The sequence below is a fragment of the Ruminococcus sp. B05 genome, from assembly GCF_003628495.1.
Classification (GTDB): domain Bacteria; phylum Bacillota; class Clostridia; order Lachnospirales; family Lachnospiraceae; genus Schaedlerella; species Schaedlerella hominis.
Genome location: NZ_RBZR01000025.1, coordinates 1 through 44,660, shown reverse-complemented (window position 1 = coordinate 44,660; position 44,660 = coordinate 1). Strand labels below are relative to the sequence as shown.

The window sequence follows — 44,660 nt, the reverse complement described above, 5'->3', positions numbered from 1 at the left end:
TTTGTGAACCTACTCAATTAATGTCCGAGAGTTGGATTTATGGAACGCTTGTGTCTTTTATAGCGGGGCTGTTTTTATTTGCAGTATTACCAATGGCTTTAAAGAAAAGAGGATAGATTATGAGTATTAGAATAAATGATTTAACAGTTAGATTTAAAAATGGTGTAGTTGCAGTAAATAAGGCATCTCTTGAAATACCTAAGGGAATTTACGGACTTTTGGGTGAGAATGGTGCTGGAAAAACCACTTTGATGAGGGTTCTTACAACCGTTTTAAAACAAACGGAAGGAATGGTTTCCCTTGATGGAATTCTGTATAACGAGGGAAATTATGAGAAAATACAGAAAAAGATTGGTTATCTTCCACAGGAAATCGACTTATATCCGAATCTTACGGTGAAAGAATGTCTTGTATATATGGGAGGACTGTCAGGAGTATCCAGAAATGACCTCGAACCAAGAATTACTTATTATCTGGAAAAAACTTCTCTTACAGAGCATCAGAATAAAAAAATGCGGCAATTATCTGGTGGTATGAAGAGACGTGTCGGACTCATACAGGCACTTCTTAATAATCCGGATTTTTTGATTATTGATGAACCGACAACTGGGTTAGATCCGGAAGAAAGAATCAGGATCCGCAATCTTCTGGTTGATTTTTCAAAGGATAGAACGGTGCTGTTTTCCACTCATGTAGTAGAAGATTTAGCAGCAACCTGTACACAACTTGCCATAATGAAAAAAGGAAATTTTTTATATTCCGGAAGCGTGAGTGGATTGCTGGAAAATGCAAAGGGCTGTGTTTGGAATTGTACGGTACAAAATGCAGAAGAAGCCCATTTGTTAGAAGCCAAGTATTCTATTTCATCTAAGCAGTATGTAGAAAATGGAATTCATATGAAAGTGTTAAGCAAAGAAAAGCCAAATGAGAAGTGTGTCCCGGATAATGATATCACTTTGGAAGATGCGTATATTTATTTGACGAATAGTTGAATATAACGGCGGGCAAGTTGCCCGCCGTAAATTATGATTGTTTTGTTAAAAGAACGGATAGAGTTTTTCCAATGGAAAATCCAATCTGTGGATATAATTCCTGAATCTCCCGATATTTTGCTTCAATCATTTCAGGCTCATCAGCCCAGATCTTTTCATATATTTTGAAAGCTTTTTTAAAATGTGTTTTGGCTTGTGAAAGATTTGCGGTCATCAGATAAATGGTTGCATGTGTTCTCTTGCAAGATCGGGATAACCGTTCATGCGGTAAAGTCCTCCAAGATTGGCATGAAGGTTAGAAACGAGGCGAGCATTGTCAGCAGTGATATTTTCTATCTGGGCAAGTGCATCTTTTTCCAGTTTTATTGCTTTTTCAGGTTTGGTTTCAAGGGGTGCCTGAAAATCCAGTAATAACGCCCGGTCAGAGTCGGTACCAATGCTTTTTGTCTTTAACAGCACCTTCAGTTCCTGAATGATTCCCTTCATACCTTTGTGATAGTTATAGTTATCCATGTATGGAAATGCATTTTCCAGAAAAAGCAGATACTTTGGCATATCATCTTTTTCAATCAGATCTAAGATAGTTCCTATTGTTTGAAATAGCTTTTTGTAATAATCTACTTCCATTCTATGCATTAAACATATGTGCTGTTATCCTGCTGTTTAAGAGATAAAGTGTATAACGAAAACAGCGTATGGATATGACTGTAATAGGTAGTTTTGCTGCCAGTTCCACAGCAAAAGTATGAGAGTGAACAGTTTCGATGATCTTTTCAACTGTTGCCCGGTACGTGTCTGCCTCTGAATAAAATACTGATGCCAGCTGGAAGAGAGCGTTCATATCTGATATTTCTTTTAATGGCAGGGTACAGTACTCATCCAGTCTGCTTCTGGTTGTAAACAAAATCTGGCAGCGATATTTTAATACTACTGACAGAAAGCTGTCTTGTGTAGCAGTGACATTGAAATTGTCTATGATTAACAGAGTATCAGCCTTTAGAGAACGCAGGAATCGGTTGTGCCTTTGGAAACGTTCCTGTTCCGTGCTTTCCGGCAGATCGTCAATAAAATCCATGTCAGTAATATCCTGATGAAGATTGCCGGTATATTCTACATAAGGGAGTCAGATTTTTCTTTTTCGCATCTGAGATGCTGTCATCCTGAATGAATAAAGTGTAAATATCCTGTATAGCCATATTACAGTCAGACATCAGTGTAAGAAGATTCTGGTGGATGGTATGGGCTAATTTTTCCTGATTGGATGGCTTGGAATAGTAAGCGGATATTTTAGGACTGATTTTAGCCTGACCAGTCATCCAGCGGAAAACCAGACCGTTGTCCATTGAAAAATCCTGATTTGCCGGATCATCTATAAAATCTTCAAATAATTCGTATAAAAAATCAGGCTGACTCATATGATTACTTTCGCTGATATAATTTTTTAAACAAGTGCTAATAGAAGAAAAATCGCATCGATTCAATTTCTATTCAATGTGGTTTCCCGGCAGGTTCTGTAAAATAAGCTCAGATTATCTTTTACTTCTGCAAGCATATAAGGATTGTGTTTACTATTACGCTTAAATATAATATAATTTAAGCACGAAAGTAAATATCAAGGATAAGGAGGACAACTATGTCAACATCAGATATTTTGGAATCGCTAATTGAAAAAGACAATGGATATTTGATTACATCGAAGGCCGTTGAATCAGGTGTATCAAAGCCATCTGTCTCAAAATACGTCAGAGAGCATGATATGGAAAAAGTGGCACATGGCATTTATATCTTAGATAATGTGTGGCCAGATGAGTTGTTTGTACTCCAGCAACGAAATAAGAATATTATTTATTCGGGCGAGACCGCCCTTTATTTGCATGGTCTTATCGACAGAGAATACAGTCATATTTGTTTCACTGTTCCTACCGGGTATAATGCAACACATATCAAAAAGAAAAACAAAGAAGTTCGTTACGCAAACCCAGAGATTCTTGATATGGGGACCTGTGAAATCCCGTCAAGCAGCGGTAATTTGGTTAAAGTATATGACAAGGAAAGATGTATTTGTGATTTGATTAAAGATCGAAAGAAATATGAAATTCAGTTATATCAGACAGCAATCAAGGAATATATGTCCTCGAAGGAAAAGAATCTTTCAAGATTGATTGAGTATGCGGTTAAACTTGGAGTAAGGGATGAAGTGATGATGTATGTGGAGGTAATGGTATGATTCATACAGCGAAACAACTTAAAGACAAAGTAAAAAATATGTCCGGCGGGAATAGTGAAGTTGCGCAAGCACTAATTAGAACATATTTTATGGAAAGGTTCTTAGAAAGAGTTTCTGTTTCTGAATACAGGAATAATTTTATTTTGAAAGGCGGAATGCTTGTTGCTTCTATTGTCGGTGTAGACATGAGAGCTACAATGGATATCGATACCACTGTGAAAGCATTACCTCTTAATGAGAAGGATGCTAGAGCAATCATTGAGAGAATCGGTGAGCTTCAGCTTGAAGATGGGGTAAACTTTAAGATTACATCAGTAAAAGAAATCATGGAAGAATTTGACTATCCTGGCATTAGGATGATGATAGAAGCTAATCTGGAACGAATGAGACAACCTTTTAAGATCGATATTTCTACGGATGATGCAATCACGCCAGGTGCAGTGGAGTATAAATACAAGCTTATGTTTGAAGACAGATCAATTTCAGTTTTGTCGTATAATCTTGAAACTCTTCTTGCAGAAAAGATGCAGACGATTTTGGCAAGAGGACTTGCGAATACCAGAATGAGGGATTTTTATGATGTATATGAGATTATGAATTCAAAGGCTGACCAGATAAGCTTTGATGTTTTGAAAAAGGCATTTGCGGCTACTTGCATGAAGCGTGAAACTTCTTTTGGCGAGGAGGAAGTGAGAGAAACTTTAGACAAGATTAAAGATGATTTTGGACTCGACGAAATGTGGAATCATTTTAAGCGTGTAAACTATTTTGTTGATGATCTTTCGTGGGGAGAAGTATCGGAAACAATAGTAGATAATATTGAAAAAATTTCTTTTTTTTAGCGACCAGGTTTCCTGGATCAGTGACAAAATAATAAGAATTGTAGGTGGAAGGTTTGAACATAGAAGCATATGATGCAGATTCATTGAGAAAGATGGTTAGGTTGCTTGAATATGAGAACAAGATATTAAAAGATAAATTGAAGAAAGCAGGCATTTCCTATGAAGAGGTGAATCATTTTGAAGAAAAAATAGAAAGTGCAGAAGAATATGACCTGGATCAAGGAAATCGTATTGTAAATCCATCGTATATTACAGAGAAAATGGCAATACGTTTCTTTTCTATGTTTTGGGGAAGAGAAGATGTATATGCCAGAAGAGAAAAGAACGGGGGCTATTTTCCACAATGTGCGAATCGTTGGAATGACCGGTTTTGCCCTAAACAACGTAAAGAGAAAGTGTTTTGTGATGAATGTGAAAATACTAAATGGATAAGTCTGGATGTAAAAAAAATAATTGCTCATTTGTTAGGCACAAAAGAAGATGGATCAGATGTAATAGGTGTATATCCTTTATTGCCAAATGGTACATGCAGATTTATTGTATTTGATTTTGACAATCACGAAAAAGGAGCAGAGGTTACGGACTTTGCAAATACGGATAATGAGTGGTATAAAGAAGTAGAAGCACTTAGAAAAATGTGTGAGCTTAATGGTATCAGACCTTTAGTTGAGAGATCCCGCTCCGGGAAAGGGGCACATGTATGGATTTTCTTTAAAAAGGCAATACCGGCGGCAACGGCAAGAAATTTCGGATTTCTCTTATTGGATAAAGGTTCAACTTCCATCAATCTGAAATCGTTTCATTATTATGATAGAATGTATCCTTCGCAGGATGTGGCAAGCAGCATAGGTAATTTGATTGCATTGCCATTACAGGGACAGGCACTTAAAAACGGAAATAGTGCTTTTGTAGATGAAAATTGGAATGCATATCCCGATCAATGGGAGACTCTTTTTAATAAAACAAGAAAGCTGGGAATAGAAGAGGTTGAACAATGCATGGCAAAATGGCAGGGAGAATTAGCGGAAGCCAGAGGAATGCTTGCCAATGTTGATAAGAATACCAGACCGAAACCATGGAAGAAGAAATGTGAGTTTTGTAAGTCAGATGTTGTGGGCAAGCTTCACATGGTATTGGGCAATGGAGTTTATATTGATACTTTAAACCTTATGCCAAGAATACAAAATCAGATTCGTAGTTTGGCGGCATTTGATAATCCGGAATTTTACAAAAATAAAAGGCTGGGATATTCTAATTATTATAATTTTAGTGCTGTATATTTAGGTAAGGATATAGATGGATATATACAGATTCCGAGAGGACTGCGTGAAAATGTTATACAGGAATGTGAAAAAGCAGGCATTTCAGTTGATGTTTCAGATCAAAGAGAAATAGGACAACCTATCAGAGTAGCTTTTAAAGGTGATTTGCGAATGCAACAGGAATTAGCAGCAGAAAAATTATTATCACATTCAGATGGGGTTCTGAGTGCGGCAACTGCTTTTGGAAAGACTGTAGTCTGTAGTTACCTTATTGCAGAGCGAAAAGTAAATACGCTCATTTTGCTACAAAGTAAAGATTTGCTTAATCAGTGGGTTGATGAATTGAATCATTTCTTAGAGATAAGAGAAGAACCACCGGAATATGAAACAAAAACAGGAAGAAAGAAAAAACGGGATAGCGTCATAGGAGTTTTGCACGGAAATAAAAATACATTGACAGGGATCATAGATGTTGCAATGGTTGGTTCAATGTACAGCAGAGGGAAATTTAATGAACGAATTAATTCTTACGGAATGGTAATTATGGATGAATGCCATCACGCAGCTTCTAACACATCTATGGAATTATTACAAAAAATAAACGCAAAATACGTGTATGGTGTTTCTGCTACACCTAAACGTGGTGACAGCCTTGATCGGATTATCTATATGTTGTTGGGACCTTTGAGACATAGATTTACTGCATTGGAGAGGGCTAAGGAACAGGGAATTGGGCATTATTTTGTACCAAGATACACAAGAGTAGTTGATACTGTAGAAAGCAAGGATAATATTAATAAAGCATATAATTTGATTAGTACCAGTAAGGTGCGCAATGAAATGATTATAGATGATGTTATAACTTGTGTCGCAAGAAAACAAACGCCTGTAATTTTGACAAGATTTAAGGAACATGCAAAATTATTACATGATGCCTTAAAGGAAAAAGCAGATCATGTATTCCTTCTATATGGGGATAATTCGGATAAGGAAAATACTGAAATAAGAGTAAAATTAAAGCAGATACCTGAAAATGAATCGCTTATTTTGGTGGCAACTGGTCAGAAAATAGGAGAAGGGTTTGATTTTCCAAGACTGGATGTATTAATGCTTGCTGCACCTGTATCTTTTGAAGGACGCCTGGAACAGTATGTAGGTAGATTAAACAGAGATTATGTCGGAAAAGAAGCCGTTTATGTGTATGATTATATCGATTCGCATGTGCGTTATTTTGATAAAATGTATAATAAAAGATTGAGAACATACAGGAAGACAGGATTTTCAATCTGGACGCAAGAGTTGCAATCTAAACAAATAATAAATGCAATATTTGATTCTGTAAATTATACCGAAAAATTTGAGCAAGATATTGTAGAGTCTGAAAAAAAGGTGGTGATTTCCAGTCCGGATATCAGACAAGATAAAATTGACAGATTTTTATTACTAATCAAGAAGAGACAGGAAGTAGGGGTAAGGATCACAGTTATTACAACAGATCCGGAAGATATTACTTACGGAAAGTCGGATGTATGTTATGAATTAATCAGAATAATGCAATTGGTAGGAATAAATGTGATAACAAGAAAAGAAGTAGAAGAATGCTTTGCCGTTATTGATGATGAAATAGTATGGCATGGTGGGATGAATCTTCTTGGAAAAGCAGATGTCTGGGATAACTTAATGCGTATCAGAAATCCACAAGTTGCAACAGAATTGTTGGAAATTGCTTTGGGATGTTCTGAGGAGAGGAGGAAAAGTGAATAAAAAGATTAAATGCGATATATATACCAGAGTATCCACAACCATGCAGGTAGATGGCTACAGTCTGGATGCTCAGAAAGAAAAACTCAAGAGATATGCGGAATTTCAGAACATGGAAATCGTAAATGAGCATTCCGATGAAGGTAAATCTGGAAAGAGCATAGAGGGCAGACCGGAATTCCAGAGAATGTTGGATAATATTGAGAATGGAACAGATGAGGTTCAGTTTGTACTGGTGTTCAAGCTTTCCAGATTCGGTCGTAATGCGGCAGATGTTTTAAATTCTTTGCAGAGGATGCAGGATTTTGGAGTGAATCTGATTATCAGAAGAAAACGTCTATCAATTTCTTTTATATTTTGATAAACTATATGATAAGTTCACCGACCTGGAGAAGAAAGAATTTCTTAACAGCTTTGTAGAACAGGTGGACATTTACGAGCAGGAGCAGCCGGATGGCAGATTCCTGAAGCACATAAAGTTCCGTTTTCCGGTGTATTTTGGGGACAGGGAAACACAGGAACTTTGTTGGGACAAAGAAAGTACTGTCGAGACGGTATACTTGTTGTTCTGGAAAGAAAATTAAGTGCAAAATAAGATTCGGGAAGAAAATTTTGCCAATCATAAAAATTTATTGGTGCCTTACACCTTGCACTCTTTGTAAATTTTGATGAGCAGGTTGTATTCGAGCAGTTGGATCAAGACGAAAACGCTGTCTGGAGTTTTATGCTGGCAAATAGATATTTAAAAGCAAGCCAAGTGGAATATCGGGGAATATTGAGAGAATCATGGTATCATTTACAGATTACAAAAAAGTGCTAATAAGCTAAAATATGAATTATTAAAGAAAAGGAAGTTTACATCGATGTTTCAACTATTATTACTTATCATTTACTTATCATTTATTAGTCTGGGATTGCCGGATGCGTTGCTTGGAGCAGCGTGGCCATCCATGTATCGGGAATTACACGTGTCGATATCATATGCAGGTGCAATTTCGATGATCATTGCATTTGGAACCATTATTTCCAGTTTGCAGAGTGATCGACTGACGAGAAAATTAGGAACGGGAAAGGTAACTGCAATCAGTGTAGCGATGACGGCGGTCGCGTTATTTGGATTCTCCACCAGTCATTCTTTTGTGGCATTATGTTTGTGGGCGATTCCTTACGGTCTCGGTGCGGGAAGCGTAGATGCTTCTCTGAATAATTATGTGGCATTACATTATGAGAGCAAACACATGAGCTGGCTGCATTGTATGTGGGGAATCGGTGCGGCAGCAGGACCATACATTATGGGATATGTCCTGACAAACGGAAGAAGTTGGAATAGTGGATATCGTGTGATATCTGTATTGCAGATCGTACTTACAATGATTTTGATCTTCAGCCTGCCTCTGTGGAAGAATCGACCAGAGATTATAGATGACAATGGACAGGAAGTCTCAGCAAAAGCCTTATCTTTAAGAGAAGTTATCCGAATACCGGGAGCAAAAGAAATCATGGTATGCTTTTTCTGTTACTGTGCATTGGAACAGACCGCGGGATTGTGGGCAAGCAGTTATCTGTCATTATATAAGGGTGTATCTGCAGAAACAGCAGCAACATTTGCAAGCATGTTTTACATAGGCATTACCATTGGACGTGCGCTAAGTGGATTTGTTACAATGAAATTAAATGATGTTCAGATGATTCGGTTAGGACAAGTGCTGATCGCGGTCGGAATCTTGATTATGTTCCTACCATTTGGTCAGACATTGTCATTGGTTGGCTTGATAGTGATCGGACTTGGATGTGCACCAATCTATCCATGTATAATCCATTCTACGCCAACACATTTTGGTGCAGACAAATCACAGGCAATTATCGGGATACAGATGGCAAGTGCGTATGTGGGAACATTGTTGATGCCGCCTGTTTTTGGATTGATTGCAAATCATATCACGGTTGCGTTATTGCCGGTGTACTTGTTTATTATTTTGATTTTGATGTTTGTGATGCATGAGGCACTGACGAAGAAAACCAGTATGCATAATAATGGCTAAAATATAGAGTGACTTGGAATGAGCTGTCGTTTTATTTTATATTCGACAGTTCTTTTTTATTTGTTAAGTAAAAATTAACAAAAAGATTGTTAAATAAAAGATAATATACAAAATGAACAAAAAAACGGAAAAAAATCTATTGAGTTTAGACAATTGTTATCAAGCAATAACTGTGCTATTCTTTAGATACAGAAAAACATAACAAAGTTCTGAATTACAGAACGACCGAGAAGGAGTTATAAATGGCTCAAGATGAAATTAAAGTTAAATCATTAAAAAAAGCATTAGATGTTCTGAATTGTTTCTTGATAAAACCAACCTGGGGGGTTACAGAAATTAGTGATCGCCTTGGTTTATACAAGAGTAATGTATATGATATACTTACTACTCTCAAGGCAATGGATTATCTGGAAAAAGATGAAGAGACAGAACGGTACAAATTAGGAATGCAGGTATTTGCATTAAGCAGAGCAATGGAGGATACATTTTCTATTATCAAGATTGCCATGCCATATATGCAGGAGCTAGCTAATATTACGGATGAGAGAGTATATCTTGCAATACCACATGAAGGAGAAGTTGTATATTTGGATGCTACATATCCAGCAGAGTCAGTAAATTTGATGAGATCCATTTTAGGTGAAAGGGCAGAAATGCATTGTACAGGTATTGGAAAAGCAATGCTTGCGAATCTTTCAGAAGAAGAAATCCAAGAATATCTTGAAAAGGAGCTTACGATATATACAGATCATACGATTTCTGATGCAGCTCAATTAAGAAAAGAACTTGAAGTGACAAGACAACGAGGATATGCAATTGATAATATGGAGCATGAATTTGGTGTAAAATGTGTGGCAATGCCAATATTTGATAAATCACATAAATTGTATGCTGCGATTAGTGTCAGTGGTCTGGCTGTTCATTTTACAGAAGAAAAGATTGAGAGTTGGGCGTTACAGATGAAAAAGTATGTAGCGAAGATTGAAAATCGATTATGATGTAAGAATATGTATATTTAATAGAGAATGTAAACAAATGTGAACGTAATAAAAATTGCGTTCACATAAAAAAAGATTGTATACCAGAACGGCGTTCTGACATACAGAACAAAAGGAGGAAGAAATGAAATTAATAATGGAAAAGTGCCCAACGGATATGTGTCATGCTTCGACATTATTAAAATTAGATGATGAAAAATTTTTAATAGCGTGGTTTGGTGGGACAAAAGAGGGGAATGAAGATGTTGCAATTTGGATAGCGCGTGGAAATGAAGACTATTTCGAAAAACCTGCAATTCTGGCACAATCAGATGAGGCACATTGGAATCCAGTGTTATTTCGCATTAATGAATCCAAAATTATTATCTTTTATAAGGTTGGAAATGAAATAAGCAAATGGAGAACAATGTATCGTATTTCTGAGGATAACGGAGAATCATTTGGTGAAGAAAAAGAATTGGTTAAAGATGATTTTGGCGGAAGAGGACCAGTGAGAAACAAGCCGATTCGTCTGGCAAGCGGTAGGATTCTTGCACCAGGTTCTACAGAATCGGGAATATGGAAAGCATTTACAGATTGTTCGGATGATGATGGAGTTACATGGAAAAAATCTTCAGAAGTGGAAATACGACAGTTGGAATATATAGAAGGGGAACGAACAGTAGATAAAAAGGATAGTTCGATTCCTGTAAGTGAACAATCTTTTTATGGAAGAGGGGTGATTCAACCAACACTTTGGGAAAGCAATCCTAATGAAGTACATATGCTTTTAAGAAGCACAGAAGGGAAAATATATCGAAGTGATTCACAGGATGGAGGAAGGACTTGGACAGATGCTTATGCAACAGAACTTCCTAATAATAATAGTGGAATAGATATGATTCGAGCTGAGAATGGACGATTATTTCTTGTTTATAATCCGATTGGAGTGAATTGGGGAGAACGAACACCTATTTCGTTGGCAGTTTCGAAAGATGGAGGAGAATCTTGGGAAAAGCTTAGAGATTTAAGTTCGGGAGATGGTGAATTTGCCTATCCTGCAATTATACAGGATGAGGAGTTCATATATATTACTTACACATACAAAAGGAAGAATATTGCCTTTTGGAAAATAAAAAAATGAGAATAGAAAGGAAGGAGCACAAGATGGAAAATCGATTTCCGGGGGGATCATGGCCAGTTATGTTAACCCCATTTACGGACAGTAATGAAGTGGATTACGAGGCGTTAAAAGAATTGGTAGACTGGTATATTGAAAATGGGGTATCAGGATTATTTGCGGTATGCCAATCAAGTGAAATGTTTTATTTGTCATTGGAGGAAAGAATCAAATATGCAAAAAAAACAGTAGAGTTTGCAGCAGGAAGAGTTCCGGTCATTGCATCAGGACATGTATCAAAAAAAATGGAGGATCAAATTGAAGAACTCAATGCAATTGCGGAAACAGGGGTAGACGCTGTAATTCTTATTACAAATCGTCTTGCCAAGGAAGATGAAAATGATTCAGTATGGATCGAAAATTGTAAGAAAATATTGGATAATATGGATGCTAAAATTCCGTTAGGGTTTTATGAGTGTCCTTATCCATATAAGAGATTACTTTCACCAGAAACTATTTCATGGTGTGCATCTACAGGAAGATTTTATTTCTTAAAGGATACTTGTTGTGATATTAATCAGATAAAAGAAAAATTAAATGTAATTAAAGGCTCAAATTTAAGATTATATAATGCAAATACGACAACATTACTGGAATCAATGAAAGAAGGGGCAGCAGGATTTTGCGGAGTAATGGATAATTTCCATCCACAGTTGTATACATGGTTGTGTGATAACTATAAAGACGAAAAAGCAGTAGAAGTTTCGGATTTCTTGACAGTAGCATCTTTAATTGAAAGACAACATTATCCAGTTAATGCAAAATATCATCTTTCAGAAATCGAAAATCTTCACATGACGATCAACAGTAGGGTGAAAAATAAAGAAGGTTTGACTGATACGTTTAAAAAAGAAGTACATGCATTAGATCGATTAGCAAAAAATGTAGAAAATATGGTAAGAGATTAGGGAGGATAAAATTATGAAGTGTAAAAAATTAGCTGCAATGACAATGGTAGGCGTAATGGCAATTTCCACATTGATGGGATGTTCAAGTGGAAGTTCTGATAAAGCATCGGCAGATGCTTATCCAAGTAAAGATATTTCTGTAATTATACCAAAAGCAGCAGGTGGTGGAACTGATACAGCAGCAAGAGGTCTGATGCAATATATGAAAGAAAATTTGGAGGGATCCAATTTTGTTGCAACAAATAAACCAGATGGTGGCGGTGTTACTGGAATGGTTGAGACATCAGCAGCAAAGGCGGATGGATATACATTGGGAATGGTTACAGTAGAGTTAGCAATGTTTCCATGGCAGAATAAATGTCAGGTAACACCAGAGGATTATGAAGCAATTTGTGCACCAATTGCAGCGCCAGCAGCATTGATTGTACCGGCAGATGCACCATATGATTCTGTTGACGATTTTGTGGCATATTGTAAAGAAAATCCAGGAAAAGTACAAGTTGGAAACTCTGGTATGGGAGCAATCTGGCATGTGGCAGCTGTAAGTTTTGAAAAAGAGTTTGATGTTGAATTAAAACATATTCCATATCCAAATGGTTCAGCTGATATTGCAGCAGCTTTAACAGGTGGTCATATCGATGCAACAATTGCAGATCCATCTAGTTATAAATCACAGGTAGATGCAGGCGAAATGAAGATTCTTGGAATCATGGCAGAAGAGCGTTCAAGCATTTATCCAGATGTGCCTACATTTAAGGAACTTGGACATGATATGGTAATTCGTGCATGGGCAAGTCTTGTAGCACCAAAAGGAACTCCAGAAGATGTTCTTACAAAATTAAGAGATGCAGCAAAGACAACATGTGAGAGTGATGAATTTAAAGAGTATTTTGAAAAACAGGGAATCGATCCACAGTGTATTATTGGTGAGGATTGTCAGAAAATGATGGAAGAAGATTACGCAATGTATGAAGATCTGTTAAAAGATATTGATGTTGAGTAAATAGTAGAATTAAGGGCAAAGGAATTAATTTCTTTGCCCGAATAATAGGGAGGCAAAAAGATATGGGAAACATGAAGAAAGCAAATTATATAATTTCTGCAATCATGTTTTTAGTAGGAATAGGAATTGTGGCGCTTGCTTCATCGTTGAAAATTAAATTAGGTGAAGGAGATCCGGGAGCAGGATTTTGGCCGATGCTTCTTGGAGCTCTGATTATTGTTTTTTCAGCTGTGTTGTTAATTTCAACTATTAAAAATAAAAAGAAGTTGGAAGAAAAAACGTTTACAATATCAACACCAGCAAATATAAGAGTATATATTCTGTTTGGAGTTATTATTCTATTTTGTGTAATCTTATATTTTCTTGGATTCTATGTTGGTATATTACTTTTTATTCCGACAGTAATGTATTTGTTGGAAGTAAGAAGTGTAAAAAGAATTGCATTGACAACAGTAATTACTTTGGTTGCTATTTATGTACTGTTTGGAATGCTGCTTAATATTACATTGCCAGCACCGATATTTTTTAGATAAAGGGGGTAAAAAGAATGACAGATATAATGACAGCTCTGGGAAATGTTTTTACCATTGGAAATCTGGCTGGTCTTATTTTTGGAACTGGAGCAGGTATTCTTATCGGAGCTATGCCAGGACTCTCTGTTAATATGGGAATTGCATTGTTATTTCCATTAACATTTGCATTTCAAGGTGTAGGTGGAATTTTGATGTTGCTTGGTATTTACTGTGGAGCAATTTATGGAGGCTCTATTTCGGCTATATTATTGAAGACTCCTGGAACACCGGCATCTGTAGCTACTACATTGGATGGATATCCGATGGCAACAAAACTTAAACAGCCCGGAAGAGCATTGGGGTTATCTACATTTGGTTCAACATTTGGTGGTGTATTTAGTGCGATTTGTTTGATTATTTTTTCTCCATTGCTGGCGTCGGTTGCATTGAAATTTTCAAAACCAGAATATTTTGCACTTGCTGTATTTGGACTTAGTATTATTACAAGCGTTTCTTCTGGTTCAATTGTAAAAGGATTGCTAGGTGGATTTATTGGATTGTTTATTGCAACAATTGGAATTGATAATTTAAGTGGTTCTATGAGATTTACATTTGGAACGACATATATGCTTGGTGGTATTTCTTTTGTCCCTATTTTAATTGGATTATTTGCTTTTTCACAGGTATTACAAAGTGTTGAAGATTGCTATAAGGAGAAGCATGTAAAAACAGATGTGAAAATTAGCAGGGTATTTCCAACATGGGATGATATTAAGAGAGTATTTGTAACAGTATTGCGGTCTTCAATTATTGGAACATTTATAGGATGTGTTCCTGGAACAGGTGGTGATATTGCTTCATTTGTGTCTTATGACCAAGCGAAGAGATGGTCAAAATATAAAGATAATTTTGGGAATGGCGAGCCGGAGGGAATTGTTGCTCCTGAGGCTGGTAATAATTCAGTATCAGGTGGTGCCATGATTCCTATGTTGACACTTGGCATTCCAGGAGATGGTGCAACAGCAATTATGCTTGGCGCACTTATGGTTCAGGGAATGCAGCCAGGACCATTATTGTTTAAAGAACAGGCCAGTTCGGTATATGCAATTTTTATTGGTTTATTACTGGCAAATATTGTAATGGGAGTTATGGGATTTTCATTAATTCGTGTATTTGTTAAGGTAGTAAATATCCCAAAAGAAATATTGCTTCCAGTTATTTTTACACTTACTTTTGTTGGAGCATATGCTTATAACAATTCAATGATAGATGTATTTGTAATGGTTGCTTGTGGAATTCTTGGTTACTTTATGAACAAGACAGAATTTTCAATGTCTGCAATTGTAATTGGTATTATTTTAGGTTCTCTTGCAGAGACAAACTTCCGTGGAGCACTTACAATGAGTGATGGGAAATTTTCTATTTTCTTTACACATCCGATTTGTGCAGTATTTCTTGCTTTAGCAGCAATTTCATTACTTTCTCCAGTGATTGGACCAGTTATAAGGAAAATGTTTGGAAAAAAACTGATAAATAGGAGCGATGAAGAGGAATGATTTTTGATAAAGTAGAAAATCTAAATAATTATGAAGAAATAAGACCATATGTGGAACAAATAAAAGAATTTATCGCTCGTGTTGAAAAGGAAAAGCTACCAACAGGACGTTATGAATTGCTTGGAGATAAATTGTTTGCACTTGTTCAGTTTTATAAAACCAAAGAATTTGATGGAGGAAAAATGGAAGCCCACAAAAAATATGCTGATTTGCAGTATATAGTTGAAGGAAATGAAAGAATTTATGTGGATTTTTCGGATGAGCTTATATTAGAGGAAGATAGGACACCGAGAGAAGATATTCTATTTTTTAGAAAGAGAAACCATCATGGCTACAATATTCTTAGTTGTGGTACGTTTGGGTATTATGCGCCACAGGATGCACATATGCCTTGTATAGAGAATATAGAAAAAGAATCTGTAAAGAAGATTGTTTTTAAGATTGCTGTGGAGTAGAGTGTTATGATAAAAATGGAACAACGAAAGAATATTATTGAAGAGGGACAGGCAATCCTTGGATTAGAATTAGGTTCGACTAGAATAAAGGCTGTATTGATCGGAAAAAAAGGAGAAATTCTGGAAACTGGTGGATATAATTGGGAGAATCAGCTTATCGATGGCATTTGGACATATCAGCTTTCAGAAGTCTGGTCAGGAATTCAAAAATGTTATCAGAATCTATTGGAAAATGTTGCGATGACATATAATGTGAAAATAAAAAGAATAAAATCAATTGGAATAAGTGCGATGATGCATGGCTACCTTCCATTTGATAAAAAAGGAGAACAATTAGCAGAGTTTCGCACATGGAGAAATAATATTACAGAAGAAGCTGCTGATATTCTAACAGAAAAGCTAAATTATAATATTCCGCAACGATGGAGCATTGCACATTTATATCAATCTATTCTGAATCAAGAAAAACATGTTGAAAAAATTGACTATCTTACAACATTATCAGGTTATGTGCATTGGATGCTAACAGGAAGGAAGGTTCTTGGGATTGGAGATGCATCAGGCATGTTTCCAATTGATATTGAAAAAAAGGATTTTAATCAAGAAATGTTATGCCAGTTTGATCAATTAATTGCGGCGAAAGAGTTCAACTGGAAATTAAAACAGATTTTACCCAAGATTCTTGTTGCAGGAGAAAATGCAGGAGTATTAACAGAAAAAGGTGCGTTACTTTTAGATACTTCTGGAATGCTACAGGCGGGAGCGAAGATGTGTCCGCCTGAGGGAGATGCAGGAACTGGTATGGTTGCAACAAATAGCGTAGAAAAAAGGACTGGAAACGTATCAGCAGGTACATCAGCTTTTGCTATGGTTGTTCTTGAAAGGGAATTATCAAAAGTATATCGACAATTAGATATGGTTACAACTCCGGAGGGGGCATTAGTTGCAATGGCACATGCAAACAACTGTACCACAGAAATTAATACGTGGATTTCAATTTTTGACGAATGTATGAAAGCATTCAAAATGGAAATATCGAAAAAAGATTTGTATAAAACTCTTTTTGAAGAGTCCTTGAAGGGCGAAGAAGATTGTGGAGGATTATTGCCGTATTGCTTTCATTCAGGAGAACATGGCGTGGGATTGAATGAAGGTTGTCCAATGTTTTTACATCCAACAAATACAAAATTTACTCTTGCTAATTTTATGCGAGCACAGTTGTATACTTGTTTCGGAGCCATGAAACTGGGAATGGATATTTTAATGAAAGAAGAAGCGGTTAAAGTTGAAAAAATATTGGGACATGGTGGTATTTTTAAAACAAGAGGAGTTGCTCAAAAATATCTTGCAGCAGCAATGGAAACACCTGTTATTGTAATGGAAACAGCGGGAGAAGGTGGTGCATGGGGAATTGCGCTATTGGCAGAATACATGGATTATACAGAAGAAACGCTTACAGATTTCCTAAATAATCATATTTTCAAAAATTCTAAAAGTGTAAAAATAGTACCGGATCAAGAAATAATATGTGGATACGCTGAGTTTATGAATCGATATAAAGAGGGCCTTGAGGTAGAAAAAGCAGCGGTAGCATATATGAAAAAAATTTAATAGCATGATAAAAGAAAAAAGGAGACTGGTAAGTTGTATTAAACAGCTCTCCTTTTTGTATGTTATATTTACACTCATCTGGGCAAGAATCGCAGCCGTATTTGCAAATAAAGCAATGCCAATTATACTTGTTATTCTGGGAAGTGTGGTGATGTTGTTTTCATGGTTGGGGGAATGTGATTCTCTCAATTAGGAATAAAAAGTGTTCTGTTGGAAATACTTTACTTCAATTGATGCAATCAATTCAAAACAAAAAGATGAATCGTTGCAAATTAATTGCAACGATTTTATAATATAAACAAAATCAGTCGTTTGAAGAAATTATAGCAAAGAATCAAGATTTGACTTTCAATAAACTGGAGCAAGTGCTAATACAGGGAATGAACATAGAAAAACTGAATAGCGATATATTAAAGACATTGGAGTTATATTCAGATAAAACTGGGTTCAATGTTGCGGCAGAACTTCTTGCGGATAAGAATAGTTTTATGGGAATTGATGTAATACGTTTTGGGGAAAATATAGATGAAATTATGGAACGAAAGGCGTATGAATATATTTCTATTTTAGACGAATTAGAGCAAGTGCTTCAAATGTTTCGGAGATATTACCAGTATGAGAAAATAGAAGGGACAGCAAGAAATGTAGTTGATAAGATACCAGAAAAAGCTTTTCGCGAGGCGATTGCAAATGCTTTGGTCCATAGAATGTGGGATGTAAAAGCTTCTATAAAGGTGAGCATGTATTCGGATCGAATTGAAATTAATTCGCCAGGTGGATTACCGGAAGGAATTAATGAGGAAGAATACCTAAATGGACAGATTTCAATATTACGAAATACAATTATAGGAAATGTGTTTTTTAGATTGAAATATATAGAGAAATTCGGAACCGGAATCATGCGAATTAATTACGCATATAAAGATGCAATCGAAAAACCAAAATATAAAGTGTTTTTGAATTCTATTCAGGTAGTACTCCCAGTTTTCACAGATATGAAAGATTTATCAACAGAAGAAAAGATGATTTGGAAGTTACTAAGAGAAAAGGATGAAATGACACGGTCAGAGCTTGCGAAGGCTACAGGTTTGGGAAAAGATAAGACAATAAGAGTTCTCAATGGTCTTCTGGATAAAAATGTAATTACACGAAGAGGAGCAGGACGCGGGGTAAAATATAGGGTGAATTAGAATGTATCAAGGTCTCTAAAATGTGCATAAACACATAAAAAATGCGAAAAATAAAACAAAACATACAATATGTACAAAAAATGATTACGCTTTTTGAATATAAAATCAATAGATAATTGTAAACAAATATAGTATGATTGTATTAAATTAATTAATGCGAATGCTATTATGTATATGCTGGAGATTGGTCCAGTGTTTCTACCAACTACCGTAAAGAGTTGACTACATAATCCTATGTGGTGACTCTTTTTTTATTTGCCTAAAAAGAGTTTTGTTTGATGACCCTTTTTAGGCTAATGTTTTTTATAGGGAGGGGGAATTTTTCATAACAAGAGCCGAACTGCATAGATGGCAGAATTGCAAAATGTGAAAGTGAGGTTATACTAATGGAAAAAAGGGATAGTTTTTTTGAAAGATTTTTTGGGATTTCACAAAGTGGTTCTACAATGAAAATTGAAATTTTAGCGGGAATAACAACATTTATTACAATCGCTTATATTCTCATTCTGAATCCACAGATTTTAGCAGACCCATATGTAATTATGGGAGATACTGTTATGGCAGGAAAGATTTCCAATGGTGTATTTATTGGTACTTGTATTGGTGCATTCATTGGAACAATATTATGTGCTCTGTATGCAAAGGTTCCGTTTGCACAAGCTCCGGGAATGGGACTGAATGCGTTTTTTGCTTATACCGTTGTATTAGCTATGGGATATACCTATAATCAGGCATTAGTAATTGTATTCATATCTGGTATTTTCTTTATTGTTATTACAGCAGTTGGACTTAGAGAAGCAATCATCCGTTCAATTCCGGATGCTGTAAAAATGGCGATAACGCCAGGAATTGGTTTATTTATTACGATTATCGGTTTGAAAAATTCTGGATTAGTTGTAGGAAATTCAGCAACACTTGTAAGTATGGTAGACTTTGCACAGTGGAGAAGTGAAGGTGGAGATGTTTCATTAATTTGTGGAGCACTTGTTGCGCTGATCGGTCTGATTGTAATTGGTGTATTAAATGCACGAAATGTAAAAGGTTCTATTATCATTGGTATTTTAGTGGCAACTGTAGCAGGAATTCCTTTGGGAGTTACACAGTTATCTTCTTTTGATATGAATTTGGGCGCAAAATTCAGTGATTTTGCAGAAGTATCATTATTTAAAATGGACTTTGCAGGTTTATTTGCAGGGGACAATATAGTAAGCACATTCTTTACAGTAGTAATGCTTGTACTTAGTTTTTCTTTGGTTAATATGTTTGATTCTATTGGAACTCTGATGGGTGCTGCAAGACAGTCTGGTATGATTGATGAGAATGGAGAAATCCTTCACATGAAAGAAGCATTGATGTCAGATGCGATTTCAACAGCAGCAGGTGCTATGGTTGGTACATCTACAGTTACAACAGTAGTAGAATCCAGTGCAGGTATTGCTGCAGGTGGAAGAACAGGTATGACAAGTTTAGTAACAGCAGTACTGTTCCTTGCTTCAATCATATTTGCACCAATAGTAAGTATCGTACCGGGTCAGGCAACAGCTCCAGCTCTGATTTTTGTAGGTATTCTGATGCTTAGTAATATTAAAGAAGTTGATTTCAGTGAAATGTCAAATGCATTGCCAGCATTCTGTACAGTTGTATTTATGCCATTTACATATTCTATTGCAAATGGTGTAGCAGTTGGATTAATCACATATTGCTTTATGAAACTGTTTACAGGTAAAGCTCGTGAAATCAAAGCTTTGACATGGATTATTTCAATTATATTTATCTTACGTTATGCCTTTATGACATTGGGATAAAGCGGAAGGACGTTATTATAGGAGGTTTAGTAGATAATGAATGAAAAAACAGATCCTAGAGCTTTAAGGGGGCAGATTGTATATTCTGAATCCTCTAACAAATTAAAGATTGAGATTTCACCTGTTTTAAGAGATTTAATAACTGTTATATTTTGTTATTAAATTCTCCGCAATTCCTTGAAAACACTGGATTTGTCGCAGGTGAGCTTTCCCTTATTGTTTCCCTTGTGTTATATCGTCCTACCAGTGTTTACGAACACTGATAAGGGAAAATACAAGGGCAAAAAAATTATATAAAACAGTATAACACAAAATAAAAGTGACATGGTGAACTGATTGAAATGCTTCTGATTTTTGTAACAGATGATTTATTGATCGATAAGGAGATAAGATACGATGAGAACAATATTTGCAGAATATAATCCCGGACGAAACAGCATTGATGTTTATACCAGTGCAGGCTATATGCTTCGCATTGACTGTTGGGAAGCAGAAAAGGACTTAAAAACCACACCAGGATCAGACTGTGCATTAAACGCACTCGCCATTGATGAACCTCTTGAATATGCAAGATTATATCTTGATGGAAATTTGCAGATGTGGGTAGATGCGGAAGATTCATTAGAATTATAAAATACAAGTAGCCTGTATTCTTTATTTCACATACAGGCTACTTAATCAAAATTACTATAATTGATGGTAAGCAAGTTTCTTAATATACCTTGTTTGAATAATACTGAGCCATTTGCATATTAATTTCAAATGAAAACTTTTTAGTTTTGATTCAGTATTTAATCAATGTTCCTATATTTTAAATATTCTGTGAACTTTTTAACTGCTGGAGTAATTTTGGTCCGATCTTTCATCGCCAATGCAATTTCTCTGAAATATGGTGTTTGAAATGGTCGGATTGCAATCTGATATGGTATACGTCTCAAAATCATTTCAGGAAGTATACCAAATGCGATTATTATTTATAAGTATTTCTTGAAGGTATTTTTCATCTTCAGGGCAACGTCCATCGCCCAATCGAACTGTTCAGACCACTTATCCTTATTTTAAAAATTTGCCGAATAAGATATAAGGATTCTGTTGGCTTTCTTGTCCAGTCATTAGGCTTTTCTACCACTTCAAATTTAACGGCGATATCCGAACTGCCTATTTGGTATAGTTTGATTTCTACCAAGAAGAGCGCAATATTCTCATCGATGTGATTATTCAGCCACTCAATTGCAGAGCGATGTTCTTCTCTGGCTCTCTTGACAACCCAAATTACAATATCGGCAGATTTGCCGGAGGCATATGTAATCAATTTACCAAGGTAATCATGGTCTGTATCTTCAAGCTGATTTTCAATAATGGTTTTTCTGTCCGTTCCTGTTTCAGTTGCATAAATGTCTACATTAAAATCTCCAACGCTGGACTCAGTTTCATCAAAGGTTATCTCCAAGCCAACGGCATCCGCCAGCAACGCAAGATTGTCCTCTTCTGCAAGCCAAAGAGTAAAGTTTATTGCCTAAAAAGTTGCTTGATCAAGAGGTGAGTGCTAATTATTTGAGATTTTTTTTGCACACCTTGATTTTGCTTGGTATGCAGCCATTTTTTCTTTCCAACTGCCAAAGATGGGATTTTACTATAACCGGATTTTTTATTTCGCGCACTCCATAATAACCGCTTCACATCTGCCATATCCAAGCTGTGAACTGTTCAGACACAACGTGTAATTGCTGGCCTTTCCCCACTTCTGCCCGGTATAAAAGTTATAATTTGTCATACGCCTTTTATCTGTATCCTCTATCAGCTTTGCTGCTTTCTGGTCACTGACATTATATAACCAGCTGATACGCTGTATGCATCATCCAGAAGCATTCCCTTGGTCTCAAGCAATTACCTGCAGTGTCTCTCCCGCTCCCTTTTTTAAACATATAATGATTTATAAAGCGTTACTTTTTTTCTCTGCACGGTCAAGATAAATATAAAATCCAACATTTAGCACGATTCCCACCATTGTCGATACTGGTGCCGCAAGACCGATCTTCGTCAGGCTTGCATTCGGCTGGATACTCATCACATAGGCAAATGGAAGACGTACCAGCAATGTCTGGATTAATCCCTGTGTCATTACCCATACCGTCTTGTTATTACCATTGAAATATCCGACCATACTGAACAGAATTGCTGTCACGATTGTTTCCAGTGCGAATCCTTTCAGATATGCATACCCTTTCTGGATAACGGCTACATCCGTTGTGAAGAACCCTGCCAGTATATCGCCTCCAAACATCACCAATAAAAATACTATACATCCCACAACCAGGCCAACACCGATTCCGGTAAACATGGATTTCTTCGCACGCTTTGCCTTGCCTGCTCCGATGTTCTGAGATACAAAGGATGCCATCGACTGCATCAGCGCACTTGGAACCAGCATCGCAAAGTTGACAATCTTACATGCAACACCGTAACCCGAAGAAGCTTCCAGGCCAAGCCGGTTCACAAATGCACAAAGTGCCAGGAAGGACATCTGTGTCAGGAACTCCTGCAGTGCAAGCGGAAGTCCGATCTTTAGGAATTTCTTACACTGACTATTCAACCCGAAATCTTTTCTGGTAATCTTAAATGGAAGTTCCTTTTTGATCAGAATAACAATAGCAAATACTACGCTGAGTGCCTGCGCTGTAACAGTTGCAATCGCCGCACCTGCTGCGTCCATATGAAATCCTGCCACAAGTACTATATCTCCGATCACATTTACAATACATGCAACAAATACAAATAGCAACGGTGATTTACTGTCCCCCAGTCCACGGAAAATTGCTGATAAAAGATTGTATGCAACAATAAAGAAAATACCGCCTCCGCAGATACGCACATATACCGAGGTCAGCTCAACCGCCTCTTTCGGAGCCTGCATCAGGACTGAGATTGGATGTGCAAATCCAACCATAACAATAAATAATCCGACTGCAATCATCGTAAATACAACTGCTGATCCGCCAATGACCGATCCAATCTGCTCTGGTCTCTTTTCACCGAGATATCTCGCAATCAGTACCGTAATACCCATTGCAAACTGTGTCACTACAAAAGTTACAAGATTCAATACCTGACTTCCCGTAGAAACCGCTGAAAGCCCGGATGTAGAACCGAATCTTCCAACTACCAGAAGATCCACTGCACCGTATGCCGCCTGCAGGATCAATGATCCCAGCACCGGTATCATAAATGCAATCAGTTTTTTAAGTATGCTTCCTTGTGTAAAATCTGCCTTATCGTTCATCGTAATGTTTTCTCCTTTCGCACATGATCTGATAAAATTTCTCTATCGTCCGTATCATACATTCTGCATCTTCGTCCGAGATTTCTTCCATGTAAGGGAGCAGACTTTTAAAATATTGTTCGTCATATTTCTGCGAAAGATTTGTTCCCTTTCTTGTAACAGCTATGTATGTGACACGTCCATCTGCTTCAGAAGCCATTTTCTTAAGGTATCCTTTTTCTTCCATCTCTTTGACAGTTCTTGTAACTCCCGGTCTTGGAAGCTCCATTGCATCACTGATATCCGACACCTTTACCTGTACGCCCTGTCCTTCCAAAGACTGTATCGTATCCAGATATTGAATAAAGGATGAACGAACACCTTCGGGCAACGGTGGGAGCATCTCCCGGGTCCGCTTTGCCTGATAACATGCATCGAACATCCTTTTTATTATTTCACTTGTCATATTCTGTCCTCCTTATATATTATCAGTAAAATCACCACTTATACTTTCTTTTGCATTCATGGCACTTCTAGTAATTATCACAGTTAATTACCTTTGATAATTATATAAAAATTTAGAAATTTGTCAAGCTTTTATTCCATTGTTAACAGCTGATCCGCTGAAAATTTATCATCTTCTTAATATCTTCCGGAATTTTTTCCCAGATTTCCGCAGACACATATTCCATATTTTTCCAAATCTACCCTTCCATTTATCACTTCAACTCCATCCGCTCGAAGAAGTTCTGCCTGTACATCCTCTCCACCAAACGCAAATGCCCCGGCCAGTTCACCTTTCGCATTGACCACTCTGAAGCACGGAATATGTTCCGGATCCGGATTCTTATGCAGTGCATTGCCCACGGCTCTTGCCATTCTGTGGTCTCCCGCCATCTCTGCGATCTTCCCATAAGTTGCCACATGTCCTTTCGGAATACGCTTCACTGCTTCATAGATTCTCTTTGTCGGACTGTCCGTAACCAGATCATACCCAGATAATCTGATCTTTCTCTTTATCCGGCAAAGGCTCTTTTTTCTCTAGCTGTTTCAGAATCACTTCTTCCCGTTCTCTGGCTGCCTTGTCTACTTCCAGAAGATGCTCTCCAATGGTGTCCTGCAGAAGCATCACCTGATAAGTTGAATTTCGATGATTCTTCAGATAATCTCTGTGAAGAAAACCATACTTGCCAAGTTGCTCCATCTGCTCACCGGATTTATAGGTGAGATTCGGGATCAGATATCCATTTACATTTGTATACGTTATATAAATAGGACATTCGCAATCCGCTTTCGCTACTTGCTCATGAACGCAGTTGCTTCGCTGCCTGCGTTCATTTTATTATGAGATTCCGACAGGTGTATTAAGAGGTACTGGGCACTCTTTATACCCGGCTATTGCAACTATCATAGGAACCTGTTGTTTTCGTATCCTCTGGATATATACTATTTTCAGGCAGCATTGCCAGTTAAATATTCTGTATTATGCTTTTCCTATTTCATGGATACTAACACTATTTCTTATTATAATTGGCTTTATTATAATAAAACCAATAAAGTAATATCCAAACGAATAAATTTTATTTTTATGCACAAATCGGACAGCTTTAAAAATTTAGCTGTCCGACCTACTCTTAATAATATCCCCGTTCTTCCTGCCAGTCTTTCACATAGCATCGAATTCCAATATAAATCACATGCACCAGTAGCAACAGCGTGATAAGATTTACAGGAATAACAGATTTTATCCATTCTCCAAAGTAAATTACAATAGCTGCACTCGTTATCGCCACTATTATACTGAGGATATCCCAGCAATATTTCCGGTAGATTTTTCCAACCTGATAGCCAATCCCAACTATCAGTAATCCGGTTATTATAAATAAAATTCCCATAACAATAGCTACGATCAGCCAGTACATAAGCCCGGAAAGGATACGGTTAGGTATTCCGCTGCTTAACTGTCCGAAAGAATCTGCACCTATGACAAACTCCCGAAACAAGCTTCCCATTCCTTTTCCTAACACACCGAAAAAGGTGATACAGTCGTTAAGGAAAACTGGCGAAAGAATAGCCGTAAACAGGGTTATTGTTATGCTGTACCATGCCAGTAGGAACAGGATACTTTCATAACCAGTTGTCATATTTTTAAATTTCTTTTCCAGCTGACTTTTGCGGTTATCGCATTTTTCTTTTGCTTTCTGGTAAGCAGTGCGGTCACATTTTTCACATTTCTCATAAGGCACTTTTTTCTCAACAGCTACCTCTACCGTCTTTTGGTGTGTCTGTGCATAAAGTTTCTCCTGTTCTGCTTTTTCATACTTAAATTTCCATGCCACGACTTCTGCGTCGGCTCTTTTCCTTCTGTCTGTCTCGTTGGTCAATCGCTCCTCTGTTTGCCTTAATCTTGTCCGCAATGCTTCGATATTCTCGACTCTGTTTTCGCTGTTCAATTTCTCGTTCAAGGTCAGCGATTCGCTTAGCTGCTTGTTCAGTTCCAAAATTGTCTGGTCTTTCTGATCCAGTTCGTCCTGCATCTGTTCTGTCATCAGCAAAAGTTCTTCCACCTGCCCGACGTTCTCTAAGTCTTTGCATCCGTTCATCAAGCTCCCTCACTTTCTCTATCTGCTGTTTAAGGTCAGCAATTCGGTATTCTGTTTCTGCAATAAGCTGTTCTCGCTGTTCAGCTTCTGCGTTAATTCCTGCCATTGCTGATTCTCGGTTTCCAACTGTTCGATTCTGGTTTTCTGTTGCTCGATCTGTGAGAGCAGTTCTTCTGTATCTGGCAAAAGATTCAGCAGCCCGGATAATTCGCTGTTTAAGTTTTTTAAACTCTGGTTCTGCTCCTGAAAAAACAGAAGCTGCCTGTCCCGTTCCTGTAATTCCTGTATCATCTCTGCCATAAGATTCTGCTGTTCCTCGATCTGGTTTATCATTGTCTCCATCATGGGAATGACTTCCCGGCTTTCTTCTAATGTCATCCAATCGCTCCTTCCATTGTGTCAATGCACCAGATACTTTTCCAAAAGAAATCTTTATTTTACCCAGCAGTGCATTTTGTCTTTTTATGATCTGGTTTTCCTCCACTTTCCATGAAGCGGAGGATGTCTGTCCGTTTTGAAATTTCTCATCAATTTTTCTGGCATCCGCACCCTCATGGATCGTTGGTATCTCAAATTTTCCCTGCCTTGCATAAGAACGGTGGTCAATGTGATTTTCCGTTTTCAAATGTGCATTACAGACATTTGCCCATTCGCTCCGCCATAGTTCACAATTTTTGGGATTGTTCCATCCGGTAGCATCGGTTAATACACGTTTCCACTGTTTACGATTCCTTGCACCGATTTTCGGATTACCGTTTTCGTCCAATACCGGGATTCGGATTCCATGACGGGCAGGGTTCTTTTTATCCTGCCACCAGTCCGGGTGAGACTCATCAACCACGATATTTCCATCATTATCTCTGACAAAATCCCAGTCTTTGACTTCTTTGTTTCCCCATGAATGGTCTGGATTGAATGGACGCATGGTAACAAGTAAATGCACATGTGGGTTTCCATCGCCCTTATCGTGAATGCTCCAATCTGCACACATGCCTTTGTCTACAAAGATTTTCTGAATATAATCCGTTGTATATTCAATCTGTTCCTTTCGGTTCCATTCTTTCGGTAGTGAGAACTCAAACGACCTGCCAAGCTGTGCATCCGCGGTCTTCTCAATCTTCAAAACTTCATTCCACAAACGCTGTTTCTGAAAAGTAAGTTTGAATTTTTCCAGTGCAGCTTCTTTGTTATCTGCTCTTTTATATCGGACTGATTTCTGGAACCGTCTGATAGTTTCAGCAGGTACATTCTGCCATTCCTGTGGTGCATTTTCACACATCATCAGGCTGGTATAAACGACTTCTTTTTTTGAAGTGTAGTAGCTGATCCTGCCTGTTTCTTCATTTTTCATCACATCGCCATTGAGATAAGCAGACGCCGATATGATGGATTTTCCTTTGCTGCGTCCAACAATCTTTACTGTATAATGAAAAATCGCCATGCTCCGTTTCCCCCTTTCTGCCGTATCCGGCTTTGATTTCCAGCAGGTAACCTTTTCCCTAAAAGAAAATGGTATCTGCCGGAACGCCCTCTGCATAAGAGTGCCTCCTGCGGCATGAGCAGGTCTGGCTGAAAGCCCCGCCGACGGAACGAGCCCGGCAAGCGTAAGCGCAGACCGGTTGCCATCTGTGGCAAACTTATACGGACGACCTCTGGTTGTCCATAAGTGCGCCCTTCATAAAAAAGCAATGAAGGGAATGGAAAACCCACTCCCTCCGGCATTACACTTCCTCCGTATTTGCAACTGGCTCTTTCTGCATTGCCTTTGAGAAAAACTTTCCGTTTGCTTCCTGCCTTTTTAAGAAGCCGATCAGCTTCGGGATATCTTCTTCCTCAATCGCAGAACCCAGCACCGATTCCACCGCACCGCCAATCTGGCAGAGCCTGTGTGTCCGCTTTTTGGTTTCCACATCTTTCTGACGTTTCTTCAGTTCCCGTTTCTGTGCTGCATACTGTTTTGCCTTCTCAAGGCTTTCCTGTTCTTTCTTTTCCAACTGGAGCATACGCTCCTCATAACTCTTTGTTGATCTTGCCATAAATATCATCGTCCTTTCATTTTTCTTCCAAACATAAGTTTCCTGTTGTCTATCAGACGAAGTACATGGTATAATCTGCTTGCGTGTAGGTATATCATGGCTCCGGTCTGATAGAACCTTTGGCGGTTTCTTCGGGAACCGCTTTTTTAAGTTGAACCGTTTCTTGTGACTGCTTTCACATTTCCCTTATCCCTCAAGTCCCTGCCCTCGTTGGCTTCCATAAAGAGTTCCAGCATATCTGTTTTGATCAGGACTTTTCTCCCAACCTTCAATACCGGAAGTTTCTTCCACTCTACCAACTTTCGCAGGGTGTTCCTGCCAATTCCCGTATAATCAGCAGCTTCCTCAATAGATAAGGCGATCTTTCTTTGCGTCATATGACCACCTCCTTATTGATTGCATTATGCAATTTCGTTTGTGCTGTCAGTATAGCGTGTTTGCATCTTGTTGTCAAGCATTATGAAATTATATTTCTTTTCTTTAAATTGCATATTGCAATATATGTTGTTACGTGGTATAGTAATGACATACCGAAAAAGGAGGCACATCAGCATGAAAGATAAAGAACTACGCAAGCTGATCGGCAGCAGGGCAAAACAGCGCCGTCTGGAATTAAATCTGACACAGCCTTATGTCGCAGAGAAGATGGGAGTTACCGCTTCCACAATCCTGCGTTATGAGAACGGTTCGATTGACAATACCAAAAAGATGGTACTGGAAGGTCTCTCGGAAGCACTTCATGTATCAATCAAATGGCTCAAAGGGGAAACCGATGAATATGAAACTGATATTACGGATAAGAAAGAATTGCAGATTCGTGATGCGATGGGCAACATTCTCAAACAGTTACCTCTTGACCTCAATAAAACAGAAGACGCTTTTTCTAAAGACTTACTGCTGTTACTGTTAAAGCAATATGAATTGTTTCTGGATTCGTTTCAGTTCGCCTGCAAAAATTACAAAGGCAGTACCAAAGATGCGGACATTGCCAAAGTAATGGGATTTGAATCGAAAGATGAATATAATGAGATTATGTTTCTCAGGGAGATCACGCATACTGTCAACGCATTTAACGATATGGCAGATGTGATAAGGCTCTATTCAAAGAAACCGGAAGCAGCAGAACAAAGGCTTGCCAATCTTTTATCCGAAGTTATGTATGAGGATTCTGAATCGGTATAGTAAGACAACCGGAGTTGTGATATACTTACACGCAAGAAGCATTTCAACAGTTCCGATTGTCTGATATCGAAAGGAGACATACGATTATGGCAAAAGGATCTGTTAGAAAAAAAGGAAAAAAATGGTACTATCGCTTCTATGTAGAAGATGCAAGCGGTAAAATGGTTCAGAAAGAATACGCCGGAACCGAGAGTAAAAGTGAGACGGAAAAGCTTCTCCGCAAGGCACTGGAAGATTACGAAAATAAGAAATTTGTCGCAAAGGCAGATAATCTTACCGTAGGAGAACTTCTGGACATGTGGGCAGAAGAAGAACTAAAAACTGGGACACTCAGCAACGGTACAGTAGAAAATTATCTTGGTGTAATCCGCTATATCAAAAAACACCCGATTGCAGACCGCAAACTGAAAACAGTTACTGCCGAACATTTACAGGCATTTCTTGATCTGCTTACATTCGGTGGTGAGTTTCCAGACGGGAAAGTAAGAAAAGGATACAGCAAAGATTATATCCATTCTTTTTCCGCAGTGTTACAGCAGTCATTCCGTTTTGCAGTATTTCCAAAACAGTTAATCAGTTTCAATCCGATGCAGTATATTAAGCTGAAAAAGCAGGCAGAGGAAGTTGACCTCTTTTCCGATGATGAAGTGGAAGAAGGTACACAGCCGATTTCACATGAGGATTATGAACGGCTTATCCAATATCTGGAAAAGAAAAATCCACCTGCTATTCTGCCGATTCAAATTGCGTATTATGCCGGGCTCCGTATCGGGGAAACCTGTGGTCTTACATGGCAGGACATTAACCTTGAGGAACAATGCCTGACCATAAAACGCAGTATCCGCTACGACGGCATGAAACACAAAAATATTATCGGACCAACGAAACGGAAAAAAGTAAGGATTGTTGATTTTGGAGATACGCTGACTGAAGTACTGAAAGCTGCCAGAAAAGAACAGCTCAAAAACCGGATGCAGTATGGCGAATTATATCACCGCAATTACTACAAAGAAGTGCATGTGAAAAACAGGGTATATTATGAATACTATCATCTTGACGGAACACAGGAAATCCCGACAGATTACAAAGAAATCTCCTTTGTCTGCCTGCGACCAGATGGCTCTTTGGAACTGCCGAGTACACTCAGCATTGTATGCAGATCAGTGGCAAAGAAGCTGGAAGGATTTGAAGATTTCCATTTTCACCAGTTGCGTCACACTTATACCAGCAATCTGCTTTCCAATGGAGCTGCACCGAAAGATGTACAGGAACTGTTAGGACACTCTGATGTCAGTACCACAATGAATATTTACGCTCACTCAACAAGAAAAGCAAAACGGGATTCCGCAAGACTTCTTGATAAAGTAGCGAGCAATGCTTAACTAAAAATTTCCCTTATTTCCCTTGCGGATTCCGCATAAGGGCAAAAATAAGGGAAAATACATATCATTTCACTATCTAAGGGGCTGTAAGCCTTGAAAAATAAGGAAAGTTCAGGAAATCTCTCCACAAATTAAAGATTTGCGAAAATGGATATCTTGTATATAAAGCAAATAAAATTGAAGGAGTGTATTCGATACTTCCGGAAGAATACGAGGGAATACTGGTAGAGAATTATGGAGACAGAATCATCGTTCCTGGATTTGTAGATTTGCATGTACATGCACCACAGTATGCTTTTCGTGGATTAGGTATGGATATGGAACTTTTAGACTGGCTGGAGACAAATACTTTTCCAGAGGAGTCAAAGTATAAAGACATAATTTATGCTCAAAAAGCTTATCAGATGTTTGTAGACAATCTGAAGAAAAGTGCAACAACAAGAGCGTGCATATTTGCAACGATTCATAAAGATTCAACTATTTTATTGATGGATATGCTTGAAAAAGCCGGGCTTGCTACAATGGTTGGTAAGGTGAACATGGATCGCAATTCACCGGATTATCTGCGAGAAGAAACAGAAGAAAGCGTAAATGAAACAATCTCATGGCTTGAAGAAGTGCAAAAGAAACAGTATCAACATACAAGACCGATTTTAACTCCTCGATTTATACCAAGCTGTACAGATGAACTTATGCATAAGTTGAAAGATATTCAAGTAAAATATCAGATTCCAGTACAGTCGCATCTTTCAGAAAATTATGGAGAGATTGCATGGGTACAGGAATTATGTCCAAAATCAGAATTTTATGGAGATGCATATGATCAGTTTGGGCTGTTTGGAAGAGACAGCAAGACGGTTATGGCTCATTGCGTACATTCAGATGAAAATGAGATCAGGAGGATGAAGGAAAATGGTGTGTTTATCGCACACTGTCCGGAATCAAATACGAATTTGTCATCAGGAGTGGCACCTATCAGACAATATTTGGCAGAAGGAATGCATGTAGGCTTAGGAAGTGATGTGGCTGCCGGATCTACGGAAAATATGTTTGTTGCTATGAGGTATGCAGTTCAGGCGTCAAAGTTACGTTGGAGATTGAAAGATGAAAAATTGACTCAATTAACTATGCCTGAAGTATTTTATATGGCTACAAAAGGAGGCGGAGAATTTTTTGGTAAAGTGGGAAGCTTCGAAGCAGGATATGAAATGGATGCAGTAGTGCTCGATGATAAACGATTGATTCATCCACAGGAGATGAATATGGAACAGCGTTTAGAACGAATGATTTATTTGGCGGATGAACGAGAAGTTTATGCTAAATATGTAGCAGGAGAAAAAGTAGCTGATTAAAAAAGAGATTCTTTATAATCAACTAAAGATTGGGGGTCGGCGATAAGAGTTCTCGCAAGAGGCAGCCCCCCAATCTGCCTCTTGCGAGAGAATACCTTTTTTACCTCTTGGATTAGTATTTAATTAATGCAAATCCAAGAGGTTTATTTATGCAATTTATGCGATTTTACAAAGAAGTACTTGACAAGACCTCTTAAAAGTGAGATGAGTTGATATGGCAAATGATATGGTACAAAATCGCAACAGGCGTTGAAATTACAACAGGAACAGAACAAGCAGGAACGCAAAGAAATTATTGCATCGTATGAACGGTGATATATTTTTAGTCAATTTTTAGATAATTTGAAGAACGGAATATAAAAAGGCGTATGGAAGTTTAAAGTGTTCGAATTCGAACACTTTAAGAGTTCCATAATTGGATAAAGGAGTTTTGGAATATGGATAAGAAAACAATATATGCAATGAAAAATGCTTTTGATGAAATTGTAAAGATAATACAAGAAGAAGCTGTTGAATTTTAGTATGTAAGGGATTTGATGGCTCTTCTTGGATATGATCGCTGGGAATATTTTCATAAGGCAATTGAAAGAGCGGTAGATTCTTGTAAGGCTTCTGAAATAGAGCCAGCGGACCATTTTCGCAACGTCACGAAAATGGTTCCAATAGGTAGTGGGGCAGAAAGAGCGGTAAAGGATTACATGTTTACCAGATATGCATGTTATCTTATTGCTCAAAATGGCGATCCTAGAAAAGAAGAGATTGCGTTTGCTCAGAGCTATTTTGTTGTTCAGACAAGAAAGCAGGAGCTGATAGAAGAAAGAGCCATGGACATAATAAAACATGAAAAATCAAAGAATGATAAAAAGGTATTTCAATATATTAAAGAACAGGCTGAAAAGAAATAATTTCATATAGGAGTAAAAAGAGTTCTGTTGGAAATACTTTAATTCAATTGAGGGAATCAATTCAAAACAAAAAGATGAATCGTTGCAATTAATTTGCAACGAAAAATAAAATCGTTGCAAATTAATTGCGACGATTTTATAATATAGAAAAAAGAATTCTTGTAGAATCCTAATTATGAAGGAGGCACAGAAATATGAGAGAAGGAAAACAATTAGAATACAAAGATAATCTAGATTCTAATACCTACATGAAAACAATAAGTGCTTTTGCCAACTATGAGGGGGGACAAATAATTTTTGGTGTCAAAGATAATGGAGAGACAGTGGGTGTTCCAAATACTATAGATGCCTGTTTAAATCTCGAAAATAAGATAAATGATAGTATAAAGCCGGTTCCGGAATATTCAGTGCAAATTCAATCGGATTCAACAATATGTCTTACAGTACAAGAAGGGCGTTATAAACCATATATCTTTAAGGGAAAGGCGTATAAGAGAAATGATTCTGCGACGATAGAAGTTGGAAGGATGGAGTATAATCGATTAGTTCTGGAAGGAGAAAATCAGTCGTTTGAAGAAATTACAGCAAGAAATCAAGATTTGACTTTCAATAAACTGGAGCAAGTGCTAATACAGGGAATGAACATAGAAAAACTGAATAGCGATATATTAAAGACATTGGAGTTATATTCAGATAAAACTGGGTTCAATGTTGCGGCAGAACTTCTTGCGGATAAGAATAGTTTTATGGGAATTGATGTAATACGTTTTGGGGAAAATATAGATGAAATTATGGAACGAAAGGTATTTGAATATATTTCTATTTTAGACGAATTAGAGCAAATGCTTCAAATGTTTCGGAGATATTACCAGTATGAGAAAATAGAAGGGACAGAAAGAAATGTAGTTGATAAGATACCAGAAAAAGCTTTTCGCGAGGCGATTGCAAATGCTTTGGTCCATAGAATGTGGGATGTAAAAGCTTCTATAAAGGTGAGCATGTATTCGGATCGAATTGAAATTAATTCGCCAGGTGGATTACCGGAAGGAATTAATGAGGAAGAATACCTAAACGGACAGATTTCAATATTACGAAATCCAATTATACGGAATGTGTTTTTTAGATTGAAATATATAGAGAAATTCGGAACCGGAATCATGCGAATTAATTACGCATATAAAGATGCAATCGAAAAACCAAAATATAAAGTGTTTTCGAATTCTATTCAGGTAGTACTCCCGGTTTTCACAGATATGAAAGATTTAGCAACAGAAGAAAAGATGATTTGGAAGTTACTAAGAGAGAAGGATGAAATGACACGGTCAGAGCTTGCGAAGGCTACAGGTTTGGGAAAAGATAAGACAATAAGAGTTCTCAACGGCCTTCTGGATAAAAATGTAATTACACGAAGAGGAGCAGGACGTGGGGTAAAATATAGGGTAAATTAGAATGTTATATGTTAAAGAGGCATGTGGAAACTATCTGAGCGGCAGCGAGTTTTTCGCATGCTTCTTTTATTGGATAGAAATCCTAAACCACCTGTTATGCAAGTGATTTAAAAATTAATGGGTGCCTGACACCAATGTGTTATAAGAATAAAAAACAGAATTGAACAATAGATGCCTCAATGATAAACTGATTGTATAAGCATATAATGATAAATATGATGCGCTAATAATAGGGACAACAGTGAAAGAGGTGAAAAATATGTTATCTTTACAGGACAGAGAAGTGAATACAGGTCGACAGCGGGAACTTGATCTGGTAAAAGGTTTCCTAATGATCATGATAGTATTTATACATTCATTTCAGATAATAGCAGGCGTGGAAGCAGCAGAATCGAATGTACATAAAATTATGTTTGCACTGTTTATGCCGACAGGTGCTTGCTTATATTTATTTACTATGGGATTTGGAAGTGTTTTTACACGACATTCTAAGCCAGAAGATATGGTTAAAAATGGTGTGAGACTGTTATTGTATCAGGGATTAAGTAATTTATGTTATGCCGCAGCTTTGTTAATTAGTTTCAATATTAGAAATGTGATTACAGGAGAAGTCGCAGGCAGCAGAGAATTATATGCACAAAACATGTATGCAGCACTTACATTTGTAAATATATTTTTTATATCAGGTATGTGTTATCTTGTGCTTGCGATATATAGAAAATTAAATGTAAAGATCAGTGGATATGTAATCAGTGCTGTAATAGTAGGAATCGTATCACCATTTACAAAGATGTTAGTTTCTGATAATCAGGTACTTAACTGGATTTTGGATATGACATTTGGCGGAAAAGGTGAAACAAGCTTTTGTTTCTTTCCGTATTTGAGTTATGTATTTTTAGGATATGTTTTTGGAAAAGTGATCAGAAGAGTTCCTGAAGATGAAAAAGGAGATTTTTATAAAAAGAGTGGTATAATATGTGGAATTATAGCAGTGATATGGTTTGCATGCTGCATAATGACACACCCTACAGTTGACAGATTTTTTAACTATATGATTGAACAGTACAGAACGCCGGGCCTGGCAAAAGTAGTCGGAAGCTTTTGCAGTATCATGCTTGTATTTGCAATTGCATTTTGGATTATGCCGATGATAGAAAAATGGAAATTTGGATATAACAAATTGTGTTATTATTCAAAACAAATATCTAAGATATATGCAGTGCATATCGGTGTGTATTATGTGATTTGTGGTTTCGCTGCATTTTCCGGATTTAATGTAAAAGAGTGTTTGATATGGTCGGTTATAGTGCTGATAGTAACTGATTTGCTTGTACAAGGATACTTAATAATTATGAATAAGATAAAAAGAGTGTGCTAATAATTGATTATTTTTATATGCTACCCTATTTATTGATATTTTCTATAAGTTGTTTTTTGTTATCAAAATTCACTTACTAGCATAAGTGATAGTGAAATTATGTGGATTTCAACTTATTATAAGTGTAAGATAATAATAGGCGAATTATTCTATGGAAGGAGATATAGGTATGGGACTTATTAAAGCAGTTGCAGGAGCGGTAGGCGGAACAATGGCAGATCAATGGAAAGAGTTTTTCTATTGTGAAGCAATGGATAAAAATGTCATGGTGAGGAAAGGACAGAAGCAGACAAGTTCTCGTTCTTCTAATAAAAAAGGCAATGACAATATTATTACAAATGGTAGTGGAATCGCTGTGGCAGATGGTCAGTGTATGATTATTGTAGAACAGGGAAAAGTAGTAGAGATATGTGCAGAATCCGGACAGTTTACATATGATACATCCACAGAGCCAAGTATCTTCTCCGGTAATCTTGGAGATAGTATTTCAAAGACATTTGAAACAATCGGAAAACGATTTACATTTGGCGGCGATACAGGTAAAGATCAGCGAGTTTATTATTTTAATACAAAAGAGTTGATTGATAATAAATTCGGTACGCCAAATCCGATTCCATTCCGTGTTGTAGATTCTAAGATAGGTCTGGATATTGATGTAGCAGTACGATGTTCAGGTGTTTATTCTTATCGAATCAGTGACCCGTTGTTGTTCTACACAAATGTGTGCGGTAATGTGGAGAATGAGTATACGAGAGAAGAAATTGACAGACAGTTAAAAACAGAGTTTATCAGTGCTTTGCAGCCGGCATTTGGACGGCTTTCTGATATGGAGCTGCGTCCGAATCAAATTGTAAATCATACTACAGAGCTGGAAAATGCTATGAATGAAACACTGTCAGCAAAATGGAGTGAGCTTCGTGGACTGAAGGTAGTAAGTATTGCACTTGGTTCAGTGACACTTCCGGAAGAAGATGCAGAGTTGATCAAACAAGCACAGCGTACAGCAATGCTTCAGAATCCAACAATGGCAGCGGCAACTATGGTAGGCGCTCAGGCAGATGCGATGAAAGCAGCAGCAAGCAACGAAGGCGGTGCTATGAACGGCTTTATCGGTATGGGTATGGCTATGAATGCAGGTGGCGGAATGAATGCCCAGAATTTATTTGCAATGGGAGCCCAGCAAGAGGAAGCAAGACGAAGAGAAGAGCTTGAAAGACAGGCGGCGCAAGCAGCACAGACTCCGCCTTCACAGGCAGCACCGGCAGCAGACAGCTGGCAGTGTACATGTGGTGCAACAGTTACAGGAAAATTCTGTTCGGAATGTGGCAGCCCAAAACCGGTACAGGAAGAGGGATGGACATGTTCGTGCGGAGCAGTAAACAAAGGAAAGTTCTGTTCAGAATGTGGCGCCAAAAAACCGGCAGCGGCACCATTGTATCGTTGTGATAAATGTGGTTGGGAACCTGAAGATCCGAAGAATCCGCCAAAATTCTGCCCAGAGTGCGGAGATCCATTTGATGATGCTGATATTCAGTAGAAAGAGTGCGGGGGATTTGTGCTATTAAAACATATGGTTAAGCAGAAAATGGAAACAATTTTTATTAGAAAAGGGTGGTTTCAATACATAAAAATCATTATAATAAAAGGTACGAATACAATGGAGGACGTAGAAAATGAGTAATGTAATTGAGATGACACACCCACTGATCCAGCACAAGATTTCAAGATTGAGAGATAAGAATACAGGAACAGCAGAATTTCGTGCACTTGTAGAAGAGATTGCAATGCTGATGGGGTATGAGGCATTAAAGGATCTGCCACTTGAAGATGTTGAGGTTGAGACTCCGATTGAAACATGCATGACACCTCAGATTGCCGGAAAGAAATTTGCTATTGTACCGATCTTACGTGCAGGTTTGGGAATGGTAAATGGTATTCAGGCTTTAGTGCCGACAGCAAAGATTGGACATATTGGTCTGTATCGTGACGAGGAGACACACGAGCCACATGAGTATTATTGTAAGCTGCCGGATCCGATTGAAGAGCGTTTGATCGTTGTTACAGATCCGATGCTTGCTACAGGCGGTTCAGCAGTTGCAGCAGTTGATTTTATTAAAAAACATGGCGGTAAGAAGATTAAATTCATGGCTATTATCGCTGCTCCGGAAGGAATTAAACGTCTGATGGATGCACATCCGAATATTCAGTTGTATGTAGGCCATATCGACAGAGAGCTGAATAAAGCTGCTTACATCTGCCCAGGACTCGGAGATGCAGGGGATCGTATTTTTGGTACAAAATAGGGGTAGTTTTTGAAAATAAAATATGCTATTATATAAAATGTTTGATAGAGGCGCGGTGATAAGAGTATCCGTCTGGCAATAGTCAAGGGAAGACTGTCAGTAGGAGAAAGGAGAAGCCGCCGAAGGAATGATATTTCCCTGATATGATTCCTGGGCCGGATGCAGAATATGCTCCGGACTGTCACAGGTGTGGAGAGCTATCGAGGATATATGGATTTTTTGATTTATTTATGCCGCGGGCGACTCACCAACAAAGAGATGCCAGCGGCATTTCTTTGTCTAAAAATGGTTGAAGAAGGAGAAGAAAGAGAAAAAATGAGAAACAAGAGAAAAATGGGCGGGTTGCTCTTGGTTGCAATGAGCATATTATGTTTTAGTTCGATGACAGTATTTGCAGCAGACACATCCAAAGAGTATGTGCCAGCAATGTATGCATCAATCTGGTCGTTAGTACCTCCGGTTATTGCGATTGTATTGGCACTTATTACAAAAGAAGTGTATAGTTCATTGTTTGTTGGAGTTTTGATCGGAGGAGCTTTTTGGGCGGGATTCAAACCGGAAGCCACGATATTACATGTATTTCAGGATGGAGTGGTAGGTGTTCTCACTGACAGCTATAATATGGGTATTCTGATATTTTTGATAATCCTTGGTGTTATGGTATGTATGATGAATAAAGCAGGTGGTTCAGCAGCATTTGGACGTTGGGCTAAAGAGCATATTAAGACAAGGGCAGGTGCACAGCTTACAACAATCGCACTTGGAGTTTTAATTTTTATCGATGATTATTTTAACTGTCTGACAGTTGGAAGCGTTATGCGTCCGGTAACAGATAGTCACAATGTGTCACGTGCAAAACTTGCATATTTAATTGATGCAACAGCAGCGCCGATATGTATTATCGCACCGATTTCATCATGGGCAGCAGCAGTAACAGGATTTGTAAAAGGAGAGGACGGATTTTCAATCTTTATTCGTGCGATTCCATATAACTATTATGCGATCCTTACAATTATTATGATGGTGACTTTAGTTCTGGCAAAAGAAGATTATGGTCCGATGAAAGAACATGAAGATAATGCAATTGCGGGCGATCTTTATACAACGGATGACAGACCGTATGAGAGTGCACAGGAAAATGTTATTTATAACAAGGGAAAGGTAATTGATCTGGTATTCCCAATTATTTCACTTATTATTTGCTGTGTTATAGGAATGATCTATTCAGGCGGGTTCTTCTCGGGAACAGGATTTGTAGAAGCATTTTCAGGAAGTGATGCATCTGTTGGACTGATGCTTGGAAGCTTTTTCGCAATGGTGATTACAATTGTATTTTATGCAGTAAGAAAAGTTCTGCGTTTTTCGGATTCTATGGCTTGTATTCCGGATGGATTTAAAGCTATGGTTCCTGCAATCCTGATTCTTACATTTGCCTGGACATTAAAATCAATGACAGATAGCCTTGGTGCAGCTGAATATGTAGCGTCAATAATGAATTCGGCAGCAGGCGGGTTATTAAATCTTCTTCCTGCAATTATATTCCTTGTAGGATGCTTCCTGGCATTTGCAACAGGTACTTCATGGGGAACATTCGGAATATTGATTCCTATTGTAGTTGCTGTATTTCAGGGAACAAATGAAACAATGATGATCATTTCCATTTCAGCTTGTATGGCAGGAGCTGTATGTGGAGATCATTGTTCGCCAATTTCAGATACAACAATTATGGCTTCAGCAGGAGCACAATGTAATCATGTAAATCACGTATCAACACAGTTGCCATATGCAATAACAGTTGCAGCTGTTTCATGTATCACATATGTAATTGCAGGTGTGATACAGAATGCGGTTATTTGCCTGGCAATCGGAATTGCATTGCAGATTTTGGTGCTTCTTGCAATTCGAAATCATACAAGAAATAAAGAAAATTAAAAAGTAGTAGAAAAGAGACTAACTTTTTGGGTGTTTCCTAAAAACGAGAGTCTCTTTTTCTTTGACTAAATATAAATCTGCGTTATAATTACTTCAAACTAGGTAAAGCAAGCGAAGGGAGAAGAAACGAATGAAACCAATATTTTTTATAGATTATGATAATACAATTTTCAGTCATCAGACATGGCAGATTCCGGAAAGTACACTATGTGCGCTTGAGCAGTTGCAAAAGGACGGATATAAACTAGTTATTGCAAGTGGAAGAGCATTTCGAAATAATTCACTTCCCGAAGAATTTCAAGGACGTATAACTCCGGATTGTCTGGTTAGTGCAAATGGCGCTATTGTTGAGATAGAAGGAAAATTAGTAAAAGAAAAATATTTTGATAAGGATTTACAGAGAAGAATATTAGATTACGTTGTAGAAAAAAATTATTGTCTGTTATCTGGCCAGGGCAATGATTGGTGTACTTCCAGCATTGAGCGATTCAAGGAGACCGCATCTCCAAAACAGCAGCAGTTATTGCCAAAGAGTGGGGACGCATACAAGGCGTTGTATGAAAAACAGATTCCGTCGATGTTTTTAGCAGATACAAAAGAAGCAATTGCTGATGTACAGGAGCATTTCCCAGAGACAAAGCTTTTGTGTATGGGGGATGAGCTTGGTGGTGCAGATATGATTCCGAAAGAGAATGGAAAGGTTAAAGGTGCGGAGTGTGTTATGGACTATTATCATGCATCCTGGGATGATATTATTGCAATCGGGGATAGCATGAATGACATAGAGTTGATTCGGGCAGCCGGATTTGGGATTGCTATGGGAAATGCGATGGATGAGGTGCAGGAAGCGGCAGATTATGTTGCAAAGCATATTGACCAGAACGGATTTGTGGATGCGGTTTCCAAGGCAAGAGAAGTGATAGCCAAAAGATGAATGAATTATCAGAAAAAACAGCATAATTTTGATTCGAAGAAAGAAAATTTAAAATAAAAAACGTAAAATATTGACAAAATAAGATTCGGGTGTTAAACTATAGGCAATTCGAAAGAAGGAAATATTATAGAGTAGGAGGTAGAGGTCCAATGGACGATATTAGTTCGATTACAACTCAATATGTTAGTGGTATGGCGGATGAAAGGTCCAATAATAAGAGATCTTTACAATAATCCAGCAGACATATTGAACATAGATACCACATAAGATAGGATTTCATAAGATGTGTAAAGAAACATCAGATGTAAATCAGATCAAATAGCGAGATACCCGATTATAGATGGAATAATTAAGTAAGTATTTGGAATATCGAAGTAAGGATACTGCAGGTATTGAACAGTTATAGAAAGAATAATCCGGGAGATAACGCGAAAATAAAATAATAAAAAATTGAATAGAGAAAAAGAAATAGAAAATGCATCTGCAATGTCAATTGTGGATGCATTTTTTTGACATTGTGAAGCACTTATGGTAAACTAAGAAATGATTATCGGGGAGTCTACCCTTTGATAATTATAAGTAGGATAAATATAAAAAATATTGAGTTACAAAATCAATAAGAGACACTAAGAAACGGATACATTTTAAGAGAGTATAAATAATTTAGAGAAAGAAACGACAGAGTAAGTTTACGAGGTGAGTACAGTGGACAAGTATGAGTATAAGCTGAAGACAGAACAAATGCTTGAACTGATGGAAGATGGTGCATACAGCAGAGCAGCAGAACTTGCAGATAGTATTGACTGGCGAAGAGTTCGTAATACTACAATGCTGATGAATGTAAGTGACATATATGAAAAAAGCAGAGATTATCATAAGAGTTTCGAAGTCTTGAAAATTGCTTATCATAGGGCAGAAGGAAGTAGAAAGATCGTATATCGCCTGTGTACACTTGCATTGAAAACAAGAAATGTAGATGAGGCAATAGATTATTATGATGAGTTCCTTCATATTGCACCAAAGGATCCAAATCAGTACATTTTAAAATACCAGATTTTAAAAGTACAGAGAGCTCCGATCGAGCAACAGATTGATGCACTCGAATCATTTAAAAAGGCAGAGTATGTGGAAGAGTGGGCATATGAGCTTGCTAAATTATACGAACGGGCAGGCAAGATTACGGAGTGTCTGGAAGAGTGTGATGACCTGATTTTATGGTTCAGCGAAGGAAAATATGTATATCAGGCGATGGAACTGAAGATGCGTTATAAACCGCTGACACCATCACAGCAGGAAAAGTATAATAGAAGATATGAAAAGCCAGGAACTACTACAGAAGAATTGCCTGATTTAAATAATGTAGATGAGAATGGCGTTAAGGTGGCAGCGAAACCTGTTTCGTCAACACAAGAGCAGACTGAGGAAGATGCAGCTAAGACAGCGGAAAAGGCAGAATCAGATAAATCAGCAGAGAGTGAGCCAGATATTAAAATTCCGGTAGTTGAAGAAACTTTAGCAAACAAATTTGTAGATGAGGATGTTGTAAAAGCAGAGGTTCGTGCAAAAGCGAAAGCAGAGATTTTAGGAGAAGCAGATTCTTTTGAACCTACTTCAATTGATTCATTAACAGAGGCGATAAGAAAAGCGGCAGAGACAGAAACTGCGGAGCAAGAGGCGTTAGAGGAAAAAGAAGAACAAGAGCCGGAAGAAATTGCAGAAAAAACAGAATCTTCCGAAGACGTGAAGGAACAGGTACTTGCTTCAAAAGAAGATTCCGTTGATGTAGAAACAGAATCAGAAGTCGAGGAGAAACAGCCAGAGAAGAAAAAAATCGGTAATACAATGCGTTTAGATGAGGCATTGAAGGCTTTATTACACATTGATGGTTCAGATAGCGGTTCTAGAGAAAGTTCAGACGAAGAAGCTGAGAAAAAAGAGGATGATTTGTCGGATTTGAATGATGCAATTGAAGATATTGAAGATGTTGTGGATTTAAGTCTGGTGCAGAAGGTAGAACAGAAGCGAGCACAGAAAAAAGCACTGGAAGCAGTGAAAGATGTCAAGGTTGATTCGGATTTAGAAGAACTTAGTATGAAAAAACTAAAATCTAAATCTGAAACAACAGTAAATCTGGATGATACATTGCCAATGAATCTGGATGATACAGTAGAAATGTCGCCGGAAGAGATAATAGCTATGTATGGTGGAACTGAGGAAACTATCGAGGAAGAATCAGAAGCCGAGGAAATCATCGAACCGGAAGAGGAAGAAATCATCGAGGAAGAACCGGAAGCCGAGGAGATTATCGAACCGGAAGAGGAAGAAATCATCGAGGAAGAACCGGAAGCCGAGGAGATTATGGAACCGGAAGAGGAAGAAATTATCGAGGAAGAACCGGAGGCCGAGGAGATTATCGAACCGGATGAGGAAGAACCGATAGATGAGGATGAAATTCTCGAAGTAGAACAGGTACTTGAGGCAAAATATATTGAGCCGGCAGATGAGGAAGAAGATCAGCTGGATAATCAAGTGACAGCAAGAATGAGCCTTGAAGAATTGTTTGCTGCATGGGATGAAGAAGACGCTTTGGCAGAAGCGGAAGAATTTGAAGAAGCAGAAGCCGAGGAAATCATCGAAGAGAAGCCGGAAGCCGAGGAGATTGTTGAACCGGAGGCTGAAGAAATTATCGAAGAGAAGCCGGAAGCTGAGGAGATTATCGAACCAGAAGAGGAAGAAATCATCGAAGAGGAGCCGGAAGCTGAGGAGATTATTGAACCGGAAGCCGAAGAAATCACCGAAGAGAAGCCGGAAGCTGAGGAGATTATCGAACCGGAAGCTGAAGAAATCATCGAAGAGGAGCCAGAAGCCGAGGAGACTGTTGAACCGGAAGTTGAAGAAATCATCGAAGAGGAGCCAGAAACCGAGGGTATATCAGAAGAAGATATTTTGAATTTAGATTCGGCAGAAGAATGGTCAGATGATGAGATGGCAGATGCATTTGAAGAAAATTCAGATAATAAAGCAGAATCAGTGGAAGAAATAGATGAGGCACTGAATGAAGCTGAGTCTGTAAAGGATATCAAGCAGGCAGAGCCTGAGAAAGAGGAAACAATGAGCGTAGAAAGAAAGACAGGAGAGCCAATCTTGCCACCAGACATACAACGTCTGATAGACGAGATTGAGGGTGTAATTCCAAGAGAAGATGAAGAACCAATGTCAGAAAGCAGCACATCTGCTTCCAAAATACAGGAGCGTATGCCAGAAGATAACATGGAACAGGAAATGGACATGTTAAGGGTAGATGACTCAGATGAATATGAAGATGAATATGCGGATGAATTTCCAGTAGAGGAAGAAGAAAGTCTGGAAGCTGTTCAACCACAGGGAGGTTATACTCAGGAATTTGAAAGAATTATGGATGATCGTTTTGCATCGTTTGAAGCAGAAGAAGATTATTCAGACGAGCTTGGAGATCTTTATCCGGATATGGAAGATGATATTTCGGATGAGGTTGACGCAATTGCTCTGGAAGAAGAGGCTTTTGAACAGGAAACAGAAATTGATTTGCCAGAGTATGAGGATGAAGAATATCCGGAAGATGAATACGAAGACGAGTACGAGGA

General features: G+C 37.9%; 43 protein-coding genes, 1 pseudogene and 2 riboswitches. Of the genes and pseudogenes, 30 read left to right on the top strand and 14 right to left on the bottom strand.

The window, feature by feature from the left end; translation table 11 throughout:
• Positions 1 to 116: pseudogene (locus tag D8Q48_RS17935) on the top strand (transporter); the annotation flags it as partial.
• Positions 117 to 119: 3 nt separating this feature from the next.
• On the top strand, positions 120 to 992 hold the full coding sequence (locus D8Q48_RS14325; RefSeq protein ID WP_121056940.1) for an ATP-binding cassette domain-containing protein: 873 nt from the start codon (positions 120 to 122) through the stop codon (positions 990 to 992).
• A gap of 213 nt (positions 993 to 1,205) precedes the next feature.
• Here D8Q48_RS14325 and D8Q48_RS17655 read toward each other — a convergent pair whose 3' ends face one another.
• From D8Q48_RS17655 to D8Q48_RS17645, 3 genes are read right to left on the bottom strand one after another with little or no spacing between them, the layout of a single operon-like run.
• Positions 1,206 to 1,628: a hypothetical protein gene (locus D8Q48_RS17655; RefSeq protein WP_243116310.1), complete on the bottom strand. Its 423-nt coding sequence runs from the start codon at positions 1,626 to 1,628 to the stop codon at positions 1,206 to 1,208.
• A complete protein-coding gene (locus D8Q48_RS17650) occupies positions 1,621 to 2,067 on the bottom strand; it encodes a hypothetical protein (RefSeq protein WP_243116309.1) in 447 nt (148 codons plus the stop codon). The genes D8Q48_RS17655 and D8Q48_RS17650 overlap by 8 nt, the downstream gene beginning before the upstream one ends.
• Position 2,068: 1 nt before the next feature.
• Complete coding sequence (locus D8Q48_RS17645) at positions 2,069 to 2,407, bottom strand: hypothetical protein (RefSeq protein ID WP_243116308.1); 339 nt, start codon at positions 2,405 to 2,407, stop codon at positions 2,069 to 2,071.
• Positions 2,408 to 2,625: 218 nt separating this feature from the next.
• Here D8Q48_RS17645 and D8Q48_RS14315 point away from each other — a divergent pair, with 218 nt between their 5' ends.
• The 17 genes from D8Q48_RS14315 (at position 2,626) to D8Q48_RS14240 (ending at position 20,956) form a co-directional block, all read left to right on the top strand.
• Positions 2,626 to 3,219, top strand: a complete 594-nt coding sequence (locus D8Q48_RS14315; RefSeq protein ID WP_117990628.1) for a type IV toxin-antitoxin system AbiEi family antitoxin domain-containing protein — start codon at positions 2,626 to 2,628, stop codon at positions 3,217 to 3,219.
• Positions 3,216 to 4,061: a nucleotidyl transferase AbiEii/AbiGii toxin family protein gene (locus tag D8Q48_RS14310; RefSeq protein WP_121056938.1), complete on the top strand. Its 846-nt coding sequence runs from the start codon at positions 3,216 to 3,218 to the stop codon at positions 4,059 to 4,061. Before D8Q48_RS14315 ends, D8Q48_RS14310 begins: the two co-directional genes overlap by 4 nt.
• Before the next feature lie 53 nt (positions 4,062 to 4,114).
• The gene (locus tag D8Q48_RS14305; RefSeq protein WP_121056936.1) at positions 4,115 to 7,087 is read left to right on the top strand and encodes a DEAD/DEAH box helicase family protein; all 2,973 of its coding nucleotides are present in this window, start codon (positions 4,115 to 4,117) and stop codon (positions 7,085 to 7,087) included.
• Positions 7,080 to 7,445, top strand: coding sequence for a recombinase family protein (locus D8Q48_RS17930; protein WP_330514573.1), 366 nt, complete (start codon positions 7,080 to 7,082; stop codon positions 7,443 to 7,445). Before D8Q48_RS14305 ends, D8Q48_RS17930 begins: the two co-directional genes overlap by 8 nt.
• A 502-nt stretch (positions 7,446 to 7,947) precedes the next feature.
• On the top strand, positions 7,948 to 9,126 hold the full coding sequence (locus D8Q48_RS14295) for an MFS transporter (RefSeq protein ID WP_118688264.1): 1,179 nt from the start codon (positions 7,948 to 7,950) through the stop codon (positions 9,124 to 9,126).
• Positions 9,127 to 9,368: 242 nt separating this feature from the next.
• The gene (locus D8Q48_RS14290) at positions 9,369 to 10,124 is read left to right on the top strand and encodes an IclR family transcriptional regulator (protein WP_117990611.1); all 756 of its coding nucleotides are present in this window, start codon (positions 9,369 to 9,371) and stop codon (positions 10,122 to 10,124) included.
• Between the two features lie 124 nt (positions 10,125 to 10,248).
• Entirely contained in the window at positions 10,249 to 11,247 is a 999-nt protein-coding gene (locus tag D8Q48_RS14285) for a sialidase family protein (protein ID WP_117990609.1), read from the top strand.
• Between the two features lie 23 nt (positions 11,248 to 11,270).
• The gene (locus D8Q48_RS14280; RefSeq protein WP_117990751.1) at positions 11,271 to 12,191 is read left to right on the top strand and encodes a dihydrodipicolinate synthase family protein; all 921 of its coding nucleotides are present in this window, start codon (positions 11,271 to 11,273) and stop codon (positions 12,189 to 12,191) included.
• A 13-nt stretch (positions 12,192 to 12,204) separates the two neighbouring features.
• Entirely contained in the window at positions 12,205 to 13,194 is a 990-nt protein-coding gene (locus D8Q48_RS14275) for a tripartite tricarboxylate transporter substrate binding protein (protein ID WP_206027400.1), read from the top strand.
• Between the two features lie 62 nt (positions 13,195 to 13,256).
• Entirely contained in the window at positions 13,257 to 13,727 is a 471-nt protein-coding gene (locus D8Q48_RS14270; protein ID WP_117990606.1) for a tripartite tricarboxylate transporter TctB family protein, read from the top strand.
• A 14-nt stretch (positions 13,728 to 13,741) separates the two neighbouring features.
• Entirely contained in the window at positions 13,742 to 15,262 is a 1,521-nt protein-coding gene (locus tag D8Q48_RS14265) for a tripartite tricarboxylate transporter permease (protein WP_121056934.1), read from the top strand.
• Positions 15,259 to 15,717 carry a YhcH/YjgK/YiaL family protein gene (locus D8Q48_RS14260; RefSeq protein WP_117990600.1) on the top strand — a complete coding sequence of 153 codons (459 nt, stop codon included), beginning with the start codon at positions 15,259 to 15,261 and terminating at the stop codon, positions 15,715 to 15,717. The genes D8Q48_RS14265 and D8Q48_RS14260 overlap by 4 nt, the downstream gene beginning before the upstream one ends.
• Positions 15,718 to 15,723: 6 nt before the next feature.
• Positions 15,724 to 17,328, top strand: coding sequence for an FGGY-family carbohydrate kinase (locus D8Q48_RS14255; protein WP_243116307.1), 1,605 nt, complete (start codon positions 15,724 to 15,726; stop codon positions 17,326 to 17,328).
• Positions 17,329 to 17,708: 380 nt separating this feature from the next.
• Positions 17,709 to 18,518: an ATP-binding protein gene (locus D8Q48_RS14250; RefSeq protein WP_121056932.1), complete on the top strand. Its 810-nt coding sequence runs from the start codon at positions 17,709 to 17,711 to the stop codon at positions 18,516 to 18,518.
• 148 nt (positions 18,519 to 18,666) lie between these two features.
• Positions 18,667 to 18,763, top strand: a riboswitch (purine riboswitch).
• A gap of 141 nt (positions 18,764 to 18,904) precedes the next feature.
• The gene (locus D8Q48_RS14245) at positions 18,905 to 20,323 is read left to right on the top strand and encodes an NCS2 family permease (RefSeq protein WP_121056399.1); all 1,419 of its coding nucleotides are present in this window, start codon (positions 18,905 to 18,907) and stop codon (positions 20,321 to 20,323) included.
• A gap of 36 nt (positions 20,324 to 20,359) precedes the next feature.
• On the top strand, positions 20,360 to 20,485 hold the full coding sequence (locus tag D8Q48_RS17830; protein ID WP_279230734.1) for a hypothetical protein: 126 nt from the start codon (positions 20,360 to 20,362) through the stop codon (positions 20,483 to 20,485).
• A 234-nt stretch (positions 20,486 to 20,719) separates the two neighbouring features.
• A complete protein-coding gene (locus tag D8Q48_RS14240; RefSeq protein ID WP_054703081.1) occupies positions 20,720 to 20,956 on the top strand; it encodes a DUF6061 family protein in 237 nt (78 codons plus the stop codon).
• 373 nt (positions 20,957 to 21,329) lie between these two features.
• Here the strand turns inward: D8Q48_RS14240 and D8Q48_RS14235 are convergent, their stop codons facing one another.
• From D8Q48_RS14235 to D8Q48_RS14185, 11 genes are all read right to left on the bottom strand, one after another.
• Entirely contained in the window at positions 21,330 to 21,794 is a 465-nt protein-coding gene (locus D8Q48_RS14235) for a hypothetical protein (protein WP_243116276.1), read from the bottom strand.
• A gap of 177 nt (positions 21,795 to 21,971) precedes the next feature.
• Positions 21,972 to 22,166, bottom strand: a complete 195-nt coding sequence (locus D8Q48_RS14230) for a cytidylate kinase family protein (RefSeq protein ID WP_330412594.1) — start codon at positions 22,164 to 22,166, stop codon at positions 21,972 to 21,974.
• 90 nt (positions 22,167 to 22,256) lie between these two features.
• Positions 22,257 to 23,603 carry an MATE family efflux transporter gene (locus D8Q48_RS14225; protein WP_054703079.1) on the bottom strand — a complete coding sequence of 449 codons (1,347 nt, stop codon included), beginning with the start codon at positions 23,601 to 23,603 and terminating at the stop codon, positions 22,257 to 22,259.
• Positions 23,593 to 24,048 carry a MarR family transcriptional regulator gene (locus tag D8Q48_RS14220; protein ID WP_022046904.1) on the bottom strand — a complete coding sequence of 152 codons (456 nt, stop codon included), beginning with the start codon at positions 24,046 to 24,048 and terminating at the stop codon, positions 23,593 to 23,595. Before D8Q48_RS14220 ends, D8Q48_RS14225 begins: the two co-directional genes overlap by 11 nt.
• A gap of 176 nt (positions 24,049 to 24,224) precedes the next feature.
• On the bottom strand, positions 24,225 to 24,542 hold the full coding sequence (locus D8Q48_RS14215; protein ID WP_347562307.1) for an MGMT family protein: 318 nt from the start codon (positions 24,540 to 24,542) through the stop codon (positions 24,225 to 24,227).
• A gap of 28 nt (positions 24,543 to 24,570) precedes the next feature.
• Positions 24,571 to 24,786: a TnpV protein gene (locus tag D8Q48_RS14210; protein WP_243116277.1), complete on the bottom strand. Its 216-nt coding sequence runs from the start codon at positions 24,784 to 24,786 to the stop codon at positions 24,571 to 24,573.
• A gap of 430 nt (positions 24,787 to 25,216) precedes the next feature.
• Positions 25,217 to 25,966, bottom strand: coding sequence for a DUF6040 family protein (locus D8Q48_RS14205; protein ID WP_242915125.1), 750 nt, complete (start codon positions 25,964 to 25,966; stop codon positions 25,217 to 25,219).
• Positions 25,905 to 27,626, bottom strand: coding sequence for a MobA/MobL family protein (locus tag D8Q48_RS14200; RefSeq protein WP_118006327.1), 1,722 nt, complete (start codon positions 27,624 to 27,626; stop codon positions 25,905 to 25,907). Before D8Q48_RS14200 ends, D8Q48_RS14205 begins: the two co-directional genes overlap by 62 nt.
• Complete coding sequence (locus D8Q48_RS17925) at positions 27,602 to 27,907, bottom strand: hypothetical protein (RefSeq protein WP_083460726.1); 306 nt, start codon at positions 27,905 to 27,907, stop codon at positions 27,602 to 27,604. The genes D8Q48_RS14200 and D8Q48_RS17925 overlap by 25 nt, the downstream gene beginning before the upstream one ends.
• The gene (locus tag D8Q48_RS14190; RefSeq protein WP_055219036.1) at positions 27,907 to 28,221 is read right to left on the bottom strand and encodes a hypothetical protein; all 315 of its coding nucleotides are present in this window, start codon (positions 28,219 to 28,221) and stop codon (positions 27,907 to 27,909) included. Before D8Q48_RS14190 ends, D8Q48_RS17925 begins: the two co-directional genes overlap by 1 nt.
• Positions 28,222 to 28,367: 146 nt before the next feature.
• The gene (locus D8Q48_RS14185) at positions 28,368 to 28,598 is read right to left on the bottom strand and encodes a helix-turn-helix domain-containing protein (protein ID WP_002578307.1); all 231 of its coding nucleotides are present in this window, start codon (positions 28,596 to 28,598) and stop codon (positions 28,368 to 28,370) included.
• A gap of 175 nt (positions 28,599 to 28,773) precedes the next feature.
• On the opposite strand from D8Q48_RS14185, the gene D8Q48_RS14180 reads away from it, so the two are divergent.
• The 11 genes from D8Q48_RS14180 to D8Q48_RS14125 form a co-directional block, all read left to right on the top strand.
• Positions 28,774 to 29,403: a helix-turn-helix transcriptional regulator gene (locus tag D8Q48_RS14180; protein ID WP_054703076.1), complete on the top strand. Its 630-nt coding sequence runs from the start codon at positions 28,774 to 28,776 to the stop codon at positions 29,401 to 29,403.
• An 86-nt stretch (positions 29,404 to 29,489) separates the two neighbouring features.
• Positions 29,490 to 30,785 carry a tyrosine-type recombinase/integrase gene (locus D8Q48_RS14175; RefSeq protein ID WP_054703075.1) on the top strand — a complete coding sequence of 432 codons (1,296 nt, stop codon included), beginning with the start codon at positions 29,490 to 29,492 and terminating at the stop codon, positions 30,783 to 30,785.
• A gap of 137 nt (positions 30,786 to 30,922) precedes the next feature.
• Entirely contained in the window at positions 30,923 to 32,137 is a 1,215-nt protein-coding gene (gene guaD, locus D8Q48_RS14170; protein WP_121056400.1) for a guanine deaminase, read from the top strand.
• Positions 32,138 to 32,673: 536 nt separating this feature from the next.
• Positions 32,674 to 33,042 carry a hypothetical protein gene (locus D8Q48_RS14160; protein ID WP_191855123.1) on the top strand — a complete coding sequence of 123 codons (369 nt, stop codon included), beginning with the start codon at positions 32,674 to 32,676 and terminating at the stop codon, positions 33,040 to 33,042.
• Positions 33,043 to 33,236: 194 nt separating this feature from the next.
• Positions 33,237 to 34,490, top strand: coding sequence for an RNA-binding domain-containing protein (locus D8Q48_RS14155; RefSeq protein WP_121056401.1), 1,254 nt, complete (start codon positions 33,237 to 33,239; stop codon positions 34,488 to 34,490).
• A gap of 259 nt (positions 34,491 to 34,749) precedes the next feature.
• Complete coding sequence (locus D8Q48_RS14150; protein ID WP_121056402.1) at positions 34,750 to 35,868, top strand: heparan-alpha-glucosaminide N-acetyltransferase domain-containing protein; 1,119 nt, start codon at positions 34,750 to 34,752, stop codon at positions 35,866 to 35,868.
• Between the two features lie 169 nt (positions 35,869 to 36,037).
• Entirely contained in the window at positions 36,038 to 37,405 is a 1,368-nt protein-coding gene (locus D8Q48_RS14145) for an SPFH domain-containing protein (RefSeq protein ID WP_121056403.1), read from the top strand.
• Between the two features lie 136 nt (positions 37,406 to 37,541).
• The gene (gene upp, locus D8Q48_RS14140; RefSeq protein ID WP_121056404.1) at positions 37,542 to 38,171 is read left to right on the top strand and encodes a uracil phosphoribosyltransferase; all 630 of its coding nucleotides are present in this window, start codon (positions 37,542 to 37,544) and stop codon (positions 38,169 to 38,171) included.
• A 37-nt stretch (positions 38,172 to 38,208) separates the two neighbouring features.
• A riboswitch (Lysine riboswitch) is annotated at positions 38,209 to 38,379 on the top strand.
• Positions 38,380 to 38,552: 173 nt separating this feature from the next.
• Positions 38,553 to 40,103, top strand: a complete 1,551-nt coding sequence (locus tag D8Q48_RS14135; protein WP_347562299.1) for a Na+/H+ antiporter NhaC family protein — start codon at positions 38,553 to 38,555, stop codon at positions 40,101 to 40,103.
• 130 nt (positions 40,104 to 40,233) lie between these two features.
• Positions 40,234 to 41,037: an HAD family hydrolase gene (locus tag D8Q48_RS14130; RefSeq protein ID WP_121056405.1), complete on the top strand. Its 804-nt coding sequence runs from the start codon at positions 40,234 to 40,236 to the stop codon at positions 41,035 to 41,037.
• 705 nt (positions 41,038 to 41,742) lie between these two features.
• A partial coding sequence (locus D8Q48_RS14125; RefSeq protein ID WP_121056930.1) for a hypothetical protein occupies positions 41,743 to 44,660 on the top strand: 2,918 nt, incomplete at its 3' end.

Coding starts and splice junctions, on each gene's coding strand:
- D8Q48_RS14325 (WP_121056940.1), top strand. CDS start 120: ATGAGTATTAGAATAAATGATTTAACAGTTAGATTTAAAAATGGTGTA.
- D8Q48_RS17655 (WP_243116310.1), bottom strand. CDS start 1,628: ATGCATAGAATGGAAGTAGATTATTACAAAAAGCTATTTCAAACAATA.
- D8Q48_RS17650 (WP_243116309.1), bottom strand. CDS start 2,067: ATGGATTTTATTGACGATCTGCCGGAAAGCACGGAACAGGAACGTTTC.
- D8Q48_RS17645 (WP_243116308.1), bottom strand. CDS start 2,407: ATGAGTCAGCCTGATTTTTTATACGAATTATTTGAAGATTTTATAGAT.
- D8Q48_RS14315 (WP_117990628.1), top strand. CDS start 2,626: ATGTCAACATCAGATATTTTGGAATCGCTAATTGAAAAAGACAATGGA.
- D8Q48_RS14310 (WP_121056938.1), top strand. CDS start 3,216: ATGATTCATACAGCGAAACAACTTAAAGACAAAGTAAAAAATATGTCC.
- D8Q48_RS14295 (WP_118688264.1), top strand. CDS start 7,948: ATGTTTCAACTATTATTACTTATCATTTACTTATCATTTATTAGTCTG.
- D8Q48_RS14290 (WP_117990611.1), top strand. CDS start 9,369: ATGGCTCAAGATGAAATTAAAGTTAAATCATTAAAAAAAGCATTAGAT.
- D8Q48_RS14285 (WP_117990609.1), top strand. CDS start 10,249: ATGAAATTAATAATGGAAAAGTGCCCAACGGATATGTGTCATGCTTCG.
- D8Q48_RS14280 (WP_117990751.1), top strand. CDS start 11,271: ATGGAAAATCGATTTCCGGGGGGATCATGGCCAGTTATGTTAACCCCA.
- D8Q48_RS14275 (WP_206027400.1), top strand. CDS start 12,205: ATGAAGTGTAAAAAATTAGCTGCAATGACAATGGTAGGCGTAATGGCA.
- D8Q48_RS14270 (WP_117990606.1), top strand. CDS start 13,257: ATGGGAAACATGAAGAAAGCAAATTATATAATTTCTGCAATCATGTTT.
- D8Q48_RS14265 (WP_121056934.1), top strand. CDS start 13,742: ATGACAGATATAATGACAGCTCTGGGAAATGTTTTTACCATTGGAAAT.
- D8Q48_RS14260 (WP_117990600.1), top strand. CDS start 15,259: ATGATTTTTGATAAAGTAGAAAATCTAAATAATTATGAAGAAATAAGA.
- D8Q48_RS14255 (WP_243116307.1), top strand. CDS start 15,724: ATGATAAAAATGGAACAACGAAAGAATATTATTGAAGAGGGACAGGCA.
- D8Q48_RS14250 (WP_121056932.1), top strand. CDS start 17,709: ATGAACATAGAAAAACTGAATAGCGATATATTAAAGACATTGGAGTTA.
- D8Q48_RS14245 (WP_121056399.1), top strand. CDS start 18,905: ATGGAAAAAAGGGATAGTTTTTTTGAAAGATTTTTTGGGATTTCACAA.
- D8Q48_RS17830 (WP_279230734.1), top strand. CDS start 20,360: ATGAATGAAAAAACAGATCCTAGAGCTTTAAGGGGGCAGATTGTATAT.
- D8Q48_RS14240 (WP_054703081.1), top strand. CDS start 20,720: ATGAGAACAATATTTGCAGAATATAATCCCGGACGAAACAGCATTGAT.
- D8Q48_RS14225 (WP_054703079.1), bottom strand. CDS start 23,603: ATGAACGATAAGGCAGATTTTACACAAGGAAGCATACTTAAAAAACTG.
- D8Q48_RS14220 (WP_022046904.1), bottom strand. CDS start 24,048: ATGACAAGTGAAATAATAAAAAGGATGTTCGATGCATGTTATCAGGCA.
- D8Q48_RS14210 (WP_243116277.1), bottom strand. CDS start 24,786: ATGGAGCAACTTGGCAAGTATGGTTTTCTTCACAGAGATTATCTGAAG.
- D8Q48_RS14200 (WP_118006327.1), bottom strand. CDS start 27,626: ATGGCGATTTTTCATTATACAGTAAAGATTGTTGGACGCAGCAAAGGA.
- D8Q48_RS17925 (WP_083460726.1), bottom strand. CDS start 27,907: ATGCCGGAGGGAGTGGGTTTTCCATTCCCTTCATTGCTTTTTTATGAA.
- D8Q48_RS14190 (WP_055219036.1), bottom strand. CDS start 28,221: ATGGCAAGATCAACAAAGAGTTATGAGGAGCGTATGCTCCAGTTGGAA.
- D8Q48_RS14185 (WP_002578307.1), bottom strand. CDS start 28,598: ATGACGCAAAGAAAGATCGCCTTATCTATTGAGGAAGCTGCTGATTAT.
- D8Q48_RS14180 (WP_054703076.1), top strand. CDS start 28,774: ATGAAAGATAAAGAACTACGCAAGCTGATCGGCAGCAGGGCAAAACAG.
- D8Q48_RS14175 (WP_054703075.1), top strand. CDS start 29,490: ATGGCAAAAGGATCTGTTAGAAAAAAAGGAAAAAAATGGTACTATCGC.
- D8Q48_RS14160 (WP_191855123.1), top strand. CDS start 32,674: ATGGCTCTTCTTGGATATGATCGCTGGGAATATTTTCATAAGGCAATT.
- D8Q48_RS14155 (WP_121056401.1), top strand. CDS start 33,237: ATGAGAGAAGGAAAACAATTAGAATACAAAGATAATCTAGATTCTAAT.
- D8Q48_RS14150 (WP_121056402.1), top strand. CDS start 34,750: ATGTTATCTTTACAGGACAGAGAAGTGAATACAGGTCGACAGCGGGAA.
- D8Q48_RS14145 (WP_121056403.1), top strand. CDS start 36,038: ATGGGACTTATTAAAGCAGTTGCAGGAGCGGTAGGCGGAACAATGGCA.
- upp (WP_121056404.1), top strand. CDS start 37,542: ATGAGTAATGTAATTGAGATGACACACCCACTGATCCAGCACAAGATT.
- D8Q48_RS14135 (WP_347562299.1), top strand. CDS start 38,553: ATGACAGTATTTGCAGCAGACACATCCAAAGAGTATGTGCCAGCAATG.
- D8Q48_RS14130 (WP_121056405.1), top strand. CDS start 40,234: ATGAAACCAATATTTTTTATAGATTATGATAATACAATTTTCAGTCAT.